The organism is Bradyrhizobium sp. Unk1, from assembly GCF_059512345.1.
Map to the genome: position 1 here is coordinate 170802 of NZ_JCAMOP010000010.1, position 57164 is coordinate 227965.

Consider the following 57164-nt stretch of genomic DNA (forward strand, 5'->3'; position numbering starts at 1 on the left):
GGTTCCCTCTTGTTTATGTCGGCGATCCTAGCTCTGCCGCCTGGCGAGCGGAACTGCGGCAGGCGAATGCCGCACCTCCTAATCGCGCGTTAAGCTCTGGGTAACCGGGCCTTAAACAGCGACCGGTAGCGTGCGACGAGGCGGGCTGACCGGGCGTTTTGCGTATGGCGTGGGGAAAGAAAAAGGGTGGGCGGAAGGAGCCATTGTTCGGCTTGCCTGCTGCGCTCGCCGATCTGCGCCTGACCGCGGCCGACCGCGTCCCCGGCGGCGAGGACAAGCCGAAGAAATCAACGAAACCATCCGCCAAGCGCAAGAGCGAGGATGCCGGCGACGAGCCGTCGCGCGAGCGGAAGGCACCAGCCGGCCGCAGCGGCGCCAAGCGCCGGTCGAAATCGGGCGGAGGCTTCAGCCTCGGCCGCCTCGTCTATTGGGGTGCGGTGCTCGGCCTGTGGGGCGTGATCGCCGTGATCGGCGTCGTGATCTATGTCGGCGCCCATCTGCCGCCGATCCAGTCGCTGGAGATTCCCAAGCGGCCGCCGACGATCCAGATCGTCGGCATCGACGGCAGCATGCTGGCGCAGCGCGGCGAGATGGCCGGCGCCAACGTCTCGCTGCAGGACCTGCCGCCCTATCTGCCGAAGGCCTTCATCGCCATCGAGGACCGCCGTTTCTACTCGCATTTCGGCATCGACCCGATTGGCATCCTGCGCGCCCTCGTCACCAACGTGCTCCATCGCGGCGTCTCGCAGGGCGGCTCGACCTTGACGCAGCAGCTCGCGAAAAACCTGTTCCTGACCCAGGAACGGACCATGGCGCGCAAGCTCCAGGAGGCGGAGCTCGCGATCTGGCTGGAGCGCAAGCATTCCAAGAACGAGATTCTGGAGCTCTATCTCAACCGCGTCTATTTCGGCTCGGGCGCCTATGGCGTCGAGGCCGCGGCGCAGAAATATTTCGGCAAGTCGGCGAAGAACGTCACCGTCGCCGAGGCCGCGATGCTGGCCGGCCTCGTCAAATCGCCGTCGCGGCTGGCGCCGAACCGCAATCCCGAAGGCGCGGAAGCGCGCGCGCAAATCGTGCTCGCGGCGATGGCGGATGCCAAGTTCATCACCGACGCGCAGGCGCAGGCCTCGATCGGCCACCCCTCCTACAACGTGAAGCCGGCCGGCGCCGGCACGGTCAACTACGTCGCCGACTGGATCGGCGAGGTGCTGGACGATCTGGTCGGCCAGATCGATGAGAGCATCAAGGTCGAGACCACGATCGATCCGAAGCTTCAGAGCGTGGCGGAAGCCGCCATCATCGACGAGCTCGCGGCCAAGAGCGTCAAGTTCAATGTCAGCCAGGGCGCGCTCGTGGCGATGACGCCTGACGGCGCGGTGCGCGCCATGGTCGGCGGGCGGAACTATTCCGACAGCCAGTACAACCGCGCGGTCACTGCGAAGCGCCAGCCGGGCTCCTCGTTCAAGCCGTTCGTGTACCTGACCGCGCTCGAGCAGGGGCTGACGCCGGACACGGTGCGCCAGGACGCGCCGATCGAGGTCAAGGGCTGGAAGCCCGAGAACTACACCCATGAATATTTCGGCGCGGTGACGCTGACGCAGGGGCTGGCAATGTCGCTCAACACCGTCGCCATCCGCCTCGGTCTCGAGGTCGGGCCGAAGAACGTGGTGCGGACCGCGCACCGGCTCGGCATCTCCTCGAAGCTCGAGCCCAATGCCTCGATCGCGCTCGGCACCTCCGAAGTCTCGGTCGTCGAGCTGGTCGGCGCCTATGCGCCCTTCGCCAATGGCGGCTTCGCCGTGGCGCCGCACGTCGTCACGCGGATCAGGACGCTCAGTGGCAAGCTGCTCTACATGCGGCAAGCGGAAGAGCGCAACCCGGTCATCGACCCGCGCTATGTCGGCATGATGAACACGATGATGCGGGAGACGCTGATATCAGGCACCGCCAAGAAAGCGGAGATCCCCGGCTGGCCGGCGGCCGGCAAGACCGGTACCAGCCAGGATTACCGCGACGCCTGGTTCATCGGCTACACCGCCAACCTCGTCACCGGCGTCTGGCTCGGCAATGACGACAACTCGCCGACCAAGAAGGCGACCGGCGGCGGCCTGCCGGTCGAAGTCTGGTCCCGCTTCATGCGCACGGCGCACGAGGGTGTGCCGGTGGCCGCCTTGCCGAACTCGCAAGCGACCTGGGGCCTCTCGAATCTCGCGCAGGCGGCATCGCAGGTATCGCCGCCGACGGCAACGACGGCGCCAGGGCCGGCACCGGCGAGCAGCGGCGGCTATCGCCCGCCTCCGACGCGCGCCAATGTGCGGCCGGAAGCCGCAGCAGGCCTCGACGGCTGGCTGATGGACCGGCTGTTCGGCGGAAATCGGTAGCCTCGAGCTGAGGTCCCCAGGGCCTCAAAACAAAAAACGTGAAAACAACCCCATGCACAGTAGCCGGTGATATCCGGCGCGATGCGCGGTGAAGCTCGCGAACTCATTGGCGCGTCAGAGCATTCGGTCGCCAGCGCGCAAGGCGTGGCGGCAGCATAGCATTTGACGATTGAGTGGACCGAATGCAGCTGCAATGCACGCATTCGAACTCATTCGCGCGATGCCACAGTCCGCGGTTCCCAAAGGCAAGTCCTGCCTATGGCGGCAAGATTTACCGACGCCGGGAAGTTTCCGAACGCCAAAACACCAGTCTCTTCAAAGCTCCGACATCGGCCCAGGAATTGCTCTCTTAGGTTGAGTCGCGAAGACTCGGGTTTAGTGGGAAGGAGCGTTCCATGATTTCAGGCCTGTCCAACCCGGCATCGAGCTATCTGCGTCCCTCATCAACGTCCAATTCAAACCCGACATCGGGTGTCCTCTCGGAGGCGCCCGCCGAGACCGACGCAGCGACCAGCGCACCTGGAATTGACGTGTCGCAGCTCAAGCCGCTGCAAGGCGCCAAGCCGATCTCGGTGGCGGATAACCCGGTCCTGCGCGACCTGATGGCAACGAATTGGCTGATGACCCACGGCGCGAGCGCGACTCAACCGGCCGTCTCGGACGATGCGCCTGAGAATACCTATGCCCAGGTGAAGGTTGACGGCAAGGTGGTGGCCACTCTGTACAATGGCGGGTCCTCGACGATGACCAACGCGGCGGCCGCAAAGATCGGCAAGCTCGAGGATCCTCCCGGTCTGAGTGGACCCGATCTGGCGCAATGGCGAGCCGACAATTACGCCAAGCTGCTTGGCGGCTCCGTCGAAAAAGCGTCCACCGCGATCACGCAATCGCAATGGACACCGCGTCAAAGCAATTCTGCGATCTATAGCCGCGATCAACTCGACGCGGCCTTCCAGGCGAGGCTGGCCGAGGGTCAGAAAGCCAGCGCCCAATTGCAATCGTTCTATCTCGCGTCACGGGCGCAGCCGGGAGCAAGCGCGGATTACAGCGCCTGATCCGAGCGACGAATTGATACCGCGGGTCAGCTGTCGTCCGCTGTCATTCTCCGCCACCGGGTCTCGCCTTCGGCGAGCCCGATGACGGGCTCCAACGGGGAATCCGGTACGCCGCGGCGTTTCGGCTCAACAACAACAGTCTCTGGAATACTGGGTCGCCCGGTCAAGCCGGGCGACGACAGTCAGTGTTGGGCTAGCAGCGCGCCCTAATTCTCGACGCCGTAGCGGTGCAGGTCGTTGCCGTGCGTGTCGAGCCACTTCTTGGCGCGCTCCATCGACGGGCAGACCTTTCCGCAGACGCGCCAGAACCGCGCCGAGTGGTTCATCTCGACGAGATGGGCGACCTCGTGCGCGGCGAGGTAGTCGAGCACGTAAGGCGGCGCGAGGATCAGGCGCCAGGAGAACGACAGCGAGCCCGCCGAGGTGCAGGAGCCCCAACGGCTGGACTGATCGCGGATCGAGAGGCGCTTGACCTTGACGCCGAGCTCGACGGCATAGGCCTCCGCCGAGCGCTGGAGATCGTGGCGCGCCTCGCGCTTGAGGAAGTCGCTGACGCGGCGGTCGACATATTCGACCCCGCCGGCGACGCAGAGAATGCGTTCACCGCTGTCGCGCACTTCCGTCCAGACCGTGCCGCGCGTGCCGGCACGATGAACGATACGATGGGGGTTGCCGCGTAGCGGTATCACTGTGCCGGGTTGGAACGGCGCAGCCTTCGGCAAACGCCCGAGACGCGCAGCGATCCACGCACCGTGACGTTGCGCGAAGTCCTTGGCTTCGGCCAGCGTGCCGCGCGGCGGGATGGTGAGGATGGCTTCGCGATCGCTCGGATGGATTCTGAGCGTGTAGCGGCGCGCGCGGCGGTGCCGGCGCAATCGAATCGCAAAAAACTGCGATCCATGGGTGATGACCAAGGTCTTCGGCTCGTGGGGCCGCCGATAGAGAAGTGCGCGAGTGGCCATGTCTGTCAGTCCGGGGGGCAGGAGGGCGCCCGGATTCTGCCATAACCGCCGCCAGGGAAAGCGCTCGGCGCAAAAACAAATCATTTGCCCAATATACAGCGGTCCAGCGTCCGGGAGACCCTACAGACTGGGGTTGGAACCCGGTTTTTTCGCCCCCGCTGGACGCATGCGGCACCCCCAAGGGGTGAGGTAGGAATCACTCCTACAAAGCTACCTAAATACCGCGAATCTGGAGGGAACCAGCCCCTGCTGGAACCCCCGGCGAAGTGTTGATTTTCAGCGGGAAAGCCGAAAAACGCGCTTATTCGGCCGCGAGAGCCTGCAACGAGCTCGGATTCGCAGCCGAGACCATGAAGTCATGGATGCGCGGCACGATTTCCGACTTGAAGCGCGAGCCGTTGAACACGCCGTAATGTCCGACGCCCTTCTGGACGTAATGAACGCGGCGATGATCGGGGATCGAGCTGCACAATGTGTGCGTTGCTTCGGTCTGACCGAGCCCGGAGATGTCGTCGTTCTCGCCTTCGACCGTCATCAGCGCCACGCGCGTGACCTTCGAGGGGTCGACGCGTGTTCCGCGATGGGTCATCTCGCCCTTCGGCAGCGAGTGCTTCACGAATACGGTATCGACCGTCTGCAGATAATACTCGGCGGAGAGATCCATCACCGCGAGATATTCGTCGTAGAAGTCGCGATGCTTGTCGACGAGGTCGCCGTCGCCCTTCACCAGGTTGGCGAACAGGCGCTTGTGGGCGTCCATGTGCCGGTCGAGGTTCATGCTGATGAAGCCGTTGAGCTGCAGGAAGCCCGGATAGACGTCGCGCATCATGCCCGGATGCGGGAACGGCACCTTGGTGATGACGGTGTTGCGGAACCAGTCGATGCCGCGCTCCTGGGCGAGCTTGTTCACGCCCGTCGGATTGCGGCGGGTGTCGATCGGGCCGCCCATCAGCGTCATCGAGGTCGGCACGAAGGGATCGCGCCGCGCTTCCATGATCGAGACGGCGGCAACGACGGGAACGGAGGGCTGGCACACCGCCATGACATGGGTGTTGCCGCCAAGGACGTGCAGCATCTCGATGACGTAGTCGATGTAGTCGTCGAGATCGAAGCGGCCTTCGCTCAGGGGCACCATGCGGGCGTCGGCCCAATCGGTGATGTAGACCTCATGCGCCGGCAGGAAAGCCTCGACCGTGCCGCGCAGCAGCGTCGCGTAGTGGCCGGACATCGGCGCCACGATCAGCACCCGCGGCTGCGGGCTGCGCAAGGGACGAGCGAACTTGCGATCGAAGTAGAGCAGGTTGCAGAACGGCTTTTCCCAGACCGAGCGGACCTCGACGGGGACGCGGATGCCGTTGACCTCGGTGTCGTTGAGACCCCATTCCGGCTTGCCGTAACGGCGCGTGGTGCGTTCGAACAATTCACAGGCCGCGGCGACCGACTTGCCGACCTCGGTGCGCGCCCACGGATTGAGGGGGTTCTGAAACAGGAGCTTGGTCGCGTCGGTGACCGCACGCGCCGGATTGAGAGAGGCCTGCGCCATCTCGTACATCCAGTACATCGGCGTCGTCAGGACCGGACTGCCTTCGGCCGCCAGGGGCGGCGCGCCGCCGAACTCACCAATAGGCATCGTTATATTCCTCTTCGCATCGCAGCATACTGCCGAATGCGTAATATTGCGTCAATGCATGGTTCCGTACATCTACGGGCCCTGAACGGCCAAACCAGCCTGAATCCACGGGAAAGTGAGGTTATTCACCGCTCGAGAGCAGCGAGCCGTGCTTCTTGGCGCTCCGCAAAAGGGCAAGGAATGCCCCAAAAGATGCAACCAGCAGCACCGCATTGATGGCCAACGCACTCAACATCAGATCGGTCCTGAAGGTGTGTTCGATCAGGAGTGTCCGCATTCCCTCGAACACATAGGTCGGCGGCAGCGACCAGGCGACGTATTGCAGCCATGCCGGCAGCACGCTGACGGGATAGTAGACGCAGGCGAGCGGCATGATGGCGAACATCAGGGTCCAGACGATGCTCTCGGCGCCGAGGCCGTTTCGCAGCACCAGCCCCGAGACGAAGATGCCGACCGCCCAGCTGGTGAAGATCAGATTGCAGAAGAACGCGATCAGCGGCAGGCCGAGGGCGTAGACGTTGAAGTGAAACAGGAACAGCGCGAGCAGCGTCATCGGGATGACGCCGATCGCGAGCCGGATCATGCTCATGATCATCAGCGACAGCAGAAACTCGATCGGCTTCAAGGGACTCATCATGAGGTTGCCGATGTTGCGGGCCCACATCTCCTCCAGGAACGAGATCGAAAAGCCGAGCTGGCCGCGGAACAGAATGTCCCAGAGGATGACGGCGCCGATCAGCGTGCCGCCGGCGCGCGCGAAGAAATTGGCGTTCTCGGCGATGTAGAGCTGGAGAAAGCCCCAGGTGATGACCTGGAGCGCGGGCCAATAAAGCAGCTCAAGCAGCCGCGGCCAGGACGACATCAACAGATACCAGTAGCGCAGGATCATCGCGCCGATGCGATGGATGGAAATGCCGCCGTGGAGGGAGAGCTCGGTCATCGCGCCGCCTCCTTCGCACCGTTCACCCGCCCGCGCGCGACGTCCAGGAACACCTCCTCCAGCGTGGTGCGGTTGTAGCGCGCCATGATGGCCTCCGGCGTGTCGTCGTCCTCGATGCGACCGCGCTTCATGATGATGACGCGGTCGCAGAGCCGCTCGACCTCGAGCATGTTGTGCGAGGCCAAAAGGATGGTGGCGTTGTTCTCCTTGCGATAGCGCTCCATATGCGCCCGCACCCAGTCGGCCGTATCCGGGTCGAGCGAGGCGGTGGGCTCGTCCAGCAGCAGCAGCTCGGGCTGGTTGATCAGCGCCTTCGCCAGCGCGACGCGGGTCTTCTGCCCGGCGGAGAGCTTGCCGTTGGCGCGGTCGATGAATTCGGTGAGATCGAGCTCGTCGGCCAGCCTGGCGATGCGATCGGAGACGTCCTTCACCGCATAGAGCTTGCCGAACACGGTGAGGTTCTGCCGCACCGTGAGCCGCATCGGCATGTCGACATAGGGGCTCTCGAAATTCATCCGCCCCAGCACCGCCGCGCTCTCCTCCGGCATCCGATGCCCGAGCACCTGCACGCGGCCCGAGGTCGGCAGCACCAGGCCCATGATCATCGCGATGGTCGTGGTCTTGCCGGCGCCGTTGCCGCCCAAAAGCCCGGTGATGCTGCCGCGCGGCAGCGAAAAGGAGATATCGTCGACGGCGCGGGTCTGCTTGTAGACCTTGACGAGGTGATCGACCGCAATGGCCGCAGAGGAGCCGCGCTCCGCGACAGTCGGCGGACTTGAAGCTTTGTCGTTCCCGGTCATGCTAGCCGTTCTTCTGCTATTGCAGCGGGGAGCGCAAGGCTTGTAATCCGGGTGGTTCCGCGAGCCCTGCGTTTGTGACCGAGAAGGCACCACCACATTGGCCGAGATGACTGAGACCGCCGATACCGACTTCCGCCATGCACAGCGGCACATCCGCCTGGACACGATCCTGCGGCTGCGCTGGCTGGCGGTGCTCGGCCAGCTCGCCGCGATCTTCATCGTGGCGCAGGGGCTGGAGTTCAACGTCGAGATCGTCCCCTGCGTCAGCATCATCGCGCTGTCGGCGGCGCTCAACCTGGCGCTCCAGACCGTGTCCAATCCGCTGCAACGGCTGGAGCCGATGCAGGCGGCCGGACTGCTCGCGCTGAACCTCGTGGAGCTGGCGGGGCTGCTGTTCTTCACCGGCGGACTGCAGAACCCATTCTCGTTCCTGTTCCTCGCGCCGGTGCTGATCTCGGCCACCGCGCTGCCGGCCCGCTTCACCTTCGGCCTCGGCCTGCTGGCGGTGGCCTGTGCCTCGGTGCTGTTCTTCTTCCATCTGCCGCTGCCCTGGGATTCCGACGATCCCCTGGTGCTACCGCCGATTTATCTCATCGGCATCTGGCTCTCGATCGTGCTCGCGATCGGCGTCACCAGCCTCTACTCGTTCCAGGTGACGGAGGAGGCGCGCAAGCTCGCCGACGCGCTGGCTGCGACCGAGCTGGTGCTGACTCGCGAGCAGCATCTGACCCAGCTCGACGGCCTGGCTGCCGCAGCCGCGCACGAGCTCGGCACGCCGCTCGCGACCATCTTCCTGATCTCGCGCGAGCTGGAAAAGACGGTGAAAGACCCAAGTTTCGCCGCCGACCTGAAAACCCTGCGCGAGCAGACCCAGCGCTGCCGCGACATCTTGAGCAAGATCACCCAGCTTTCCTCCGAAGGCGCGCCGTTCGACCGCATGAAAATGTCTGAGCTGATCGAGGAGGTGGTGGCGCCGCACCGCGATTTCGGCGTCGACATCAAGGTGCGGATCGCGGTCGCGGCCTTCGCCGAGCCGATCGGCTCGCGCAACCCGGCGATCCTCTACGGCGTCGGCAACATCGTCGAGAACGCGGTCGATTTCGCCCGCACCACCGTCGAGGTAAATGCATGGTGGAACAAGGAAACGATCGAGCTCGTGATCTCCGACGACGGCCCGGGTATCCCGCCCGACATCCTTAACCGGATCGGCGAGCCCTATTTGTCGCGGCGGCGCAATCTGGATGACGGCGGCGGCGAACGGCGCGGGCTCGGACTTGGCGTGTTCATCGCGCGCACCTTGCTGGAACGCACCGGGGCCAAGGTTTCGTTTACCAACCGGACCTTTCCGGAACACGGTGCTGTGGTTCACATCAGTTGGCCGAGAGAGCGTTTTGAGACTATCGAGACGCTCGAAGAAACAATAGGATAGCCCGCGACCTTGCGTCGCACGGCAGGGCCGATCGACTATTTGCGGCCTTGGCACCGCCTGATTGCGACGCCATATGTGGATGTGCAGAGAGAGGACAACACCTTGAACGCCATCGCCGAACTGAACGAACAGACCGACCGCTCGCTTCTCATCGTGGAGGACGACAAGCCGTTCCTGGAGCGGTTGTCGCGCGCGATGGAGACCCGTGGCTTTGCGGTGACGTCGTGTGACACCGTCTCGGATGGCCTCGCGCAGATCGGCAAGGCCGCGCCCGCATTCGCCGTGGTGGATCTGCGGCTCGGCGACGGCAATGGTCTCGACGTCGTCTCCGCGCTGAAGAAGAAGCGCCCCGAAGCCCGCGCGATCGTGCTGACCGGCTATGGCAACATCGCCACCGCCGTGACCGCCGTGAAGATGGGTGCGATCGATTATCTGTCGAAGCCCGCGGATGCCGACGACGTCGTCGCCGCGCTGCTCTCGACCAGCTCGGAAAAATCCGAGTTGCCGACCAACCCGATGTCCGCCGACCGCGTCCGCTGGGAGCACATCCAGCGCATCTACGAGATGTGCAACCGCAACGTCTCGGAGACGGCGCGCAGACTGAATATGCACCGTCGTACGTTGCAGCGGATTCTGGCCAAGCGCGCGCCGCGGTAACGGTCTCGTAGGGTGGGCAAAGGCGCGTAGCGCCGTGCCCACCATCCCTGCTTCAATCGTGGTTGGTTGAAATGGTGGGCACGCTTCCGCCTTCGCTCTTCGAGCTACGGCGGACAAGTCGCTTTGCCCACCCTACGGCGTCCGCGCCCGCGGCGCCGCTATTCCCAAAAATCCGCGTGGCCCTGCGGGTCGACCAGACGGTTGATCCGCAAGGCTGCCGCCATGGCAAAACGCACCGTCATCTGCTTGCGCGTGGCAGCGGCGATCTTGTGCTCGGGCGCCTCGCAGTGCAGATGCGCGCCGTAGGCGTCCGCGATGATCAGGCCGGTGTCTTGCGGGAAGATCTCGCACGGCAGATCCTGCGTGAAGGCGAAGAACAGCCGATCGCAATGGGCGCGGTATTCGTGCCATTTCTGGTCGGCACGCAAATCCTCGACCGACGATTTGATCTCCACGATCCAGATCTCGCCGCGCTCGTTGAGCGCCACCAGATCGGCGCGCCGGCCCGACGGCAGCGGCAGTTCGCTGATGCAGGTAAAGCCGAGCGAGCGTAAGAGCCGCGCCGTGCCGCGCGCGATCGCCAGCGCCGTCTCGGACTGGCGGCGGTCGGGCGGCGGAACCAGGGCGATGTTGCGGGCGGTGCTGTCCATGGGGGGAGCTTAGCCGATTCCGGTGGGCCCGTCATTCCGGGGCGCGCGGCTTGTCCGCCGTAGCTCGAAGAGCGAAAGCGGAAGCGCGAGCCCAGAATCCATAACCACAGGGAGGAGTTGTGGGGCGAAGCCGGCAACCCCGAGTCTTCGCAAAACCACTCCCTGTGGCTATGGGTCCCGGGCTCGCGACTTCGTCGCGCCCCGGGACGACAGCGGAGCGCGGGAACCTCCCCTTCCCCACGCACTTATCACGCAGCCGCCGCACCTCGGCGGAGCATCGAGGCGGCGCGCGCATGATCGACGATCTCTGGTACAAGAACGGCGTGATCTACTGCCTCTCCGTCGGCACCTATATGGATGCCAATGGCGACGGCGTCGGCGACTTCAAGGGCCTGCTGCGGCGGCTCGACTATTTGCACGGCCTCGGCATCACCACGATCTGGCTGATGCCGTTCCAGACCTCGCCGGGCCGCGACGACGGCTACGACATCGCCGACTATTACAGCGTCGATTCCCGCTACGGCACGCTCGGCGACTTCGTCGAATTCACCCATGGCTGCAAACAGCGCGGCATCCGCATCATCATCGACCTCGTCGTCAACCACACCTCCGACCAGCATCACTGGTTCAAGGAGGCGCGGCGCGACAAGAATTCGCCCTATCGCGACTGGTATGTGTGGTCGGACAAGAAGCCGGCCGGCGCCAACAAGGGTATGGTGTTTCCCGGTGTGCAGAAATCGACCTGGACGCGCGACAAGGAAGCCGGCGCCTGGTTCTTCCACCGCTTCTACGATTTCCAGCCCGACCTCAACACCTCGAACCCGCGCGTGCAGGCCGAGATCCTGAAGATCATGGGCTTCTGGATCCAGCTCGGCGTGTCCGGCTTCCGCATGGACGCCGTGCCGTTCGTGATCGCCACCAAGGGCGCGAAGGTGAAGAAGCCGGTCGAGCAGTACGACATGCTGCGCGTGTTCCGCGAATTCCTGCAATGGCGGCAGGGCGACGCCATCATCCTCGCCGAAGCCAACGTGCTGCCGGAAACCGACATGGAATATTTCGGCCGCGACGGCGACCGCATGCACATGATGTTCAACTTCCACGTCAACCAGCATCTGTTCTATGCGCTGGCATCCGGCGACTCGCGTCCGCTGGCGAAGGCGCTGAAGGCGACCAGGCCACGGCCGGCCAGCGCGCAATGGGGCCTGTTCCTGCGCAATCACGACGAGCTCGATCTGGGACGCCTGACCAAGGCGCAGCGCAACATCGTGTTCAAGCGCTTCGGACCGGACAAGGACATGCAGCTCTACGATCGCGGCATTCGCCGCCGCTTCGCGCCGATGCTCGGCGGCGACCGAAGGCGGCTCGAGCTCGCCTACAGCCTGATGTGCACGCTGCCGGGGACGCCTGTCATCCGCTACGGCGACGAGATCGCGATGGGCGACGATCTCGCGCTGCCGGAGCGCAATTGCGCGCGCACGCCGATGCAATGGTCGACCGAGCCGCATGGCGGCTTCACCAAGAGCAACAAGCCGGCATGCCCGGTCATCGACACCGGCCCCTACGGCTACGAGCACGTCAATGTCGCGAAACAGCGGCGCGATCCCAATTCCATGCTGAACTGGACCGAGCGCATCGTCCGCATGCGCAAGGAGGTGCCCGAGATCGGCTGGGGCGACTTCGCGATCATTCCGACGCGCGATCCCGCCATGTTCATCATGCGCTACGACTGGCGCAACAATTCCGTGCTGTTCGTGCACAATCTGGATGAGAAGCCGCGCGAGATCGCGTTCTCGGCGGGATTGCCCGGCGACGCCGGCGCGCACCTGATCAACCTGCTCGCGGAGGATCACAGCCACGCCGACAAGCGCGGCCAGCATCGCGTCGTGCTGGAGCCCTATGGCTATCGCTGGTACCGCGTCGGCGGGCTGGATTATCTCTTGAAGCGGAGTGATATCGACGGGAATACGGCGGGCAACAAGCATCCGGGGTGATGTCGAGATGCCGTGGCCTGCACCGCTGCTTCAAGGATCGTCATTGCGAGCGTCGCGAAGCAATCCAGACTTTCGCCGCGAAAAGATTCTGGATTGCTTCGCTGCGCTCGCAATGACGGGGAGATAGCGGTGGCCACCTCTTAGCTCTGCTCTTGCGGGACGACAGCTAGGTATGTGGCTGCATCACCACCACGCCCTCGTTCCCGCGCAGGTCCAGCACGCCTTCCAGCCTCTCGCCCTCGCGATCCAGAAACGTCGACAGCAAGATCTCGCTGTCGAAACGGATCGCACTGGTGGTCACGGCGATCGGGTCGGGCCCGAGATTGAGCACGACGATCACCGCGGTGCCCTCCGCCTCGCGGCGATAGATCAGGAGATCGCCTTGCGCCGCGATCGGATGGTAGTCGCCCTCGACCAGCGCCGGAGATGCCTTCCGCAAGGCAATCAGCCGCTTGTACAGACTGAGGATCGAACGCGAATCGGCTTCGAGGTCGGCGACGTTCTCGTGGATATGGTCCTCCGGCAGCGGCAGCCAGGGCCTTACGCCGGAGAAGCCGCTGGCCGGCGACGCATCCCACTGCATCGGCGTCCGGCAGCCGTCGCGCCCGACGCCGATGCCGGGCACGTTCTTCTCGAAGGGATCGCGCACGTCCGCAGGCGCAATTGCCAGCTGATGCATGCCGATCTCGTCGCCGTAATAGAGCGTCGGCGTACCGCGCAGGGTCAGCAGCAGCATGGCGGCGACGCGGGCCTGCTCCGGCCCGACACGGCTTGCGACGCGCGGACGATCGTGATTGCCGAGCACCCAGTTCGGCCAGGCGCCCTTCGGCAGCGCCTTCTCGTAATCCTCGACGATTGTCTCGATCGAGCGCGCGCTCCAGAACGTCGAGAGCAGCGCGAAGTTGAACGGCATCTGCGCGCCGGTGAGATCGTTGCCGTAATAGGCCATCAGCCGGTGCAGCGGCAGATAGATCTCGCCGATCAGCACGCGGTCGCGATATGCATCCGTGACGCGCCGCATCTCGGCGATGACGTCATGCACCTCCGGCTGGTCGGTGGAGTATTGCGTCAGGATCTTCTCGTTCGGCGGCCGGCCCTCGACGTAATGCGGGTTCGGCGGGTTGTCGCGGAATTCGGCATCCTTGATCAGGTGCCAGATCACGTCGACGCGGAAGCCGTCGACGCCCTTCTCCAGCCAGAACCGCATCGCGTCGTAGATCGCCACGCGGACATCCGGATTGCGCCAGTTGAGATCCGGCTGCTCGGCAAGGAAGGCGTGGTAGTAATACTGACCTGCCGTCTCGTCGAACTGCCAGGCGCTGCCGCCGAATTCGGACAGCCAGTTGTTCGGGACCCCGCCATCGGCGGCCGGATCGCGCCAGACGTACCAGTCGCGCTTGGGATTATCGCGCGAGGACCGGCTCTCGACGAACCAGGGATGCTGGCTCGATGTGTGGTTCGGCACGAGGTCGAGGATCAGCTTCAGGCCGTTGTCATGCGCAGCCGCGAGCAGCGCATCGAAATCTTCCATCGTGCCGAACAGCGGATCGATGCCGGTATAGTCGGAGATGTCGTAGCCGAAATCGGCCATCGGCGAGGGAAAGATCGGCGACAGCCAGATCGCGTCGACGCCGAGCGATTTCACGTAAGGCAGCCGCCGCAAAATGCCGGCGAGATCGCCGACGCCGTCACCGTCTGTGTCCTGAAAGGAGCGCGGGTAGATCTGATAGAAGATGCCGTCGCGCCACCAATTGTCGCCGCCCTGAGCCATGCCGGAAAACCCACCCAAAAATCTGCGTCTCGCGCGAGTGAACGCGGAACGAACGCTGCGGTTCAAACCAGCAGGCGAATTGGGACGGCCGTGTGACGGTAGGTGCGGCCGTTCCGGGGCGAGGCACGAATCTTTTGCTTGGCGGCATGGCAAAAATCGGCATTGTGAGGCCCATGACCGAGCAAAATGACACCCAAGAGTCCTCGCAAGCCAAGGCCGGCGCGATCATCGTCCCCGTGACGCTGTTCGAGCAGAACTGCACCATCATCTGGGACGAGCCCGGCAAGAAGGCCGTGGTGATCGACCCCGGCGGGGACGTGCCGAAGATTCTGGACGCGATCAAGCAGACCGGCGTCACCGTGGAGAAGATCTGGCTGACCCACGGCCATATCGACCATGTCGGCGGCGCGGCCGAATTGCGCGATGCGCTGAAGGTGCCGATCGAGGGGCCGCATGTCGCGGATAAATTCCTGCTCGACAACGTGGTCGAGAGCGGCGCCCGCTTCGGCATGACAGGCGGCCGCAATTTCGAGCCGGACCGCTGGCTCGACGAGGGTGACAGTGTGTCGATCGGCGGGCTGCATTTCGACATTCTGCACTGCCCGGGCCACTCGCCCGGCAGCGTGGTGTTCTTCAACAAGGACTTGCGCTTTGCCCATGTCGGCGACGTGCTGTTTGCCGGCTCGGTCGGGCGCACCGACCTGCCTGGCGGCAGTCACGCCACGCTGATCAACTCGATCACGACCAAGCTTTTGCCGCTCGGCGACGACGTCGGCTTCATCTGCGGCCACGGCGCCGGCTCGAGCATCGGCCAGGAACGGATGACCAATCCGTTCATCACCGGTGAGATGTGAGCGTTACTCGGCGGCCTCCGCCAACGCTGCCGTCTCACTGAGGTTGCGCTCGCCCCATTCGCGGATCGCCGCAACGACCGGCACGAAGCTCTTGCCCTTGCGGGTCAGGCGATACTCGACCTTCGGCGGCACCTCGCCAAAATCCTTGCGGTCGATCAGGCCGCTTTGGGTCAGCGCCTTCAATTCGCGGCTGAGCACGCGCGGGGTGATCTCGGCGCTGCCGGCCATGCCGCGCAACAGGCCGCTCCTGATCTCGCCATAGCGGCGCGGACCGTCCCTGAGGTCCCAGACGATGCGGAGCTTGTACTTGCCGCTGATCATCTTCTGAAACGCAGCGACCGGGCAGGCGCGAGCCGGAATTGCCTTTGCCATGTCGTCTCCTCCATGCGCAGCCAGCCATTCTTGTTTTGACGCGTTTTCTTTACGCGAACCGGTATCCACTTCGCTCGAAAACGCTATGCGAAAGCGACGGCGAAAAAGTCCATACTATCAATTTTGTCCATACTTGCAGGGTCGCCTGCAAGGCGCAGATGATGGCGCACATGACGAACAGGGAGCGTCACATGAAGCACTTCATGATCAGGTACGAATTCAGGAACGGCACGACGCAAGCCTGGCACCAGGAGATCGGCCGCTTCATCAAGGCGATCGAAGGCGATCCGGAGTTGAAGGGGCGGATCGGCTATCGGGTCCTGAAGAACCGCGACGACGCCAGCTACTTCCACCTCGCCAGCGTCACCGACGAGGCCGCGCAAAAAGCGCTGCAATCGCGCGACTTCTTCAAGGCCTATCAGGAGATGACGCGGAAGGTCGCCGGCGGCGAGGTGACCGTGGCGCCGATCGAATGGATCGATCAGACGGCGTAGCCGTCATTCCGGGGCGCGCGACTACGTCGCGCCCCGGGACGACAGTGGGGTTACTTCATCAATCCCGCGGCGGTCAGCGCGCGGGTGATGATCTGGCCGAGATCGAAGCCGCGCGCCGCCGCGCGCTTCGGTTCGGCCGACTCTTCGGCGATTGCGGCACGGATCGAGCGGGCGAGATGCGGCGCGGGTGAAAGCGCCGGCTGCAACGTCCCGGGCCCGGCCTTCTTCCCGGCCGCGTCCGGAATCCAGCCGGTGAGGCCGAAGAACTTCGCGATGTGGTACGACGAGGAAATACCGGCCTCGATCAGGAACGCGCCTTCGATGCCGTAACGCTGATCATTGTCGGCGAGGCCGAGCGGCGTGCCGTGGGCCATGTCGGTGATGGCGTAGGACTCGACCAGCGTCTCGCCGTCCTTGTTCCACCAGGCCTGGCGCGGATAGCCGTCGACGATGGTCTCCGCCATCGGCACGGCCGGCAGATCGTGCAAATCGAGCCACTGCTTGACGATCTCGCTGGCGTTGCCGGGATTGACGGTGCGGTCGGCGCTGCCGTGCCACACCGACATCTTCGGCCAGGGCCCGCGATGGTTCGAGGCGCGCCGCACGAAATCGCCGAGCTCGCGCTCCGGCCGCGCCGGCGAATGAAACATGCCGTCCAGCGCCTCGCGCAGGTTCGAGGCGATGCCATAGGGCAACCCGGCGATCACCGCGCCGGCCGCGAAGACTTCCGGATAGGTCGCGAGCATCACCGACGTCATGCCGCCGCCGGCGGAGAGACCGGTGATGAAGACGCGCCTGGGATCGATGCGGTGCGCTTCGGCCATATGCGCGATCATCTCGCGAATCGACCGCGCCTCGCCGCCGTCCCGCGCAGTGTCTTCCGGATTGAACCAGTTGAAGCAGGTGTTGCCGTTGTTGACGCGCTGCTGCTCGGGCATCACCAGCGCGAAGCCGTAATGCTTCGCGAGCGTCGACCATCCCGCACCGAGATCGTAGCTAGCGGCGGTCTGGCCGCAGCCATGCAGCACGACGACGAGCGCGCGCGGCTTCTGGAGCTGCGCCGGCACGAACGCGAACATGCGCAGGCTTCCGGGATTGTCGCCGAAGCCCGTGACTTCTTCCAACGGGCTGGACACGTCCGCGCTCCGGCCGAATTCGGCAAGGCGCAGACCATCCACCTTTGGCAGATGTCTCAAGAGAGCAAGATTTTTGGCAAGCGACACGGCAACTCCTGGCAGGCGACGTTCAACGTTCACCCAAACCAAATAGTTGCTGCGGTGCAAAATAAAAAGCCCGTGTGCTGTCAATCACCCGAAATCACGCAGAAATCCGCAGGAATCCGCATAGATTAACCGCAATGCCTCAACTTCATGCAGAGACGCGGCGCATCCACGCCAGAAATGCGGCGCAGATCGTGATTAACGCCGCAAACACGGCGAGCGAAACGAACAAGCCTGCGCGCGCTGATTGCAGCGCTTCAACCGTGAAGAACACCGCGCCGATTGCGGCCACTCCGGCCGCATTTCCGATCTGCGCCGTCGTGCCGTACATGCCGGACGCCGAGCCTGCCGCGACAGGCTTCACCGTCGAGAGCACCGCACCGGATAGCGGCGCCATCACCAGCCCCTGCCCGTAGCCGAAGATGATCATGACGAGTGCAAGCAAGATCGGCGCTGGCGCATCGATATAACCTGTGACCAGCGCGAGTGCGGCGAGGCCCGCGATCTGCAGCATGCAGCCTTCGATCAAGACCTTGGTCCCGCGACGGCGCGCCCGCGCGCCGCTGTGACGCGATGCGACCACGAAAGCCAGCGCGAGCGGAATGAAGGCCATGCCGGCCGCGAGCGGCGGGATCTTCAGACCGCGCTGCATGAACAGCGTCATGACGAGATAGAACGAGAGATTGGCGACGAAGAAAAAGAACGCCGCGCCGAGCCCGCGCAGGAAGGCTGCGTCGGACAGCAGCGTCAGATCGATCAGCGGCATGCCGCCGGCGCGCGCCACCGCATGCTCGAGCTTCAAGAACGCGACAAGGATGGCGCCGCCGCTCGCCATCACGGCCCATAGCCAAGGCGCCCAGCCGACATCGTGACCGAACAGCAGCGGTCCGATCAGGCACAACAGCCCCGCGAACAGCACCATGCTCCCCTTGATGTCGAGCCGCGTGCCGGCCCGGCGCGGCACCGACGGCATGATGCGCCAGGCGGCGGCCGCAATGACGAGGCCGCAGGGCACGTTGACGAAGAACACCGAGCGCCAGCCGGTCCCGGCGAGGTCGATCGTGACCAGGAGACCACCGAGCAGGAAGCCCGCGGCGCCTGCGAGCCCGAGCACGATGCCGTAGATGGCGAAAGCGCGGCTGCGCTGTTCGTCGGTGAACAGCAGATGCAGTGTCGCCAGCACCTGCGGTACCATCAACGCTGCAGTCGCGCCCTGCGCCAGCCGCGCGATGATCAGCTCCGCGCCAGATTGCGCGAGGCCGCACCACAGCGAGGTCACCGTGAAGCCGAGCACGCCGGCCAGGAAGACATTCTTCGTGCCGTGGATGTCGCCGAGGCGACCACCGGTGACGACAAGTGTCGCGTAGGCGATCAGGTAGATTGCGATGACGGATTCGATCTGCGCCGGCGTTGCATGCAGATCGACCGCGATGGTCGGAATGGCGACGTTCACGATGAAGGCATCGACGCCGAACATGAACTGCGCGGCGACGACGATCGCCAGCACTCCCCAGCGGCGCGACGAATCGACTGGTTTTGTGACGGTTTGATGCATTTTCGCGCGAGCCTTCAGCGATTTATTTGCGCGCAAAACTCGCAGATCGGCGTCATCGGTGCGATTACCTCCGAGGTAGGACTTGCTTTCCCCTTGCCGCTTTGGCCCGATTGCTGCATGTCGGTTCCCACTGGTTTTGCGGGCGCGGAAGTCTTCCGGATGTACGACTACGACATGGTGGTGATCGGCTCGGGCCCGTCGGGGCGCCGGGCCGCGGTGCAATGTGCCAAGCTCGGCAAGGCCGTGCTGGTGGTGGAGAAGGGCCGGCGGGTCGGCGGCGTCTCCGTCCACACCGGCACAATTCCTTCAAAGACCCTGCGCGAGACCGTGCTCAATCTGTCCGGCTGGCGCGAGCGCGGCTTTTACGGCCGCTCCTACAAGGTGAAGCAGGACATCGCGGCGAGCGACCTGATGATCCGCTTGCAGAAGACGCTCGATCACGAGGTCGAGGTGCTCGAGCATCAGTTCAGCCGCAATCTGGTCCGCACCGCCAATGGCGAGGCGCGCCTGGTCTCGCCACACGAAGTGGAGATCACCAGCGCGATCGGCGAAGTGAAGGTGGTGTCGGCCGCTTTCATCCTGATCGCCTGCGGCACGCGCCCGTTCCGCCCGGACTACGTGCCGTTCGACGGCACCACCGTGCTCGACAGCGACGAGATCATCGAGCTGCCAAAGCTGCCGCGCAGCCTGGCCGTGATCGGCGCCGGCGTAATCGGCGTCGAATACGCCACGATCTTCAGCGCGCTCGACGTGCCGGTGACCCTGATCGAACCGCGGCCGACCTTCCTCGATTTCATTGACAAGGAATTGATCGACGAGTTCGTGCACGAGCTGCGCGACCGCAACGTCGCGCTGCGGCTCGGCGCCAAGGTCAACGCTATCGAGAAGACCGCGCAGGGTGGCATCGTCACGAACCTTTCGGACGGGCGGCACGTCACCACGGAAATGCTGCTGTTCGCGGCGGGGCGCGTCGGCGCGACCGACCGGCTCAACCTCGAAGCCGCCGGCATCGTCGTCGATCATCGCGGCCGCATCTCGGTCGATCCTGTCACCTTGCAAACCAGCGTGCCGCACATCTACGCCGCCGGTGACGTGATCGGCTTTCCGAGCCTCGCTTCCACCTCGATGGAGCAGGGACGCGTCGCCGCCTGCCACGCGCTCGGCATGGAGCCGCTCGCGCCGCCGGAGTTCTTCCCCTACGGCATCTATTCGGTGCCGGAGATATCGACCACAGGGCTCACCGAAGAAGAGGTGCGCACGCGCGGCATTCCCTACGAGGTCGGCATCGCGCGCTTCCGCGAGACTTCCCGCGGCCACATCATGGGGCTGAACAGCGGCATGATGAAGATGATCTTCTCGACCAAGACGCGCCGGCTGCTCGGCGTGCACATCCTCGGCGAAGGCGCCACCGAGCTGATCCATATCGGCCAGGCCGTGCTGAACCTCAAAGGCACCATCGACTATTTCATCCAGAACACGTTCAACTATCCGACGCTGGCGGAGGCGTACAAGATCGCCGGGCTGGATGCGTGGAACAGGATGACGCGGTGATGTTCTCTTACCTCTCCCCGCTTGCGGGGAGAGGTCGGATCGCTCTTGCGATCCAGGTGAGGGGGTACAGGTCTCACGACGATCTCATCTGCGGAGAGAGGCCCCTCACCCCGCCCTCTCCCCGTAAGAACGGGGAGAGGGAGACGAGATACCTGATCTCGCCTCAGCACATATCTGCATTCCGCCGCGCGGGACATCGCGCGATTGCGTTCAGTGCCCCCACCACGTAGCCTCATCGCCTCAACAAACAGAAAATTCAGCCGGAGAGAACGCCATGGCGCGCCTGAAGTTCGGAGCCTTCCTTGCCCCGCATCACCCGATCGGGGAGCATCCGATGCTCCAGTTCCGGCGCGATCTCGACCTGGTCGAGCAGCTCGACGCGCTCGGCTATGACGAGTTCTGGTGCGGCGAGCACCATTCCTCCGGCTGGGAGATGATCGCCTCGCCCGAGATGTTTCTGGCCGCGGCCGGCGAGCGCACCAAGCGGATCAAGCTCGGCACCGGCGTGGTGTCGCTGCCCTATCATCATCCCTTCAACGTTGCCCAGCGCATGGTGCAGCTCGACCACATGACCGGCGGCCGCGCCATCTTCGGCTCCGGTCCCGGTGCGCTGGCGTCGGACGCGCACACGCTCGGCATCGACCCGATGACGCAGCGCGACCGCCAGGACGAGGCCATCGGCGTGATCCGCCGACTGTTCAACGGCGAGCGCGTCACCGCCAGGAGCGACTGGTTCACCATGAACGACGCCGCGCTCCAGATCCTGCCCTTGCAGGAGGAGATGCCGTTCGTGGTGGCCTCGCAGATCTCGCCCTCGGGCATGACGCTCGCCGGCAAATACGGCATCGGCATCATCTCGCTGGGCTCGATGACGACGCAGGGCTTGATGTCCCTGCAACAGCAATGGCAGTTCGCCGAGGACGCCGCCAAGAAGCACGGCACCAAGGTGGATCGGGCGAACTGGCGCGTGCTGCTGACCTGGCACCTCGCCGAGACCCGCGAGCAGGCCCGCCGCGAAGCCGGCGCCGGCCTGATGCGCTGGCACAACGAATACAATGTCGGCACGCTGCAGCGGCCGGGCCTGACCGCGTTCGCCTCACCCGACGAGGCCGTGGACAAGACCGCTTTCGTCGAGGGTGCGGCCTCCGTCATCGGCACGCCCGACGACCTCGTCAAGATGATCAAGAACGTGATGCAGGTGTCGGGCGGCGTCGGCGCCGTGATCGGCTTCGTGCACGATTGGGCCAACCCCGAGAATACCCGCCGAAGCTGGGACCTGGTGGCACGTTACGTCGTGCCTGAAATCAACGGCTATATCGACGGACTGCGCAAGTCGCAAAAGTTCGTGATCGAGAACCGCGCGATCTTCGAACGCGCCGGGCAGGCGGTGATGGCGAAGATCATGGAGAACGAGAAGGCCGCAGAGGCCCTGAAGGTCACCGGCGCCGGCCGCGTCGCCATTCCCGCCGTCAACGCCCCGGATTTGCAGAAGGAAGCGGCGAAGCGGTAAGGCCCGTTGGGACTACGCATGTAACGACGTTCACAAGAAAGACATACCGGCCTGTGCTATGCTGACCCCGGTCAGCTGGCGCGGGCCGTAGTCATCTGTGTTCGCGCGCCTGTTCGGTCGGTCAACCGGAGCAACCGTCATGTCGATGCAGAATGTGGCCGCCCCTGCGCTTCAGTTCACCGCGCCCAGGCGCAACGAGCTGACGCACATCCCCGGCGACGAGGGCTGGCCGGTCATCGGCAAGACCTTTCAGGTGCTCGCCGATCCCAAGGGACATATCGAGGCGAACGGCGCCAAATACGGCCCGGTCTACCGCACCCATATTTTCGGCGAGACCAATGTCGTGCTGCTCGGCCCCGAGGCCAACGAGCTCGTGCTGTTCGACCAGCAAAAGCTGTTCTCGTCGACCCATGGCTGGAACAAGGTGCTCGGCCTGTTGTTTCCGCGCGGCCTGATGCTGCTCGATTTCGACGAGCACCGGCTGCATCGCAAGGCGCTGTCGGTCGCGTTCAAGTCGGGGCCGATGAAGTCGTACCTGAGCGATCTCGACCACGGCATCGCCGCGCGCGTCGCGCAGTGGAAGGCGAAACCTGGCGAGATGAAGCTCTATCCGGCAATGAAGCAGCTCACGCTCGACCTCGCGGCGGCGTCCTTCCTCGGCGCCGATATCGGGCCGGAGGTCGACGAGATCAACCGCGCGTTCGTCGACATGGTCGCGGCCGCGGTCGCCCCGATCCGCCGGCCGCTGCCGGGCACGCAGATGGCGGCCGGCGTGAAGGGACGCAAGCGCATCGTCGCCTATTTCCGAGAGCAGATCCCGCTGCGACGCGGCAATCACGGCGGCGACGACCTGTTCTCGCAGCTCTGCCGGGCCACCCACGAGGATGGCGCCCTGCTCTCCGAGCAGGACATCATCGACCATATGAGCTTCTTGATGATGGCGGCGCACGACACGCTGACCTCGTCGCTGACCTCCTTCATCGGCGAGCTCGCCGCCAATCCGGACTGGCAGGATAGATTGCGCGCAGAGGTTCTTGCTTTGGGACTCGCACCGGGTTCGCCGAGCAGCTTCGACGACCTCGAAAAAATGCCACTGTCGGAGATGGCGTTCAAGGAGGCCCTGCGGATCAAGCCGCCGGTGCCGTCGATGCCGCGCCGCGCGATGCGCGATTTCACCTTCAAGGGTTTTACGATTCCGGCCGGCACCGCCGTCGGCGTCAATCCGCTCTACACCCACCACATGAAGGACATCTGGCCGGAGCCGGATCGCTTCGATCCCTTGCGCTTCACCGAGGAAGCCCAGCGCAACCGGCATCGCTTCGCCTGGGTGCCGTTCGGCGGCGGGGCGCATATGTGCCTCGGTCTGCACTTCGCCTACATGCAGGCGAAGTGTTTTGCGCGACACTTCCTGCAGAACATCGAGGTGTCGCTGGAGCCGGGCTACAAGCCAGACTGGCAGATGTGGCCGATCCCGAAGCCGCGGGACGGGTTGAAGGTGCGGGTGAAGGCGGTGTAGGCACCGCTCTCGTAGGGTGGGCAAAGGCGCGTAGTGCCCACCATTCCTCGCGAAGAAAGCATTGGTGGGCACGCTTCGCTTTGCCCACCCTACGGCGCCGTCGCCCACAGCGACTACGCCCCTTGATCGAACGCCTTGCGCATGGCGACGTAGCCCTGTTGCTGCTGGCTCCAGTTGCGGCCGCCGGTGACGGCGCCGTCGACGACGAGATCGTGTCCGTTGACGAAGCTGGATTCGTCGCTCGCCAGAAACACCGCGGCCTGCGCGATGTCATCAGGGAGGCCCGCGCGCGGGATCGGCTGTGCGGTCTTGAAGACTTCGCGCATCACGGCCGGCGTCGCCTCCGCGGCATCGGTCGCGAGCCCCAGCGCCTTGCCGAAAATGCCGGTCGCGATCGCGCCGGGCGAGATCGAGTTGACGCGCACGTTGGACTCGCCGAGCTCCATCGCCACGCATTTGGTGAGATGGATCACCGCCGCCTTGGCCGCGCCATAGACGACCGAGGAGGAAAAGCCGGCGAGACGGCCTGCGATGCTGCCATTGTTGATGATGCTGCCAGACCCCTGCTTCTTCATGACGGGCGCGGCATGCTTCATGCCGAGCATGACGCTGCGCACCAGGGTCGCCATCGCCGCGTCGAACCGCTCGACATCGAGGCCTTCAATGCCCCCGGTCTGCGCCGGGCCGCCGGCATTGTTGAACAGGCAGTCGATCCGGCCGAACTTCTCCACCGCGAGCGCGATCAGCGCCTGCATCTGCGCTTCGACCGTCACGTCGGTCTGGCGAAAGATGCAATTGACCCCGAGCTGCTTCGCCAGCGCCTCGCCTTCCGGTATGCGCCGCCCCGCGATCACAATTTTGGCACCTTCGGCAACGAAGACTTCCGCGGTACGCAAGCCGATCCCGCTCGTCGCGCCCGTAATCACCGCAACCTTGCCATCCAACCTACCCATGGAATGTTCCTGTTTTCGAATGATTTGATGTCAAATGGCGGACGCCGATCGATCTCGGCGCCGCGACGGTCACTATTCCTGCCGGTCCGCGACAAGGCAAGCTTTGCTTGTGCATGCGACATGCGTAACATTCCCGCTCCTCTCTCGATTTACGCGCGCATAGCGCAACCGGGCCGGGCATGGAGAAGCTGATCGACGAATTCCGCAAGGGCTGGCAGGGCGTGGCGCCGCCGTCGCTCGCGCTGAGTCTCGGCTTCGCGGTTGCCTGCCTGCTGGTTGCGACGGTGGCGCGCTGGGGTCTCGCGCATGTGCGGCCCGACGTCTACTTCACCCCGTATTTTCCGGCCGTGTTCTTTGCCGCCGCATTCGGCGGCTTGCGGATCGGCATCATCACCGCGCTGGTCGGCGGCGTGCTCGGCGTCGTCGTCAATTTCAGCGACGCTTTTGCCGATCGCTCCAGGTTCACCTTGCTGACCCTCTATTGGGGCGTCTCCGCACTCACCATCTGGGGCGTCGAGCATTATCGCGCGATGCTGGCGGAGCAGCGCCGGATTTCCAAACGCCTGATCGAGGAGGAAGAGTATCGCAAGCTGCTGGTCGACGAGCTCCAGCACCGGCTGAAGAACAAGCTGTCGACTGCGCATGCCGTGTTGCACCAGGTGCTGCACGACCAGCCGCAGGTCTGGGCCCGGATCGACCCGCGGCTACGGTCGCTGGCCGCAACCGACGATCTGATCTCGCGAATCGACAAGGGCGGCTGCGATATCCGCGATCTCCTGATCGCGGAGCTCGGACCTTACGGCCATGTCCGCTTCACGCTCAACGGCGACCGGCTGTTCCTGCCGCCGAAGCTCGCGGTCACGCTGTCGCTGATGTTTCACGAGCTCGCCACCAACGCGGGCAAGTATGGCGCGTTCTCCTCGCCGCGCGGATTATTGCAGGTGTCATGGACCGTCAATGGCGACCGCCTGACCGTCACCTGGGATGAAACCGAGGGCCCGAGCATCGACAAGGTCTCCGAGCCCGGCTTCGGCACCAAGCTGCTGAAGTCGGCGCTGTCGGCTTTCGACGGCAAGTCCGAGGTCTCGTATCTCAAGACCGGCCTGCATTGCATCATGCAATGCCGCATCCCGCAAAACGGCTAGACGCGGCACGAACGCAAGAGACGCGCGCTCCGCTCGCAGTTTCGCTTGGCGCGTTGACGCTCCGTTAATGACGATGGGTCGGGCGCGTCGCATCGCCGCAAAACACCCCCGTATTTCTCCGTACCCCTTAACCAAACCTAAGAGGGAACTGCGCAAGATCGCGTCCATTGCAAAGGCGCGCTGAAACAACAAGATTCATGACTTCTATGAACGACAACAGATATTCCGGCGCGAGTGAAGCCGAGCTCGGATTTCTCAAGGAAATCATTAGAATGCTGCCTGCCGGTCTGACCGTGCAGGACGCGCAAGGCGACCTTCTCCTGGTTAACGACGTCGCCGCCGCCCAGCTCGGCATGGACGGCAGCCGTCCGTCGCCCGATCTGACGCCGCGCCGGGAAGCCTGCCAGCGGGCATTGAAGTCCGGCGAGGCGGTCATCTCCGAGGAAGCGCTCCACGACGGAGCTGCACGCCAGGTGCTGCTGACCACCCATCGCCCCGTCCGCGTCGCCGGACGCGAGCTGCTGATCTCGGCCTCCTCCGACATCACCGAACAGAAGAACTTCGAGGACCAGCTGTTCCGCTCAGCCTATTTCGACGAGCTAACCGGCCTGCCCTCGCGGCGCGTGATCGAGCATCGCGCCGGCAGCCTGCTCGCGCGCGACGGCAAAGACGAGCGTTTCGCGCTCGCCTTTCTCGACGTCGACAATTTCAAGCACATCAACGACTATTACGGCCACGCCGTCGGCGACGCGCTGCTGGTCGAGCTGTCGAAGCGGCTCGGGCGCGACCTGCGCGATTCCGACATGCTCTCGCGCATCTCCGGCGACGAATTCCTGCTGCTGCTCTCCCCGATCCAGAGCCAGGAGGAAGTCGCCGAATTCATGCAAGCGACGCTGGAGCGGCTGACCGCACCGTTCTTCATCGACAATTCGGAAGTCTTCGCCTCCACCTCCGTCGGCGTCAGCCTCTATCCCGACCACGGCCGCAGCTTCGAGACGCTACGCCAGAACGCCGACATCGCGATGTACCGCATCAAGAACGGCGGCAAGGGCTCGGCGGCGTTCTTCGACGCCAGCATGGAGCGCGAGGCGCAGGCGCGGATGAAGATCGAGCAGTCGCTGCGGCTCGCCATCCTCGAAAAGCGCTTCTGCTGCGCGTTCCAGTCCAAGGTCGACATCCGCACCCAAGCCGTGACGGGCATCGAGGCATTGGTGCGCCTGCGCGACGACGAGGGCGTGATCCAGGCGCCGGGCTCGTTCATCAACCTCGCCGGCGAATTGGGACTGATCGACGAGCTCACCCATCTCGTGCTCGCCGAGATCGTCAAGTCGATCGACCTGATCAACGACAGCTTCGGCGCGGAGGCGACCATCAGCATCAACGTCGCCGCCAAGCAGGCCGGCAACCCCGAATTCATGCGCAGTTTCGCGCGCGCGCTGGACGAGACCGGCTTTCCGCAGCGCTTCATGATCGAGGTGACGGAAGACGCCTTCGTCGCCAAGAATCACTTCCAGACCGAGATCCTGCCGATGTTCCGCAAGCTCGGCGTCGGCATTTCCATCGACGATTTCGGCACCGGCTATTCCTCGCTCTCGGCGCTCGCCGACATCACCGCCGACGAGATCAAGATCGACCGCTCGTTCATCACCGACATCCATAAGCGTCCGCGCAGCCAGGGCATCTTGCGCGCGATCGAATCCCTGAGCGAAGCGCTTGGGATGACCGTGATCGCCGAAGGCCTCGAATCCTACGAGGAGCTGGCCTATCTCCAGGCCGCGACCAAGATCCGCTACGCGCAAGGCTATTATTTCGCCCGGCCGATCTTCCTGGAGGAGCTCAAGCTCGCGACGCCCGCCTCCAGCGAAGCCCGCCCCGGCGTGTCCAGCCGCCCGACGCAGCAGAACCGCCAGGGCTATTCGCGGGCGAGCGGGTACCGGCGGTAGGGGCACAAGCCGCTCCAATCTCGATGTCGTCGCCCGGCTTGACCGGGCGACCCAGTACGCCGAGACGGTTGTGGTTGAACCGATAGGCCGCGGCGTACTGGATGCCCCGGTCAAGCCGGGGCATGACAGCGGTGGGGCGGCTCGCATCCGCAACACCCATTTCCCCCTTTGAAATTGCTGCCCTTTTGCTAATACACGGGCGGACTTCCCTGAGGTACGCCATGCCCTCCTCCTCCGCCGTCAGCGATCCCGCCTATGTCCGCGCGCGGGCGATGGTGACGCTGTTCGAGCGGCTGGAGCATCTGTGCGAGGGCGCGATCGCGATCGATCGCAAGGGACGGGTCGTCTACGTCAACGAGAAGTACCTCGCGGCGCTCGGCCTCAAGCGGACATCCGAGGCAATCGGCCGGCCGATCGAGGAGATCATTCCGAACAGCCTGATGCGGAAGGTGGCCGAGACCGGCGAGCCGATCCTGCTCGACATCATGGAGCTCGGCGGCGAACAGCTCGTGGTGACGCGCATGCCGATCGAGGACGAGGACCGCAACGTCATCGGCGCGATCGGGTTCGTGCTGTACGATCATCTCGAGAGCCTCAAGCCGCTGCTCGCCCGCGTCACCCAGCTCGAGAGCGATTTGCGGCTGGCGCGGCGGCAATTGTCCAACGCGCGCGCCGCGCGCTTCACCTTTGCCGACTTCGTCGGCGCGACGCCGGGAATCGCGCAGGCCAAGGAGCTCGCGGGCCGCGCCGCCCGGCAGAACGTCACCGTGCTTCTCACCGGCGAAACCGGAACGGGCAAGGAGATGCTGGCGCAGGCCATTCACAACGCGTCATCCCGCGCCGAAAAGCCGTTCGTCAGCGTCAACGTCGCCGCGATCCCGGACACATTGATCGAATCGGAATTTTTCGGCACCGCGCCGGGCGCTTATACCGGCGCCGACCGCAAGGGCCGCGAGGGCAAATTCCGGGTCGCCGACGGCGGCACGCTGTTTCTCGACGAGATCGGCGAGATGCCGCTGCAACTGCAGGCCAAGCTCTTGCGCGCGCTGCAGGAGCGCGAGATCGAGCCGCTCGGATCCGACAAGATCTCGAAGGTCGATGTCCGCATCGTCGCCGCCACCAATGTGGACTTGCGCAAGCGCGTCAGCGACGGCGCATTCCGGCCCGACCTCTATTACCGGCTCAACGTGCTCTCGATCGACCTGCCGCCTCTGCGCGACTGCCTTGGTGATCTGCCCGAGATCAGCGCCCGGCTGCTCGAGGACATCAGCGCGTCCGGCGATTATGTCAGTGCGAAGATCACGCCGAGCGCGCTCTCGGCACTCGCGCGTTACGACTGGCCGGGCAACGTCCGCGAACTGCGCAACGTCCTGGAGCGCGCGCTGATCCTCAGCGATTCCGGGCGACTGACCGGCGACGATTTCGCGCGCATCCTTCCCGTCGGCACGGATGCGCGGCCGGCGGCGCCGGTGCGAGCGGCTGGCATCGTGGTGCCCTATGCCGAGGCCGAGGCGGAATTCGAGAAGCACACGCTCGAACAGGCGCTCGCTGCCAGCAACGGCCAGATCTCCGAAGCCGCCAAGATGCTGCGCATCTCGCGCGCGACCTTCTACAAGAAACTCGCCAAGTTCGGCCTCGCTTCGGGACCGGCCGTCGTCTGAGTTTCGAGACTCGATTTGTCCGGAGTCTCGGATTCCTGACATTGCCCCCTGCACCTCTTTCCCGACGCCGGTGCGGGAATTGCCGGGTTTTAAGCCATTTTGCGTAAAGCGACCGCATCTGGCGCGGACCTTGCTCTTCGCTTTGCACAATGACGCATGCTGCACATGCGCATTTGCAAACAGGGAGGACGCCAGATGAGTGGAGCGATCGCCGTCAATCAGCTTCAAGCACGGCAGCCGTCACACGTCACCGTTGCCACCGCGAGCCTGATCGGCACGGCCATCGAGTGGTACGACTTCTTCCTCTACGGCACCGCCGCGGCGCTGATCTTCAACAAGCTGTTCTTCCCGACCTTCGACCCCATGATGGGAACGCTGCTGGCGTTCGCGACCTACGCGCTCGGCTTCATCGCGCGTCCGCTCGGCGGCGTCGTGTTCGGCCATTACGGCGACAAGATCGGCCGCAAGACCATGCTCTATCTGACCCTGCTGATCATGGGCGCCGCGACCGCGGCGATCGGCTTCCTGCCGACCTACGAGACCGCCGGGATCTGGGCCGCGGTCCTGCTGGTGACCTGCCGGCTGATCCAGGGCTTTGGCCTCGGTGGTGAATGGGGCGGCGCGGTACTGATGGCGGTCGAGCATGCGCCGGCGGATAAGAAGGGATTTTACGGCAGCTGGCCGCAACTCGGCGCGCCGCTCGGCCTCGTGCTCGGCACGCTGGTGTTCTCGGTGGTGTCGGCGATGCTGACCGACGCGCAGCTTTTGGCCTGGGGCTGGCGCATCCCGTTCCTGTTCTCGATCGCACTGGTGCTGGTCGGCCTGTGGATCCGCTTCACCATCGCGGAATCGCCGGAGTTCCAGAAGGTCAAGGACAGCAAGCAGGAAGTGAAAATGCCGATCCTCGAGGCTCTCAGGATGTATCCGAAGAACATCCTGCTCGCGATGGGCGCGCGCTTCGCCGAAAACGGCTTCTTCTACATCTACGCGACCTTCGTGCTGGCTTATGCCACGCAATCGCTCGGCATGAACAAGCAGGACATGCTCAACGGCGTGCTGATTGGCGCCGCGATCGAGACCTTCACCATTCCGGCCTTCGGCGCGCTGTCCGACCGCGTCGGGCGGCGGCCGGTCTACATCTTCGGTGGTGTTCTCGGCGCTGATGTCGTTCCCGCTGTTCATGCTGCTGGCGACCAAGAACCCGCAATATGCCTGGATCGCGATCGTGCTGGGCCTCGCCATCGGCCACGCCGCGATGTACGGGCCGCAGGCGAGCTTCCTGTCGGAGCTGTTCGGCACCAAGGTGCGCTACAGCGGCGTCTCGCTCGGCTACAACCTCGCCTCGATCTTCGCCGGCGCGCTGTCGCCGCTGATCGCAACGGGCCTGATGACGGCCTATGCGCCGGCGACCTGGCCGATCTCGCTCTACATGATCGCGCTCGCGATCATCACCATCGTGTCGGTTTACTTCGCGACCGAAACACGCAAGGTCGCTCAGCCCTGAACGGTTGATCGCAGCTTCCACGGTGCCGGAGCGGCTATCGCAAGCCGCTCCTGATAATACCAACATGGGAGGAAACGCCGTGAGCCAGCATCCTGCCTTGGCCTATCTGCCCAATTCCGAGAAAGGCAAGGTCGTCACGGCGGCCGAAGCGGTCATGCTGATCCGCGACGGCGACACGGTGGCGACCGGCGGGTTCGTCGGCATCGGCTTTGCCGAGGAGATCGCGATCGCGCTGGAGGAGCTCTATCTGTCCAACGAAGGCGATGCACCCTACACGCAAGGCAAGCCGCGCAATCTGACGCTGGTCTATGCCGCGGGCCAGGGCGACGGCAAGCATCGCGGCCTCAACCACTTTGCGCATGAGGGCCTGGTCCGGCGCGTGATCGGCGGGCATTGGGGACTTGCGCCGAAATTGCAGCAGCTTGCGATCGCCAACCAGATCGAGGCCTATAACCTGCCGCAGGGCGTGATCACGCATCTGTTCCGCGACATCGCGGCGAACAGGCCCGGCCACATCACCCGCGTCGGCATGGGCACCTTCGTCGATCCCAGGCATGGCGGCGGCAAGCTGAATGCGCGCACCACCGAGGACATGGTGGAGCTGATCACGCTTCGCGGCGAAGAGTGCCTGCTCTACAGGACGTTTCCGATCCATGTCGGGATCATTCGGGCCACGACCGGCGATCCCGACGGCAACCTCACCATGGAGAAGGAGGCGCTGACGCTGGAAGCGCTCGCCATCGCCATGGCCGCGCATAATTCCGGCGGCATCGTCATCGCCCAGGTCGAGCGCGTCGCCGAGGGCGGCAGCCTCAATCCGCGCCAGGTCAAGATTCCCGGAATCCTCGTCGATTGCGTCGTCGTGGCCAAGCCCGAGCATCACTGGCAGACGTTTGGTACGCAATACAATCCGGCCTTCAGCAGCGAGATCCGGGTCCGTGCCGCCTCGCTGCCGGTGATGCCGGTCAGCGAACGCAAGATCATCGCCCGCCGCGCCGCCTTCGAGCTCAAAGCCAACAGCGTCGTCAACCTCGGCATCGGCATGCCCGAGGGGATCGCTTCCGTCGCCAATGAAGAGCGGATCATCGACCTGATCACGCTGACGGCGGAGCCCGGCGTGATCGGCGGCATCCCGGCGAGCGGCATCGATTTCGGCGCGGCGATCAACACCCAGGCGGTGATCGACCAGCCCTATCAATTCGACTTCTACGACGGCGGCGGTCTCGACGCCGCCTTCCTCGGGCTCGCCCAGGTCGATCGCGCCGGCAATCTCAATGTCAGCAAGTTCGGGCCGAAGCTTGCGGGCGCCGGCGGCTTCATCAACATCAGCCAGAACGCCAAGGAGGTCGTGTTCGTCGGCACGTTTGCTGCCGGCAAACAGCGGATTGTAGTCAACGATGGCGAGCTCGCCATTGTTGAGGAAGCAAGATCCCGCAAATTCGTCGACAAGGTCGAGCACGTCACCTTCAGCGGCCCGTTCGCGGCGGCGCGCGGACAACGCGTGCTCTATGTCACCGAACGCTGCGTCTTCGCGCTCAGGCCCGACGGGCTCGAACTCACGGAAGTCGCGCCCGGCATCGACATCGAGCGTGACATCCTGCGCCTGATGGATTTCAAGCCGCTGATCCCGCGCGATCCTGCGCTGATGGACGCCCGCATCTTCGGCGAGGGCCCGATGGATTTGCGCGAGCGCCTGCTGACGATCCCGCTCGACCAGCGTTTCACGCTGGACGAGCAGCAGAACCTGTTCTTCATCAACCTCGAGCGCTATCCGCTGCGCAGCAAGGCCGAGATCGACACGATCGCGGCCATCGTCGAGACCCGCCTGGCGCCGCTTGGCCGCCGGGTCTACGCCATCGTCAATTATGACAATTTTTCCATCCTGCCGGAGTTGATGGACGATTATTCCGCCATGGTCCGCAGTCTCGTCGATCGCTTCTATTCCGGCGTGTCGCGCTACACCACGTCGGGCTTCCTGCGCATCAAGCTCGGCGAAGCCCTGGAGAGGCGGGGCGTAGCGCCGCATATTTTCGAGAGCGCGGACGAAGCGCAATTGGACTGGCGCCAGATCGAGGGAGGCGGCGCAACGCGTAGCGCGCGGCTAGCCCAAAAATGATGCATGCTCGATAGGCCGATACACTCGGCCGGAAGGTTCAATTGCAATGTTCGCAAGCTTGTGCAAATCGCTGTTACCGAGAAACTTTGAATCAGGAGGGATCATCGTGCGTCGATCATTCATCATAACAACAACCATTCTCGCCCTCGCCGCGGTAACCTCCGCGCACGCGGACGACCTCAAGGTCGCGCTGATCTACGGCAAGACCGGCCCGCTCGAAGCCTATGCCAAGCAGACCGAAACCGGCCTGCAGATGGGTTTTGAATACGCCACCAAGGGCACCATGACGCTCGACGGCCGCAAGATCGTCGTCATCACCAAGGACGACCAGGGCAAGCCCGACCTGTCGAAGGCCGCACTCGCGGAAGCCTATCAGGACGACAAGGCCGACATCGCGATCGGCACGACCTCGTCGGCCGCGGCGCTCGCCATCCTCCCCGTCGCCGAGGAGAACAAGAAGATCCTGATCGTCGAGCCCGCCGTCGCGGACCAGATTACCGGCGAGAAGTGGAATCGCTACATCTTCCGCACCGCGCGCAATTCGTCGCAGGACGCGATCTCGAACGCGGTCGCGATCGGCAAGCAGGGCGTCACCGTGGCGACGCTGGCGCAGGACTACGCCTTCGGCCGCGACGGCGTCGCCGCCTTCAAGGAGGCGCTCGCCAAGACCGGCGCGACGCTCGCCGCGGAAGAATACGCCCCGACCAACACCACCGACTTCACCGCGGTCGGTCAGCGCCTGTTCGACGCGCTGAAGGACAAGCCCGGCCGCAAGGTGATCTGGGTGATCTGGGCCGGCGCCGGCAATCCGCTGGCGAAACTCCAGGACATGGACCCGAAGCGCTACGGCATCGAGCTCTCCACCGGCGGCAACATCCTGCCGGCGCTCGCCGCGTATAAGGGCCTGCCCGGCATGGAAGGCGCGACCTATTATTACTACGAGATCCCGAAGAACCCGGTGAACGACTGGCTGGTCGCCGAGCACCAGAAGCGCTTCAACGCACCGCCGGACTTCTTCACTGCGGGCGGTTTCGCCGCCGCGATGTCCGTCGTCGCCGCCGTCACCAAGGCGAAATCGACCGACACCGAGAAGCTGATCACGGCGATGGAAGGCCTGGAGTTCGACACGCCGAAGGGCAAGATGGTGTTCCGCAAGGAAGACCATCAGGCGCTCCAGAGCATGTATCACTTCAAGGTCAAGGTCGATCCGAACGTCGCCTGGGCCGTGCTCGAGCCGGTGCGCGAGCTGAAGATCGAGGACATGGACGTTCCGGTCCGCAACAAGCGTTGAGATCAAATCTCCTCTCCCCGCACGCGCGGGGAGAGGCTTCTTCCACATTCCCCAGAGTTTCCCCGATGGCCCTGACGTTAGAGACCCGCGACCTCACCATCCGCTTCGGCGGTCATGTCGCGGTCAACAACGTCACCTGCACGTTCCGCCCCGGCGAGCTCACCGCCATCGTCGGGCCGAACGGCGCCGGCAAGACCACCTATTTCAACCTGATCTCGGGCCAGCTGCGCGCCTCACACGGCAGCATCCTGTTCGACGGCACCGACATCACGCAGCATTCCGCGCCGCTGCGCACCCGCGCTGGCCTCGGCCGCGCCTTCCAGCTCACCAACCTCTTTCCGAACCTCACCGTGGAAGAGAACGTCCGCCTCGCGGTGCAGGCCGCCAGCGGCACCCATTACGACATGCTGCGGCCCTGGATGGTCCGCCGCGACCTGATCGCCCGCGCCGATGCCATCCTCGACCAGGTCGCACTCGGCAATCGCCGCGGTGTCGCGGCGACTGCGCTGTCGCATGGCGACCAGCGCAAGCTCGAGGTGGCGCTGATGATCGCGCTCGAACCCAAAGTGTTCATGTTCGACGAGCCGACCGCGGGCATGAGCATCGACGAGGTGCCGGTGGTGCTGAACCTCATCGCGCAGCTCAAGCAGGACAAGAGCAAGATCATCCTCCTCGTCGAGCACAAGATGGACGTGGTGCGCTCGCTCGCCGACCGCATCATCGTGCTGCACAACGGACAACTTGTCGCCGACGGGCCGCCGGCCGAGGTGATCGCCTCGCCGATCGTGCAGGAAGCCTATCTCGGCGTTGCACCAAAGAATTCTGCCGAGAGCGCCGCATGACCGATCTGCTCAAACTCTCCGGCGTGCACACGCATATCGGCCGCTACCACATTCTCCAGGGCATCGACCTCGCGGTCCCCCAGGGCCAGACCACCATGCTGCTCGGCCGCAACGGCGCCGGCAAGACCACGACGCTGCGCACCATCATGGGCCTGTGGCAGGCCTCCAGCGGCGAGATCACGCTCGCAGGCGAGCGCATCGAGAGCCGCGCCACGCCCGACATCGCGCGGCTCGGCGTCGGCTACGTGCCGGAGAGCATGGCGGTGTTTTCCGACCTCACGGTGAAGGAAAACCTGGTGCTGGCGGCGCGCGACGGGCCGCTCGACGATACCCAGCTCGACTGGATCTTCGGCTTCTTCCCCGCGCTGCGCCGGTTCTGGCTGTCGCGGGCGGGAAGCCTCTCGGGCGGACAGAAGCAGATGTTGTCGATCGCGCGCGCCATCGTCGAGCCGCGCAAGCTGCTGCTGATCGACGAGCCGACCAAGGGGCTGGCGCCCGCGATCGTCATGGCACTGATCGAGTGCCTGAAGGAGATCAAGCGCAAGGGCGCGACGATCCTGCTGGTCGAACAGAATTTCTTTGCCGCCCGCGAGCTCGGCGACAACGTGCTGGTCATGGACAATGGCACCATCGTCCATCGCGGCGAGATGGCGGCGCTCGCCGCCGACGTGCCGCTGCAGGAGCGGCTGCTCGGCCTGAGCCTGGAGGCGCATCAGTGACTGAACTCGCCGCAAATGATCCGCTGCCGAAGCCGAGGCGCGATCTCGCGCCGATCCTGCTGCCGATCGCACTGGCGCTTGCGATGATTCCTCTGGTGGGGTCACCCAGCACCTGGCTGACATTGACCGCCGCTAGCCTCGCCATGGGCATGATGATCTTCATCATGGCCTCGGGGCTGACGCTGGTGTTCGGCCTGATGGACGTGCTCAATTTCGGCCACGGCGCCTTCATTGCTGTCGGCGCCTATGTGGCAACCCTCGTGCTGGCGCCGTTCGCGGCCTCGATGCAGGCGGATTCGCTGTGGATCAACCTCGCGGTGCTGGCGCCGGCGGCGCTGCTGTCGATGGCAGTGTCCGGCGCGCTCGGCTTGGTCGTCGAGCGCGTGCTGATCCTGCCCGTCTATGGCCAGCATCTGAAGCAGATCCTGATGACGACGGGCGGCCTGATTGTTGCGGAACAGACGCTCTATGCGCTGTGGGGACCGCAGATCATCCCGATGCCGTTGCCGACATCGCTGCGCGGCTCCTTCATCCTCGGCGACGTCGCCATCGCCAAATACCGTGTGCTGGCGATGCTGATCGGCCTCGCCGTCTTCATCGCGATCCAGCTCGTGCTCAACCGCAGCAAGCGCGGCCTTCTGATCCGCGCCGGCGTCGAGAACCGCGAGATGGTCGAGGCGCTCGGTTATCGCATCCGCCGCCTGTTCCTCGGCGTGTTCATGACGGGATCGGCGCTCGCCGGCCTCGGCGGCGTGATGTGGGCGCTCTATCGCGAGCAGGTCCACGCCTCCATGAGCGACGACCTCACCGTCTTGATTTTCATCGTCGTCATCATCGGCGGCCTCGGCTCGATCGGAGGCTGCTTCATCGGCGCCATCCTGGTCGCGATGGTGGCCAATTACGGCGGCTTCCTGCTGCCAAAACTCGCCCTCGTCTCCAACATCCTGCTGATGGTCGCCATTCTGATGTGGCGGCCGCGCGGCCTCTATGCGGTGACCAGCCGATGATGCTTCTTTCCGGCGACCCGCCGCGCAGCCGCGTTCTCACGCTCGTTCTCGTCGTCATCATCCTGGCGCTGGCGGCGACGCCGTTCCTGTTTCCGGGGGCCAAGGCGCTGAACGTCGCGGCCAAGATCTGCGTCTTCGCCGCGCTCGTCGCCTCCTACGACCTGCTGCTCGGCTATACCGGCTCGGTGTCGTTCGCCCACACCATGTTCTACGGCATCGGCAGCTACGCCATCGCGATCGCGCTGTACGGCATGGGTCCGAACTGGGCCGCGGTCGCAACCGGTATCGTCGTCGGCCTGCCGCTCGCGGCGCTGCTCGCGCTCGCGATCGGCCTGTTCTCGCTGCGGGTCGCCGCGATCTTCTTTGCCATGATCACGCTCGCCGTCGCCTCCGCCTTCCAGGTGCTGGCCTCGCAGCTCTCCTGGCTGACCGGCGGCGAGGATGGTCGCAGCTTCCAGCTGCCGGAGTTGCTGCGGCCCGGCACGGTGCTGATCTCCAAGAACCTGTTCGGATTCGAGATCAACGGCCGCATCCTCACCTTCTACCTGGTGTTTGCCGTCTCGGCCCTGATGATCCTCGCATTGTTGCGTGTCGTGAACTCGCCGTTCGGACGCGTGCTCCAGGCGATCCGCGAGAACCGCTTTCGCGCCGAGGCGCTCGGCTTTCGCACCGTCTTCCACCTGACCTACGCCAACTGCCTCGCCGCGCTGGTCGCCGCCAGCGCCGGCATTTTGAACGCGCTGTGGCTGCGCTATGCCGGCCCTGATACCTCGCTCAGCTTCTCGATCATGCTGGACATTCTGTTGATGGTGGTGATCGGCGGCATGGGCACGATCTACGGCGCGATCATCGGCGCAACCATCTTCATCCTCGCCCAGAACTACCTTCAGTCGCTGATGGGCGTCGCCTCCAAGGCGGCGAGCGAAGCCGGCCTGCCGCTGCTGCCGGGGCTGTTGCATCCCGACCGCTGGCTGCTGTGGCTTGGGCTGCTGTTCATCGCCAGCGTCTACTTCTTCCCGACCGGCGTCGTCGGACGTCTGCGCAACGCCGGCCGCGACAAGAGCGCGAACGTCTCGCATTAAGCTGCCGTTAATGATGCAGCGCAGCGGTTGTGATGGGCACGGCACAACCGCGACGTGATTCCCGTCCCACTGCATACGGGCGCACTGCACAACCGGATTAATGCTTAGGTAACTGGCTTTCCTAAGGTTTGCGCCATTTGTGCGGTGTATTCCTGTCCTTCCAGGGAGGGGGGAATGCGCCAGGTCTTTTCCACGGTGACAGCCGGAATGTCATCAGCCGTGACCAACGGCTGGGCGGCCTTGACGCGGCGTGGTCCTGTCCTCTGGCTGACCTTGTGCGGCGTGTTGCTGGTCGCTGGGATCTTCGCCGTGACCGCCATGGCGGTCGGCGAATTCCGCGAGCGCACCCTGGCCAACCGCGAGCGCGAGCTGGAAAATACGGTGCAGCTGATCGCACGGCACTTCGATCAGCAATTCCAGGATTCCGACGTCGTCGCCGCCGACCTGATCGGGCAGATGAACCTGCCGGAGATCACCTCGTCGTCGATGTTCCGCGAGCGCATGTCCGGCCTCGCGACGAACCAGATGCTGCGGAGCAAGATCAGCTCCGTCTCCTATCTCGGCGACATCGCGATCTACGATGCCGACGGCGAGCTGATCAACTGGTCGCGGGCCCAGCCGCTGCCCAAGATCAACGTCTCTTCGCGCGCATACTTCCAGACGTTCCAATCCGATCCGATGGCCGAACCGGTCATCCTGGAATCGGTCCGCAGCTTCATCATCGGCAAATGGACCACGATCGTCGCGCGGCGGCTGAGCGGCGCGGACGGCACCTTCCTCGGCGCAATGGTCCGGCGGATCGATCCGGACAGCTACCAGCAGTATTTCGCATCTGTCGCACTTGCCGAGGGTACGGCGATCTCGCTGTTCGATCGCGAAGGTAAGATGCTGGCCCGCTATCCGCATGTCGAAGAGCTGATCGGCAGGAATTTCAAGGACGCGCCGCTGATGCGCAAGATGCTGGCCGAGGGCGGCCGGCACACGCTGCGCGTCAAGGGACCGATCGACGGCGAGGACCGCCTCGGCTCGGGAGCCTCGCTGTCGCATTTCCCGTTGGTCATCGTCGCGACCAACACCACGAGCGCCGCGCTGGCCGACTGGCGTCAGCAGACCGGCTTCATGGTCACCACGGCAACGCTTTCGGCGATCGTGATCGCGTTGATCCTCTTCCTGATCATCCGCCAGATCAACCGGCAGAACCGGGAAGCCCAGGAGCGGATCGAAGCGGAACGGCTGCGGCTCGACACCGCCCTGAACAACATGTCGCAAGGGCTGATCCTGTACGACGCCGCTGGTTTCATCGTCACCTGCAACCGCCGCTACGCCGAGATGTTCGGCTTGTCCCACGACGTCATCAAGCCCGGCTGTCACATCCGCGAGGCGATGCAGCACCGCAAGGAGCGTGGCGCGTTCGGCGCCGACGTCGAGGCGTTCTGCACCGACGTGATGCGGATCGTCGCCGAAGGCAAGGTTTCCAGCAGGATCCACGAACTGCCCAACGGCCGCGCCTTCCAGGTCATCAACACTCCGCTGGCGCAGGGCGGATGGGTCGCCACGATCGAGGAAATCACCGAGCGGCGCAATCTGGAGCAGGAACGCGACCGCAACTACATGTTCCTGCGCGAGATCATCGATCACATCCCCTCGCAGATCACGGTGAAGGATGCCCGGACGCGGCAATATCTGCTGGTCAACCGGACCGCCGAGGAGCAGTTCGGCCAATCGGGTGACGTCATCGTCGGCAAGACTCCCTTCGACATGTATCCGGATGCCGCCGCCAGGATCGTCACCGACGACGACAGCAAGGCGCTGCAGGCGCCCGGGGGATTGTTCAAGGACGAGCACGTCTGGCAGAGCCAGACCAAGGGACCGCGCTACATCACGTCGACCCGGATCGGCATTCGCGACAAGTCCGGCGAGCCGCGCTACCTCATCAGCGTCGTCGAGGATGTCACCGAGCGGCGGCGCGCCCACGAGAAGATCGCGCATATGGCGCATTACGATGCGCTGACCGACCTGCCGAACCGCACGCTGTTCCGCGAACAGATCGAGCGCGAGCTGGCGAAGGTCGCCGGCGGCGAGCAGTTCGCGCTGCTCTATATCGACGTCGACGAATTCAAGGGCATCAACGATTCGCTCGGCCATCACGTCGGCGACGAGCTGCTGAAGGCGATCGCGACCCGGCTGCGCGGCTGCCTCAAGAAGAGCGATTTGATCGCACGGCTCGGCGGCGACGAATTCGCCGTGATCCAGACCGGAATCCAGTCCTCTGCAGACGTGCTGTCGTTCGTGACGCGGATCTACGAGGCGATCCGCCAGCCCTATCACTGCCTCGGCCATCAGCTCTCCACCGACGCCAGCATCGGCATCGCGCTGGCGCCGCAGGACGGGACCGATCTCGACCAGCTCATCAAGCACGCCGATCTTGCGATGTACGGCGCCAAGGCTGAAGGGCGCCGCACCCATCGCTTCTTCGAGCCGGAGATGGATGCGAGCGCCAAGGCGCGCCTGACCATGGAGCAGGATCTGCGCCAGGCGCTGGTGAACGGCGGCTTCGAGATCCACTACCAGCCGCTGGTCGATCTGCGCACCAACGACGTGTCGGGCTGCGAGGCGCTGCTGCGCTGGCGGCATCCCGAACGCGGCTGGGTGTCGCCGGCGGAGTTCATTCCGATCGCCGAGGATACCGGCCTGATCAACGAGCTCGGCGACTGGGTGCTGCGCATGGCCTGCAACGAGGCCGCGACCTGGCCGGCGCATGTGCGGATTGCGGTCAACGTCTCGCCGGTGCAGCTCAAATGCGATACGCTGGCGCTGCGGATTGCCGGCGCACTCGCCGCCTCCGGACTCGCTCCATCCCGGCTCGAGCTCGAAATCACCGAGGCCGTGCTGATCCGCGACGACGAGGCCGCGCTCTCGATCCTGCACCAGCTCCGTGCCATCGGCGTGCGCATCGCGCTCGACGATTTCGGCACCGGCTATTCCTCGCTGAGCTATCTGAAGCGCTTCCCGTTCGACAAGATCAAGATCGACCGCTGCTTCGTCGCCGACATCGCGGAGACCAGCGGCGCGCCTGTGATCGTGCAGGCGGTGGTGAACATCGCCGCGGCGAGCCACATGACCACCGTCGCCGAGGGCGTCGAGACCGAGGCGCAGCGCGAGATGCTGCGCGCGCTCGGTTGCACGGAGATGCAGGGTTATCTGTTCAGCAAGCCGAAGCCGGCCGCCGAGGTGCGAAAGCTGTTCGGTCCGAACGATGCCGCGCCGGTGGCGGCGGTGGCCTGAGATGGCGAAGCCGAGGAAAGCCTCAGCGAAAGCCGTCGACGTCGCGGATTCCTATGCCGTGCGGCTGATGCAGCATCTGGTGGTGCCGACCTTCGTGATCGACCCCAAGCGCCGCGTCGTGATCTGGAACAGAGCCTGCGAGCGGCTGACCGGCGTCCCCGCCGCGGAGGTGATCGGCACGACGAAACACTGGCAGGCCTTCTACGAGACAAGGCGCCCCTGCCTCGCCGACCTGGTCGCGCTCGACCGTCCCGAGCAGCTGCCGGAGTTTTATTCGGAATATGCCGCACGCGGCCACAACGGGCTCGGCTTTTCCGCGGAAAACTGGTGCGTGATGCCAAAACTCGGCAGCCAGCTCTATCTCGCGATCGACGCCGGCCCGATCCATGACGAGGCCGGCCACCTGATCGCCGTGGTGGAGACGCTGCGCGACCTCACCGACCAGAAGCGCGCCGAGACGGCGCTGAAGGAGCTCGCCGCCAAGGACGGGCTGACCGGCCTGTCGAACCGCCGCGCCTTCGACCAGATGCTGATGAGCGAATGGGCCCGCGCCCAGCGGACGCAGAAGCCGATGGCGCTGCTGTTCGTCGACGTCGATCATTTCAAGCTGTTCAACGACCGGCACGGCCACCAGAGCGGCGACGAATGCCTGCGCGCGGTCGCTGATGTCGTCAGCCGCCATGCCGTGCGCCCGCTCGACCTCGCCAGCCGCTATGGCGGGGAAGAGTTCGCGCTGATCCTGCCCGACATGGATAGCGATGCCGCCAGCACCATCGCCGAGGAGATCCGCCGTGCCGTCATGGCCTTGCGGATCGCTCATGGAGCTGCTGGCGCCGGCGACCACGTCACCCTCAGCGTCGGCGTCGCCAGTCATATTCCCACTGAGGCCGACGGCAGCCCCGACCGGCTGCTGGGTGCGGCCGACGAGGCGCTCTATGCGGCAAAACGGCTCGGCCGCAACCGCGTCATCTGCGCCGAACGCCTGCTTGCGGAGTTCGCGCGCGCCGATCGCGGCTCGCCCGGGATTCAAGTCGCCGTCAATCGCCGGTCCAGCCGGGGCTGACCTTCATCCCACCGAAGGTTCTATTGCGTTCGGCCTCACCAGCAGGTGATGTTGCGCCAAAACAACACGGACATTTTCTTCTCGAAAAGCCGCAATTTCTCGGGCGCTCATTTGAATATAGATAAGTCGTTGCCTGGAGCCGTATTCGCTTTGAAATTTCCCCGCCCATCCCGCAGTGCCCTCCCCTCCGCCAAAAACGCCATCGCCTGGTCGCGAGTGACGGCCGAACCCGGCTCGGCCGAGACCAACCGCCGATGACCGAAGCAGCCGGTTCGTTTCGCGGACGTGTCCACCGCGGAACGCAGCAAATTGGTGGCACCTGCATCGAGCTCGAGGCCGCGGGTGAGAGAATCCTGCTCGACCTTGGACTTCCGCTCGATGCCGACGGCGCGTCCGATGATCTTCTCCCGCCGGTGGCCGGGCTTCGCGTCGAAGATCCGGCGCTGCGTGCGATCGTCCTGTCGCACGGACACGGCGATCATTGGGGTTTGCTCCCCCTGTGCAGACCCAATGTCCCCCTCGCCATGGGCGCTGCGACCGCGCGCATCATGTGTGCGGCAGCTCCTTTCGTGCCCAACGCCTTCGTGCCCAATGTTTCATTCGAGCTGAATGATCGCAGGACCTTCCAGATCGGCCCGTTCAACATCACGCCCTATCTCGTCGATCACTCGGCCTATGATGCCTATGCGCTGCTGATCCAGGCTGCCGGCCGGCGTCTGTTCTACAGCGGCGATATCCGTGCGCATGGTCGCAAGCGCGGTCTGGTCGAGCGATTGGTGAGCAATCCGCCCCGCGGTATCGACACGATGCTGATGGAGGGGTCGAGCCTCGGCCGTCTCGACGAGCACACGCAATTCCCGACGGAGGACGGCATCGAGGCGAGGCTGACCCAGAGTTTTAAACAGCCAGGCTTCGTCATCCTCTCGGCATCCGCGCAGAACATCGATCGCATCGTCAGTATCTATCGCGCCTGCAAGCGCAGCGGCCGGACGCTGCTGCTGGACCTCTATGCGATGGAGATATTGCGGGCCACCGGCAACGAGCGCTTGCCGAACGCCGGCTGGCCCAATTTGTCGGTCTATGTGCCGGAATATCAGCGGCGACAGATCGCAAGGAACAAGCGCTTCGACCTGCTGGATCCCTACAAATCCGCACGGATCTATCGCGAGCGCATCACCGAGATCGCCGATCGCACCGTGATGCTGTTTCGTCCGGCAATGGCCCACGACGTGGAGGCCGCCAATCTCTGGCCCGGCACCAGAGCGATCTGGTCGCAATGGGACGGATATCTGAAGGACGGTCCTGGCGCCAGACTGAAGGCGAATCTCGCGACACGCGGCGTTCCCATCGAGATCATCCACACCTCGGGCCACGCCAGCATCCTGGATCTCAAGCGGCTCGCGAACGCAATACAGCCGGACAGGCTGGTGCCCATTCACACATTCGAAGGCGACAGTTTCTCCAGATATTTTGACAACGTCACGCGACGCAGCGATGGCGAATGGTGGGAGGTATGAGATGAGCTTCAAGCGCGGCATTCGGGATAACGACTTTCGCGAGGCACTCAGGGCACTCGCCCAGCAGGATGGCTGGTGGAGGGACGTTCTTGCCGATCCCTCCCTCATCATCGGCGTTCGGGACGAGTACCTGAACGTCTATTGGCAGGGACAATCCATCTTCAAAGTGTCGTTCAAGGGCGGGAAGGTGACCGCCACGACGCACGAAAAGTATCTCCTGAATCCAGATTTGAAGGATCAGGTCTCGCTAGTCGAGGGGAAGTTCGCCTTCGGCAACGCCGAGCCAAGAATGCTGACGCGCGACTACGAGGGCGCAAAGACCCTAGAGAAACTCAAAAGGGCCGCATCGCTCTATTCCGGCCAGGAGAAGGAAGGCGTCCACGAGATCGCGACGGCCAATAACTCCGTCGTCGACGTCGAGATTGCGATCAACGCTTCCGGCATCCCCGACGTCGAGAGGAACCTTCCGCGCATGGACCTTGCCAACTTCGAAACGACGGCGAACGGCGTGGACCTAGTGTTCTGGGAGGCCAAGACGTTCAGCAATCCCGAACTGGAGAACGGCAAGATTGTCGGCCAGATCAAGGACTATCGGACGGTGATCGACCTTCACCAGACCGAGATCGATAAGAGCTATCGATGCGTTGCGGAGAATCTGACTGCGATGGCGGAATGGAGCAACGGGCGTCGCAGTGTGGCTGCGGCAATCAGCGCCGTTGCGGACGGGACCAAACTCAAAGTGAACAGCGCTAATGTCGGGCTGCTCGTCTATGATTTCACCGCGGATCAACGCGACCGCGAGGACAAGAGTGGCAAGACGTTGAAAGAAAGAGTAACTGAATCGCTCGCGGAGGTCGGCGTGGGTCCGGAGCGGATCAAGTTCAAAGGCACGCCAAAAGGTCTCACCATCTGAGCTGGCACACGGGAGAAACCTTGCCCCTTCCCGAGCACGAAATGCTCACCTTCGCGATCGGCGACATCCACGGCTGCTTCAAAAAGCTGACGTCGCTTCTCGCCGCGTGCGACCAGATTCGCGGCTTGCGGAGCGCCCAGTTCGTCCTTGTCGGAGACTACATCGACAGGGGGCCCCAAAGCCGCGAGGTGATGGATTTTCTCGTCGGCAGCGAGGGGAAGCAGGACCGCTCCTTCGTCTGTCTGCGGGGCAACCATGAAGAGATGCTGCTTCGCGCGGCCGACAGGGAGCGCACCGACCGGGACCTGATGAATTGGTGGGGAAACGGCGGTGAGCAGACGCTCGACAGTTACGGGATCGACGATCCGGCCGATCTGCCGCGCGAGCATCTCGACTGGATCCGCGCGCTTCCGCTGATAAAAATGGAGCATGGACGAATTTTCGTCCACGCAGGGCTACGGCCGGACGTACCGCTGGCGTCGCAGTCCGAGCGAGACTTGCTGTGGATCCGGGAACCCTTCCTGTCGTCGGATCACAACCACGGACTTTTCGTTGTCCATGGTCATACGCCGGTCCGGTCCGGGACACCTGATCTGCGGGCCAACCGGTTGAATCTGGATACCGGCGCCTGCTTTGGCGGCCCGCTCACGGCGGCCGTGTTCACAACCTCAGAGACGGGCCCGCTGATGTTTGTAAACGATTCCGGCGAGATCTCGGGACCGGCAGCCCTCCGGGATTGAAAAGCGAAGCATAAGACCAGGAATTGGGCGATGCCGGGCGTCCGGGCCTGGGCAAAGCGGAGGTTGCCCACCCCCCGCCAATCGGCTAAATGAACCTCGACTAGCACCCGTAGCTCAGCTGGATAGAGCGTTGCCCTCCGAAGGCAAAGGTCACACGTTCGAATCGTGTCGGGTGCGCCAGTCTCCTTACTCTTTACCGAGACCGTGTGCCGGACCGAGACTGTCGGCCGGCTTTTGACGCTGTGACGGTACCATCCATCAAATGTTGCGGCTCGCAATCTGGCCTTCGCAACGTCGCGCGCGCGTCCGGCTAAGCATGTCGAATGGAAAAGCGGTCACAAATCTCTGATCAACGGCGTAATTGATTGCACCCTTAAATTGTACTATTTTGTATGGGTTGCGGAAAATGAGCCTGATCGCGGCATGTTTCTGGTCGCGATCATCGAGGCAGGTCCGATTGTAGGCGCGATGTCGCAGACCGATATCCGGTTATTGTCGGACTGAATCACCCCAAGCGCTCGTCCCGCAAGCAATAAGCCAACACGGAACCTGCTTGACGACGTCGGTCCAGTGGCGGCGCCAGGAACAGGGCTTCGCAATCAACCGGGTCGGGAGGGGTGCTTCAGATGAAAACCATCGCCCAGTTCGTCGAGGATCGCATTACGACGCTTTCCGACCTGAAGGACGCACTCCAGACCGCGATGCAATTGGAGTTCTCCACCATCCCGCCTTATCTTTGCGCGCAATGGTCGATCAACAGCGACGCGGGCGGCGTCGGCGGTATGATTGAGGACATTGTGGTGCAAGAGATGTATCACTTTGCCTTGGCAGGCAACATGCTGACCGCGATCGGCGGCGTACCATCCATTGCCAATGCGGCCTTCATTCCGAGCTATCCGACCAATGTCCTGCCCGGAGGAATTCTGCAAAAATTGGCCGTTGATCTGAAGCCGCTTACGCCAGATCAAGTTCAGGTCTTCATGCAGATCGAGTATCCGGAATTTCCGCCGGTCGCGCTCGTCGCAAGAACGGGACCCGCGACGATCGGTGATTTCTACGATGCGATCGTCGAGGGTTTCACCACAGTCAATCCCGCGATCAATGCCAGCGCTTTCGCGGTCAATTCGGGGGAAGCAACGCCGATCAAGAGCATCGCCGATGCGCAGGCGGCGATCCAGCTGATCAAGGGCGAAGGTGAAGGTACGGAAGGCTCTCCTAACCAACCCCCAACCGGCAATGCAACATTCGCCCACTATTATGTCTTCAAGGAAATCTACACCGAGAAAACGCTGGTGCAGGATGCGGCTGGCCATTGGAGCTTTACGGGAGCACCGATCCCGTTTCCGACCTGGTTCGATTTTCAGCAATCGACCGTCACACCGAGTCCGTCGCTTGCGTTCAATCAGGCCCTGTCGCAGCTCTTGATCGGCCTTCAAACGTGCTGGACAAGCGGTGCAAGACCCAGCATCGGCGCCATGTTCACACTTCAGTCGCTTGGCACGGACCTCATCCAGCAGGGCATTCGTCCTGAGTTCCTATGGGCGCCTCCGTCGGCATGAACTCCGGATCTGCCGCCCGCCTCCCTCACGTCAGCATCGAGATGATCGACTGGATCTGATCGGAAGCGGACGTCACCAGGGCGTCATACGAGGTATGACCGTGCGCGGCAGCCTTCAAAATGCATTCGGCGACAGCGGCTTTCAGACCGAACACCGACTGATCGGCCGGTACGCTCGCCATCACGGTCTCGAGGGCCTGGCGCATGGTCTGAATGAGCTCGGAGCTGTATTGCATTGGCTGTCCTCCGCGCTCCGATATAGGAACGCGTGCCTAGGCTCGCCACTCACAAGCCTGAGATTGCTCTTTGATGAACCGTGGACAGATCGCCTCAATTCAAGCGCCAGATGGCCGCATTGAGCACGCCCGCAAAGGTGACCCAGGCTGCATAAGGCACGAACAGCGCGGCTGCCAGCCTGTCCCGTGACATCTCGAGACTGATGTAGGTCACGATCGCGACGAACAGGCAAATGAGGATGACGAGTGCGGCGCCGATCTGGTGCATCGTGAACATCACCGGGGACCAGATGAAATTGAGCGCCAGCTGCGCGGCCCAGACCTGCATCGCTCGACCCGACGGCTCACGGCGAAAAGTCCGCCAACCCGCAACCGCGATCATGATGTAAAGGATAGTCCACGCCACCGGGAACGCCCAGTTCGGCGGCACGAAACCCGGCTTGGCAAGGGCCGCATACCATTCTCCCGGAAGATTGGTCGCGCCGATCAACCAGCCGATGCCGACCACGGCGACGACGAAGACCAGTAGCTGAAGCATCCATCACCTCGCGCTTCTCCCTGCGCAATTGTATCATCTTATCCATGAGCGAATCCGACACCGTGACTGGCGAATCCCCGCCCGTCCGCAAGATCATCCATATCGACATGGATGCCTTCTATGCGTCCGTGGAGCAGCGCGACAATCCGGAGCTGCGCGGAAAGCCGGTAGCCGTCGGGGGCTCCGCGGAACGCGGCGTCGTTGCGGCCGCCAGCTACGAGGCCCGCAAGTTCGGCGTTCGCTCTGCGATGCCCTCGGTGACGGCGAAACGGCAATGTCCCGACCTGATCTTCGTCAGGCCGCGCTTCGAGGTCTACAAGGCGATCTCCCGGCAGATCCGCGACATTTTCGCCGAGCACACGCCCATCATCGAACCATTGTCGCTCGACGAGGCCTATCTCGACGTGACGGAGAATTTGCAAGGCATCCCGCTGGCGCGGGACGTCGCCTTGCTGATCCGTGAGAAGATCAAGGCCGAGACCGGCCTCAACGCTTCGGCGGGTATTTCCTACAACAAGTTTCTGGCAAAGCTCGCCTCCGATCATCGCAAGCCCAACGGTCAGTTCGTGATCTCGCCGGACATGGGGCCCGCCTTCGTCGAGACGCTGCCCGTCGGCAAATTCCATGGGATCGGTCCGGCGACCAGTGCGAAGATGAATGCGCTCGGCCTGTTCACCGGCCTCGACATCCGCAACCAGACGCTGGAATTCATGAACGCGAATTTCGGCAAGTCGGGCGCCTATTACTACTGGATCTCACGCGGCGTCGACGATCGACCGGTCCGGGCCAACCGCATTCGCAAGTCGATCGGCGCGGAGACGACGTTCTCGACCGACCTCGACGAATACGGCGCGCTGGCCGCCGAGCTCAAGCCGCTCGTCGACAAGGTCTGGCGCCATTGCGAGACGACCGGCAACCGCGGCCGCACCGTCACCCTGAAGATCAAATTCGCCGACTTCGAGATCATCACGCGCAGCAGGTCCGTTACAGCGCCGGTTGCGGGCCGGGACGATCTGGAGCGGCTGGCCTGCGGCCTGCTCGAAGCCGAGATGCCGCTGCCCAAGCGCGTCAGGCTCCTGGGGGTATCGCTGTCTGCCCTCCAGGACGGCGACGATGCGGAGCCGCAGCTGACTTTCGGTATTTGAACCAGACTGGAAAGCCCCGCCGCGAACGCGAGATCCTTGTCCGCGGCGCGGCTCCAAACCAGTCATGGAAGGTGGCGGGATTTTCAGACCCGCCACCGATGAAGGCCGATCCGCTCGGGCCGATCAATGCCTCACATGCTCGAACACGACGATCACGCCCGTCGGCTCCGGCTCGTGGGCCATCAGGCGCGTGAGGTCGGCATCGCTCCAGTCGGCGAGGCTGACGACTTCGCCGGTCTGGCGCTCGGCGCTGACCGACGGGGTCGGCTCGAGCACCTTCAGGCCCGTCTCGTCGACGAAGAAGGTGTGCTCGCCGAACATGCTGTTGAGCTGCGGCATGGCGGGATGCTCGTCGGGCAGCACCTGGGCGCCGAGTTGGTTGACGGTCTGCTTCACCTGTTCGGATGTGAGCTTCATGGGCTGCTCCGTTTCTGTCGTGCCGGGTTTCATTGAGATGAGCCAAAACGGGCGTTCCCTGCGCCTGTGTCGCCTGGCTCAAATTCCCGAACGGATGCTGCGCACGAATGTTCCGGAAAAATGTATTTCGTGATCGCGAGTTTCATCTGCCGCGCTCACGGCACGGGATCGCCACACGATGCACACGATCCGCCTGTCGATGGCGCTATTCGGCGGCTTCGACGATCCGGATGTCGCGGTCGGCGCCGTCGCCGAGCAGGTCATGAGCGGCCTTGTAGGCGGGACTTTCATACGCCGCCTTGGCGCGCTCGACGCTGTCGAACTCGATGAGAACGACGCGTTCCATCAGGCCGTGCTCGTAGGCCGCAACCGGCATCCCGCGCGCGAGCACGCGTCCACCGGCGGCCTCGATGGCCGGACGCGACAGCTTGGCGTAGGCCGCCATGGCGTCTGGGCTCTTGATCGCGCGATAAGTGGCAACCCAATAGGCTTTTGCCATTTCTGTTCTCCTGGTTTCCCGCGACTTAGTGCTCGCCTCGGTTCTCGCCAACCGAGAGCGCGCAGATGCGTGACAAGTATGTGTAGGGCAGACCGGTCTCCTCGGCCCAGGCGTTGAACTGTGCTTGCACCTTTGCGAGATCGCCCTTGGACTTCACCTCTTCGGCGATGTCGAGGCCGGCATCGCGCAGGCAGGCGACGACATCCTTGGAGGTGACAAAACCATCCCAGCCGACGAAGCGCAGCAGCATCTGCCCGGTGTTGCCGCCGAGCCGACTGCCGCGCTTGGTGAGGAGATCGAGCAGGCCGACCTCGTTGGATGGCGGCCATTTCGCCAGAAACTTGCCGAAGCTGCCGTGCTCTTTTGCGATCTCCTGGACGAAGCTGGCGTTGTCGCGCACCGACATGATCTTGGCGCCGTTGCGCACGATGCGCGCGTCGCGCAAGAGGGCCTCCCAATAGTCCTCCGGCTGGAAGGTGAGCTTGGCCGGCTGAAAATGCAGAAACGCCGCTTCAAATCCGTCCCATTTCGAATCGATCACGCTCCAGGCAAAGCCCGCGCAAAACACCCGCCTGGTCATCTCGGCGAGGATGCGATCGTCGCCGAGCTTGGCCAGCCCCTTCAGGTCGGGCTTTTCGGGCATCAGCCTGTCCAGCGCCTTGGGGCCGCCCTTGCGCTTCTCGGCGCGGGCACGAATGGTCTTGAAGGAGGTCATGCGGATACGGGCGTTTGAGGATGCGCCACGACATCAGAATTCGATGACACGGTCCAGCCCTGCGGTGCCCGGCCACCTGCGCACGCCAATGCGCCGCAGCATGCTGCCGGCCATTGGCCTGACGAGAAGAGGCAGCCATTCTGGTCTGCTTCTTGCTTTATAATGTTTTGGAATTCCCAGACATTTTCAAACCCGCCCACGGATTTTCAATGCGCTGCCTGGTCGTGGCCGATTTGCACTACTCGCTGCCGCAGCTCGACTGGCTGGTCAGCGCGGCGCCGCAGTTCGACCTCGTGATCTTCGCCGGCGATGCGCTCGACATCGGCTCGATGGTGGATTTTCGCGCGCAGATCGTGGTGGTGAAGAAGTACCTCGCGCTGCTCGCCGCACAGACCCGCGTGATCCTCTGCTCCGGCAATCACGACCTCGACGAGCGCAATATGGAGGGCGAAAAGATCTCGCGCTGGATCTCGGAGGTGCGGGAGCTCGGAATCAGTTGCGACGGCGACAGCCTCGCCATCGGCGACACGCTGTTCACGGTGTGCCCGTGGTGGGATGGCCCGCTGGTCAAGCAACGCATCGTCGCGCAGCTGCGCGCCGCCGCCGAAAACCGCCCGCAACGCTGGATCTGGGCCCATCATGCGCCGCCGGCGAATTCACCGACCAGCTGGGGCGGCAAGCGCTTCTTCGGCGACGTCGATCTGGTGCAGTGGATCATGCAGTATCAGCCGTCGATGGTGATCTCGGGCCATGTGCACCAGTCACCCTTCATCACCGACGGCTCGTGGTTCGACCGGCTCGGGCAGACCTGGGTGTTCAACGCCGGCCTGCAACCGGGCCGGCCGCCGACGCATATCGTGCTCGATCTCGCTGCGGACAAGGCGTTCTGGCTGGCAGCGGGCCAAGCGCAGTGGATCGACCTCGGCGCACCGCTGAAGCGGCCCGCAAACACCGTCGAGGAGCCACCGGACTGGCTCACATCCTTGGATCGGATTGCCGATCCGAGCCTGGCGAGACCTCGTGCGGCGGCAGGTTGATCATGCTCTGGAGCACCTCGCCGACCATGGCGAGATGCGTGCCGTGGCCGGCATATTGCCGCTTGAGATCGGCGAGATAGGTGTTGGCGACGTTGAGCCGCTGCGCCAGCGTGCGCGCGAGCAGCAGCGCGACCTCGGGCCGCTGGATGAGGAATGACGCCGCGTCCTCGAACTCATAGATGACGGAATCCGAGCTGGCCCGCACGGTCGCGGTATGCGGCAGCCCAAGCAGCACGGACATCTCGCCGAACACGGCGCCCGGCTCGGCGATGGTCGCGACCACCGTGTCGCTCTTGAGCACTTCGAGCTTGCCCTCGACGAGCACGTAGAGGTGGCCGCTGCTGGTGCCGCCCTCGGTGACGACCGACGTGCCAGCCTTGACCTGCCGCTCCGTTCCGCCGGTGCAATGATCCAGAACTGCGCGCATCGCCGAAGCTCCCATCGCTGGGGAAATCCAGCCGATACTAGAGCACGATCCGTGCCAGGCGGCAACGCGCGGACGGCTATCGCGACAAGCGCTTTGCGAGGTGAACCGACTGCCAGTCTCCGAGGTCGGTATCCCGGAAGCCCGCCTTCTTCGCCAGACCACGCATCTCGGCATTTGTCCGAGCAGTCTCGGCCGCGATCATCTCGTGGCCAAGATCGGTCGCACGCGTCTCCATCGCCGTCATCATCTGCAAGCCGAGGCCCAGGCGCTGGAACCCATCGGCGACCGAGATGGCAAACTCGCCATGCCGTGCAGTCGCATCATAGGCGTAGTTCGCTTCGCCGATGATGGTGTGCAGCCCTTCCTGCCTGACTTCGGCGAGCAGGGTGAAATGACCGGGACGGCCCGTCTTCGCCACGCATTCGGCCGCGACCAGAGCGAAGTCGGTACGCGCGCCCATGAAGCGCTTGTTGCGCGACGTCGTGGACAGTCCGGTGAAATAGACCGACAGGTTCTCGACATCGGATACGCCGGCGGCCTGATGCAGACCAAGCCCTTCGCTTCGGCCAGTTTTACCGGCTCGACGACGGCTCCCGGAAACAGCTGTGACATGCGTGATGCTCTCGGCAGGTTGCGTGGACCGCACACCTAACCGAGACCGCGCATCCGCGGCTTGGACACCGCTGCCAATCATGCGGCTGAAAACGAACAGCCCGTTGGCCTGTGCCGTGCATCACACACGGGAGAGTGACGGCACCTCCTCCGGCATGATCGCCTGGAGGCCGCCGAAGCGGCGCTCGCGGCCGTGGAACGACGCCAGCGCCGCGGAGAGATCGCTCGCGTCGAATTCGGGCCACATCCGCTCGGTGAAGTGCAACTCGGCATAGGCACCTTCCCAGAGCAGGAAGTCCGACAGCCGCTTCTCGCCGGAGGTGCGGATGATGAGATCGACGTCGCGTAGGCCGGCCTCGCCGGTGACGAGCTGCGAGAAGGCTTCACGGGTGAGGCTCGTCAGTGCCGCCGCCTTCGCTGCGGCATTGAGGATGGCGTCGCGCGCGGAATAGTCGACCGCGATGCGCAGGTGAAGCGCGCTGCCGTGCGCGGTGGAGTCTTCCGCGCGCGCGATCGCATTGGCGATGCCGTCGGGCAGACGGTCGCGGCGGCCGATCACGGTGAGGCGCACGCCGTTCCTGGCGAGGCTCTGCACCTCGTTGGCGAGATAGAAGCGCAGCAACGTCATCAGCGCGGCGACTTCGGTTTTCGGCCTGCGCCAATTGTCGGTGGAGAAGGCGTAGAGCGTCAGCGTCCCGATGCCCTGCTTGGGCGCGGCCTCGACGATGCGACGGATCGCCTCGACGCCGGCTTCGTGGCCGCGCACGCGCGACAAGCCGCGGCGTGTCGCCCACCGGCCGTTGCCGTCCATGATGATGCCGACGTGAAGCTTCTCGCTGCGCGAGGTCATGTCGCTTTGCATTGCAAAGTCTCCGGTCAAAAAAGGGGGATCAGGTCGAGATGATACCGAGACGGCCAAGCGGCGGCGCCTCGCGGCCAGCGGCCTTGGCGGCGTCGCGTACCAGCCGCTCGAGCACGGCGAGATAGTCGAGGAAGCGGCGGCGGCCGGCCTTGGTCAGGCGGCAGGTGGTGTGCGGGCGGTTGCCCTCATAGCCCTTGGTCACCTCGACGAGGCCGGCCTCCTGGAGCACGGCGAGATGCCGGCTGAGATTGCCGTCGGTGAGACCGCAGAGCTGCTTGAGATCGGCGAACGCCAGGCCCTTCGGATGCGCCATCAGCGAAGTCAGAAGCCCGAGCCTCGCCTTCTCGTGGATGACGCGGTCGAGCCCTTCATAGGAAAAGGGTGCGCTGTCAGTCTTCGACATCATGGTCTCCGGACGCGAAATACAGAATGCCCGCCATCACCGACTGCCCGATCACGAAGGGCAGCCCCATGGTCCATGGCGACAGCGTGTGGGTTTGGCTCGCCAGGACCAGCACCGCGAAGCCCGACACGAAATACCAGGCGCCGGCGAGCGCGACGGTGCGCGGCAGCGAACGAACCGAGGCGAAGATGCCGAGCGAGACCAGGATCTGCCACAGGCCGGGCAGCAGCCACAGCGTCTCGCTCGCGAATTTCCACATCACCACCGCGAGCAATACGCCGGCGACACCCGCGGGCAGGAACTGTTCGACCGCCTGGTGGATCATGGCATCGGCCAGGCCCGAGTGATGGCGGCGCGAGCGCGCGCGCATCTCGATGCCGATCATCAGGCCGGAGAGCACCGCAGCCATGAACCAGCCGAAGAAGAAGCCGAGCGGCTCGCTGGTGGGATCGCCGAGCAGCCAGAATTGGAGGATTGCGGTGAGAAGCGCGACGGCGCCCGTCGCAGCGATCGTCGCCGGACCATAGCCGCGGAACGCCGTGCCCGCCGCGATCTGGTTGCGGATCGCCACGATGTCGGCCAGTGCCTTGTCAAGATCGCGCATTGGCAACGCCAAAACCCCGCTCCGCCCAATTGTCCGGGACGGCCCGCCCCGTCACTTTGTATCGCAAAGTATATCGCACCGCAAAGTAAAGGCAAGCCCGGAAGTCGCCGCGAGGAGGTCCTGCCCGGACAAACAACTGTCGATTGCACTGCGTATTCTCCCGCGGATAGGATGGATCGAAGAGCGTCATCGGGGGATGGTATGTGGCTTAAGTCGTTTGTCGTTGCATCGCTTTTGCAGGCGAGTGTCGTCGGAGCAGCTCATGCGGCGGGGCCGTTCGGCACGATCCACGTCGGCAACTGGAACGGCGGCGCCTATTCCAATGATTCGACCGGCGCATTCTCACACTGCGCTGCAAGCACACCTTACGCCAACGGCGTCACTTTGCTCGTTGGCCAGGATGCAAACAATTCGTGGTTGCTCGGCTTCGCCAATCCGGCATTTCGCTTCAAGAAGGGCGAGAACCTGGCGATCGACGTCACCTTCGACGGCCAGGCCGAGGCGAGACTCTTCGGAACGGCGCTTTCGGAGGTCATGGTCTCGGCAATTCTGCCCACCAGCGTCGCTCGCGCTCTCCAGAAGGCGAGCCTGATGGTGGCGGTGGCGAGAGGCACGCCCTTTCAGTTCAGCCTGACATCAACTGCGCCTTTGGTGGCCGCGGTTACCAATTGTGTGACCAGAGTCAAAGCCGACGGCCTGGACAAGGCCGGCGATTTTACAAAGATTGCCGCCAAGCCGCAGGCCGCGCCGGACAAGCAGGCATCACCGCCGGCCGGCGGCAAAGCGGCAAGAACCAACAGCGGCACCGGCTTTGTCGTGAGCGCCAGCGGACACATCGTCACCAACAACCACGTGATCAATGGCTGCGTCGGCGATATCAAGGGCAACCTCCCCGGCGAGGCAACGATGGTGCTGCGCGTCGTGTCGAACGATGCCAACAACGATCTCGCCTTGTTGCAGGCGCCATCGACCACGACGTTCAGGGACTTTGCACGTATCCGCGACCGCTCGATCCGCTCCGGCGATTCCGTCGTCGCGATCGGCTTTCCTTATCATGGGATGCTGACCTCCGACTTTACCGTGACAACCGGTATCGTGAGCTCGCTCAGCGGCATGCGCAACGACAGTCGTTTCCTGCAAATCAGCGCGCCCGTGCAGCCCGGCAACAGCGGGGGTCCGCTGTTCGACACCACCGGGCAGATCGTGGGCGTGGTCACCGGAAAGGTCGACGCGCTCCGTATCGCCGTGGCCACCGGCAACATTCCCGAAAACATCAACTTCGCCATCAAGACCGGTGCGCTGCGCGACTTCCTCGACAATTCCGTGGTGCCCTACCAGACCGCCGAGCCCAAGGGTGAGATCAAGGGTGAGCTCAAGACCACCGACATCGCCGGCAACGCGCGGCCGTACACGATGCTGATCTCGTGCAACGGCACGGAGCAGGCCGACGCGAAGCGGTAGACTGCGACCGACGGCACACCGCCGCGCCAACCACCGCGGTCATTCCCCGCGACCCGGCTACGCCAAGGCTTCGCCGGGGTTGAGGTCCAGGGGCGCCGAAGCTCTAGCGTAGGCGGCAAGCGGGGAATCCAGTACGCCGCGGCCTCTCGATTCAGGCACTCCCGTCTCGGGGTACTGGATCGCCCGGTCAAGCCGGGCGATGACACCGTCAATGACAACTCACCCGTGGCAGCACGCCCCCTTCGCCTGCGGCTCGTACTGGTCGCGCAGGCGGACCCAGTCCATCGGATAGGGCAGGCCGTCCTCGTGACGACCGAGCGGGGTGAGGTCGAGATATTGATAGGCCGCGTTCATCATGTCGAGACCGCGCGCGAAGCATGAATAGGTATGGAAGATCTCGCCGGCCTCGTTGCGGTAGAACACGCTGATACCGGGCAGCTCCGGACCGTAGAACGGCGTGGTGCCGAAATTGTATTTCGGCACGCCCTTGTCGATCTACTCGCGCGTGAACGAGACCTCGTAGTCGTGGTTGAAGTCGTTGCTCCCTGACGAGACCCAGTCGAAGGTCCAGCCCATCCGCTTCTTGAAGGCCTCGAGCTTGGCGCTAGGTGCGAGCGAGATCGCAACCGTGGAGGTGTCGCGCGCGGCGAGGTGCGGCACCATGCGATCGAGACCGTCGGCCCAGAACGAGCAGCTCTTGCACGCGGCCTCCCAGTCGGGTGCGAACATCACATGCTGCACCACGAGCTGCGGGCGGCCCCCGAAGAGATCGCCGAGCGTCACCTTGCCGTTCGATCCGTCGAACACATAGTTCTTGTCGACCTTCACCCAGGGCAGCGCGCGGCGCTGCTCGGCGAGGCGTTCGCGGGCCTGGCTGAGCTCCTTCTCATGCGCCAGGTGGGCCTTGCGGGCGGCGATCCATTGCTCGCGCGAGACGATCTGATGTTGCTGCACGGTATCCTCCATGGTGTCAGGCGACGAAGGCGTCGAGCTTGTCGAGGGACGCGCTCCAGCCGCGCTGGTGATTGTCGCGTGCGGTCTCGTCGAAGAACTGGGCGTGATGGAAGATCATCAGCGTGCCGGCGCTATCCGGCTTCAGCGTGATCGTCACCAGCGATTCGCGCTCCGGCGTCGAATGCCAGGCCCAGGTGAATACCAGCCGCTCGTTCGGCACGACCTCGCGATAGATGCCGCCGGCCTCGAAATATTCGCCGTCGTCACCGGTGAAGCTGATGCGGTAGCGGCCGCCGGTACGGACATCGAGCTCGGCGTCCAGCGTCGCCGGCTTCATGTTCGGCGGCCCGAACCACTGGACTAGCTGCGCGGCTTGCGTCCAGGCGGCGTAGACTTTTTCCGGCCTTGCGCGGAGCCGGCGCGTGAGCGTGAGGCTGGGACGCTCGCTTGGATATTCGGCTGTGCGGGGATCGGCGTTGACGGCTGCGTTGGCCATGTCTTGTCCTCCACGAAGGCGGCGAGGCGATCGAACTTCTCGGACCAGAATTGCGCGTAGCGATTGAGCCAGTTCATCGCC

General features: G+C 64.1%; 50 protein-coding genes, 1 tRNA gene and 2 pseudogenes (1 of these 53 only partly in view). 30 read left to right on the forward strand and 23 right to left on the reverse strand.

Features of this window, described 5'->3' with window-relative positions:
• Window positions 1-164: 164 nt before the first annotated feature.
• Window positions 165-2381 (forward strand): transglycosylase domain-containing protein, encoded by a 2217-nt coding sequence (locus AC5ZFO_RS15205; protein ID WP_282522551.1) that lies wholly within the window; start codon window positions 165-167, stop codon window positions 2379-2381.
• Between the two features lie 395 nt (window positions 2382-2776).
• Window positions 2777-3436, forward strand: a complete 660-nt coding sequence (locus AC5ZFO_RS15210; RefSeq protein WP_496122209.1) for a hypothetical protein — start codon at window positions 2777-2779, stop codon at window positions 3434-3436.
• Window positions 3437-3642: 206 nt separating this feature from the next.
• On the opposite strand, the gene AC5ZFO_RS15215 is transcribed toward AC5ZFO_RS15210, so the two are convergent.
• The 4 genes from AC5ZFO_RS15215 to AC5ZFO_RS15230 form a co-directional block, all read right to left on the reverse strand.
• Entirely contained in the window at window positions 3643-4482 is an 840-nt protein-coding gene (locus tag AC5ZFO_RS15215) for a M48 family metallopeptidase (RefSeq protein ID WP_282522553.1), read from the reverse strand.
• 217 nt (window positions 4483-4699) lie between these two features.
• Window positions 4700-6028 carry a polyhydroxyalkanoate depolymerase gene (locus AC5ZFO_RS15220; RefSeq protein WP_282522554.1) on the reverse strand — a complete coding sequence of 443 codons (1329 nt, stop codon included), beginning with the start codon at window positions 6026-6028 and terminating at the stop codon, window positions 4700-4702.
• Window positions 6029-6149: 121 nt separating this feature from the next.
• Entirely contained in the window at window positions 6150-6968 is an 819-nt protein-coding gene (locus tag AC5ZFO_RS15225) for an ABC transporter permease (RefSeq protein ID WP_282522555.1), read from the reverse strand.
• Window positions 6965-7768: an ABC transporter ATP-binding protein gene (locus AC5ZFO_RS15230; RefSeq protein WP_282522556.1), complete on the reverse strand. Its 804-nt coding sequence runs from the start codon at window positions 7766-7768 to the stop codon at window positions 6965-6967. The genes AC5ZFO_RS15225 and AC5ZFO_RS15230 overlap by 4 nt, the downstream gene beginning before the upstream one ends.
• 106 nt (window positions 7769-7874) lie before the next feature.
• Between AC5ZFO_RS15230 and AC5ZFO_RS15235 the strand changes: the two genes are divergently transcribed.
• Both AC5ZFO_RS15235 and AC5ZFO_RS15240 read left to right on the forward strand, forming a co-directional pair.
• Window positions 7875-9197, forward strand: coding sequence for an ActS/PrrB/RegB family redox-sensitive histidine kinase (locus AC5ZFO_RS15235; protein ID WP_282522643.1), 1323 nt, complete (start codon window positions 7875-7877; stop codon window positions 9195-9197).
• Between the two features lie 102 nt (window positions 9198-9299).
• Window positions 9300-9854, forward strand: a complete 555-nt coding sequence (locus tag AC5ZFO_RS15240; RefSeq protein ID WP_014491094.1) for an ActR/PrrA/RegA family redox response regulator transcription factor — start codon at window positions 9300-9302, stop codon at window positions 9852-9854.
• A 158-nt stretch (window positions 9855-10012) separates the two neighbouring features.
• Here the strand turns inward: AC5ZFO_RS15240 and AC5ZFO_RS15245 are convergent, their stop codons facing one another.
• Complete coding sequence (locus AC5ZFO_RS15245; protein WP_282522557.1) at window positions 10013-10504, reverse strand: MmcB family DNA repair protein; 492 nt, start codon at window positions 10502-10504, stop codon at window positions 10013-10015.
• A gap of 293 nt (window positions 10505-10797) precedes the next feature.
• Between AC5ZFO_RS15245 and AC5ZFO_RS15250 the strand changes: the two genes are divergently transcribed.
• Complete coding sequence (locus AC5ZFO_RS15250) at window positions 10798-12495, forward strand: alpha-amylase family protein (protein WP_496122210.1); 1698 nt, start codon at window positions 10798-10800, stop codon at window positions 12493-12495.
• Window positions 12496-12661: 166 nt separating this feature from the next.
• Here the strand turns inward: AC5ZFO_RS15250 and AC5ZFO_RS15255 are convergent, their stop codons facing one another.
• Window positions 12662-14266, reverse strand: a complete 1605-nt coding sequence (locus AC5ZFO_RS15255) for an alpha-amylase family glycosyl hydrolase (protein WP_282522559.1) — start codon at window positions 14264-14266, stop codon at window positions 12662-12664.
• 173 nt (window positions 14267-14439) lie between these two features.
• Between AC5ZFO_RS15255 and AC5ZFO_RS15260 the strand changes: the two genes are divergently transcribed.
• Window positions 14440-15120 carry an MBL fold metallo-hydrolase gene (locus AC5ZFO_RS15260; protein ID WP_282522560.1) on the forward strand — a complete coding sequence of 227 codons (681 nt, stop codon included), beginning with the start codon at window positions 14440-14442 and terminating at the stop codon, window positions 15118-15120.
• A gap of 3 nt (window positions 15121-15123) precedes the next feature.
• Here the strand turns inward: AC5ZFO_RS15260 and AC5ZFO_RS15265 are convergent, their stop codons facing one another.
• On the reverse strand, window positions 15124-15492 hold the full coding sequence (locus AC5ZFO_RS15265) for a winged helix-turn-helix transcriptional regulator (RefSeq protein ID WP_282522561.1): 369 nt from the start codon (window positions 15490-15492) through the stop codon (window positions 15124-15126).
• Window positions 15493-15683: 191 nt separating this feature from the next.
• Here AC5ZFO_RS15265 and AC5ZFO_RS15270 point away from each other — a divergent pair, with 191 nt between their 5' ends.
• A complete protein-coding gene (locus AC5ZFO_RS15270; RefSeq protein ID WP_282522562.1) occupies window positions 15684-15986 on the forward strand; it encodes a hypothetical protein in 303 nt (100 codons plus the stop codon).
• Window positions 15987-16036: 50 nt separating this feature from the next.
• On the opposite strand, the gene AC5ZFO_RS15275 is transcribed toward AC5ZFO_RS15270, so the two are convergent.
• Together AC5ZFO_RS15275 and AC5ZFO_RS15280 are read right to left on the reverse strand one after the other, a co-directional pair.
• Window positions 16037-17209, reverse strand: a complete 1173-nt coding sequence (locus AC5ZFO_RS15275) for an extracellular catalytic domain type 1 short-chain-length polyhydroxyalkanoate depolymerase (protein WP_282522563.1) — start codon at window positions 17207-17209, stop codon at window positions 16037-16039.
• A gap of 145 nt (window positions 17210-17354) precedes the next feature.
• Window positions 17355-18761, reverse strand: coding sequence for an MFS transporter (locus tag AC5ZFO_RS15280; protein WP_282522564.1), 1407 nt, complete (start codon window positions 18759-18761; stop codon window positions 17355-17357).
• 159 nt (window positions 18762-18920) lie between these two features.
• On the opposite strand from AC5ZFO_RS15280, the gene sthA reads away from it, so the two are divergent.
• From sthA to AC5ZFO_RS15295, 3 genes are all read left to right on the forward strand, one after another.
• Window positions 18921-20312, forward strand: coding sequence for a Si-specific NAD(P)(+) transhydrogenase (gene sthA / locus AC5ZFO_RS15285; protein ID WP_282522644.1), 1392 nt, complete (start codon window positions 18921-18923; stop codon window positions 20310-20312).
• A 274-nt stretch (window positions 20313-20586) separates the two neighbouring features.
• Complete coding sequence (locus tag AC5ZFO_RS15290) at window positions 20587-21822, forward strand: LLM class flavin-dependent oxidoreductase (RefSeq protein WP_247313092.1); 1236 nt, start codon at window positions 20587-20589, stop codon at window positions 21820-21822.
• A gap of 139 nt (window positions 21823-21961) precedes the next feature.
• Entirely contained in the window at window positions 21962-23338 is a 1377-nt protein-coding gene (locus AC5ZFO_RS15295) for a cytochrome P450 (protein WP_282522565.1), read from the forward strand.
• Window positions 23339-23451: 113 nt separating this feature from the next.
• Here the strand turns inward: AC5ZFO_RS15295 and AC5ZFO_RS15300 are convergent, their stop codons facing one another.
• Window positions 23452-24291, reverse strand: coding sequence for an SDR family NAD(P)-dependent oxidoreductase (locus AC5ZFO_RS15300; RefSeq protein WP_496122211.1), 840 nt, complete (start codon window positions 24289-24291; stop codon window positions 23452-23454).
• Between the two features lie 179 nt (window positions 24292-24470).
• Between AC5ZFO_RS15300 and AC5ZFO_RS15305 the strand changes: the two genes are divergently transcribed.
• From AC5ZFO_RS15305 to AC5ZFO_RS15385, 17 genes are all read left to right on the forward strand, one after another.
• On the forward strand, window positions 24471-25436 hold the full coding sequence (locus AC5ZFO_RS15305; protein WP_282522566.1) for a sensor histidine kinase: 966 nt from the start codon (window positions 24471-24473) through the stop codon (window positions 25434-25436).
• Between the two features lie 206 nt (window positions 25437-25642).
• Window positions 25643-27379 carry a putative bifunctional diguanylate cyclase/phosphodiesterase gene (locus AC5ZFO_RS15310; protein WP_282522567.1) on the forward strand — a complete coding sequence of 579 codons (1737 nt, stop codon included), beginning with the start codon at window positions 25643-25645 and terminating at the stop codon, window positions 27377-27379.
• 221 nt (window positions 27380-27600) lie between these two features.
• Complete coding sequence (locus tag AC5ZFO_RS15315; protein WP_282522568.1) at window positions 27601-29040, forward strand: sigma-54 interaction domain-containing protein; 1440 nt, start codon at window positions 27601-27603, stop codon at window positions 29038-29040.
• A 195-nt stretch (window positions 29041-29235) separates the two neighbouring features.
• Complete coding sequence (locus AC5ZFO_RS15320; RefSeq protein ID WP_282522569.1) at window positions 29236-30552, forward strand: MFS transporter; 1317 nt, start codon at window positions 29236-29238, stop codon at window positions 30550-30552.
• 71 nt (window positions 30553-30623) lie between these two features.
• On the forward strand, window positions 30624-32660 hold the full coding sequence (locus AC5ZFO_RS15325) for an acyl CoA:acetate/3-ketoacid CoA transferase (RefSeq protein WP_282522570.1): 2037 nt from the start codon (window positions 30624-30626) through the stop codon (window positions 32658-32660).
• Between the two features lie 106 nt (window positions 32661-32766).
• Window positions 32767-33951, forward strand: coding sequence for a substrate-binding domain-containing protein (locus AC5ZFO_RS15330; protein WP_282522571.1), 1185 nt, complete (start codon window positions 32767-32769; stop codon window positions 33949-33951).
• A gap of 65 nt (window positions 33952-34016) precedes the next feature.
• Complete coding sequence (locus AC5ZFO_RS15335; RefSeq protein WP_282522572.1) at window positions 34017-34793, forward strand: ABC transporter ATP-binding protein; 777 nt, start codon at window positions 34017-34019, stop codon at window positions 34791-34793.
• On the forward strand, window positions 34790-35512 hold the full coding sequence (locus AC5ZFO_RS15340; protein ID WP_014491076.1) for an ABC transporter ATP-binding protein: 723 nt from the start codon (window positions 34790-34792) through the stop codon (window positions 35510-35512). The genes AC5ZFO_RS15335 and AC5ZFO_RS15340 overlap by 4 nt, the downstream gene beginning before the upstream one ends.
• Window positions 35509-36519, forward strand: a complete 1011-nt coding sequence (locus AC5ZFO_RS15345; protein WP_282522573.1) for a branched-chain amino acid ABC transporter permease — start codon at window positions 35509-35511, stop codon at window positions 36517-36519. The genes AC5ZFO_RS15340 and AC5ZFO_RS15345 overlap by 4 nt, the downstream gene beginning before the upstream one ends.
• Complete coding sequence (locus AC5ZFO_RS15350) at window positions 36516-37601, forward strand: branched-chain amino acid ABC transporter permease (protein WP_282522574.1); 1086 nt, start codon at window positions 36516-36518, stop codon at window positions 37599-37601. Before AC5ZFO_RS15345 ends, AC5ZFO_RS15350 begins: the two co-directional genes overlap by 4 nt.
• A gap of 174 nt (window positions 37602-37775) precedes the next feature.
• Window positions 37776-40886: a bifunctional diguanylate cyclase/phosphodiesterase gene (locus tag AC5ZFO_RS15355; RefSeq protein ID WP_282522575.1), complete on the forward strand. Its 3111-nt coding sequence runs from the start codon at window positions 37776-37778 to the stop codon at window positions 40884-40886.
• A 1-nt stretch (window position 40887) separates the two neighbouring features.
• Window positions 40888-41949: a sensor domain-containing diguanylate cyclase gene (locus tag AC5ZFO_RS15360; protein ID WP_282522576.1), complete on the forward strand. Its 1062-nt coding sequence runs from the start codon at window positions 40888-40890 to the stop codon at window positions 41947-41949.
• 353 nt (window positions 41950-42302) lie between these two features.
• Window positions 42303-43466 (forward strand): MBL fold metallo-hydrolase, encoded by a 1164-nt coding sequence (locus AC5ZFO_RS15365; RefSeq protein ID WP_496122216.1) that lies wholly within the window; start codon window positions 42303-42305, stop codon window positions 43464-43466.
• 1 nt (window position 43467) lies between these two features.
• Window positions 43468-44379, forward strand: a complete 912-nt coding sequence (locus AC5ZFO_RS15370) for a hypothetical protein (RefSeq protein WP_282522577.1) — start codon at window positions 43468-43470, stop codon at window positions 44377-44379.
• 20 nt (window positions 44380-44399) lie between these two features.
• Window positions 44400-45119, forward strand: a complete 720-nt coding sequence (locus AC5ZFO_RS15375) for a metallophosphoesterase family protein (protein ID WP_496122212.1) — start codon at window positions 44400-44402, stop codon at window positions 45117-45119.
• A gap of 103 nt (window positions 45120-45222) precedes the next feature.
• Window positions 45223-45299: transfer RNA gene (locus AC5ZFO_RS15380), tRNA-Arg, on the forward strand.
• A gap of 446 nt (window positions 45300-45745) precedes the next feature.
• Complete coding sequence (locus AC5ZFO_RS15385; protein ID WP_282522603.1) at window positions 45746-46678, forward strand: ferritin-like domain-containing protein; 933 nt, start codon at window positions 45746-45748, stop codon at window positions 46676-46678.
• Window positions 46679-46703: 25 nt separating this feature from the next.
• Here AC5ZFO_RS15385 and AC5ZFO_RS15390 read toward each other — a convergent pair whose 3' ends face one another.
• Window positions 46704-46913 carry a hypothetical protein gene (locus tag AC5ZFO_RS15390; RefSeq protein WP_014491045.1) on the reverse strand — a complete coding sequence of 70 codons (210 nt, stop codon included), beginning with the start codon at window positions 46911-46913 and terminating at the stop codon, window positions 46704-46706.
• Between the two features lie 94 nt (window positions 46914-47007).
• Window positions 47008-47451, reverse strand: coding sequence for a TspO/MBR family protein (locus AC5ZFO_RS15395; RefSeq protein ID WP_282522604.1), 444 nt, complete (start codon window positions 47449-47451; stop codon window positions 47008-47010).
• Between the two features lie 44 nt (window positions 47452-47495).
• Here AC5ZFO_RS15395 and dinB point away from each other — a divergent pair, with 44 nt between their 5' ends.
• On the forward strand, window positions 47496-48596 hold the full coding sequence (gene dinB, locus AC5ZFO_RS15400) for a DNA polymerase IV (RefSeq protein WP_282522605.1): 1101 nt from the start codon (window positions 47496-47498) through the stop codon (window positions 48594-48596).
• A 123-nt stretch (window positions 48597-48719) separates the two neighbouring features.
• Here the strand turns inward: dinB and AC5ZFO_RS15405 are convergent, their stop codons facing one another.
• The 3 genes from AC5ZFO_RS15405 to AC5ZFO_RS15415 all read right to left on the reverse strand — a co-directional run bounded on the left by AC5ZFO_RS15405 (window position 48720) and on the right by AC5ZFO_RS15415 (window position 50227).
• Window positions 48720-49013 carry a hypothetical protein gene (locus AC5ZFO_RS15405; RefSeq protein ID WP_166066167.1) on the reverse strand — a complete coding sequence of 98 codons (294 nt, stop codon included), beginning with the start codon at window positions 49011-49013 and terminating at the stop codon, window positions 48720-48722.
• A 205-nt stretch (window positions 49014-49218) separates the two neighbouring features.
• Window positions 49219-49512, reverse strand: coding sequence for a DUF1330 domain-containing protein (locus tag AC5ZFO_RS15410; RefSeq protein WP_014491041.1), 294 nt, complete (start codon window positions 49510-49512; stop codon window positions 49219-49221).
• Window positions 49513-49537: 25 nt separating this feature from the next.
• The gene (locus AC5ZFO_RS15415) at window positions 49538-50227 is read right to left on the reverse strand and encodes a DNA-3-methyladenine glycosylase I (protein WP_282522607.1); all 690 of its coding nucleotides are present in this window, start codon (window positions 50225-50227) and stop codon (window positions 49538-49540) included.
• Between the two features lie 209 nt (window positions 50228-50436).
• Between AC5ZFO_RS15415 and AC5ZFO_RS15420 the strand changes: the two genes are divergently transcribed.
• Window positions 50437-51264, forward strand: coding sequence for a metallophosphoesterase family protein (locus AC5ZFO_RS15420; protein WP_282522608.1), 828 nt, complete (start codon window positions 50437-50439; stop codon window positions 51262-51264).
• On the opposite strand, the gene AC5ZFO_RS15425 is transcribed toward AC5ZFO_RS15420, so the two are convergent.
• From AC5ZFO_RS15425 to AC5ZFO_RS15445, 5 genes are all read right to left on the reverse strand, one after another.
• Complete coding sequence (locus AC5ZFO_RS15425; RefSeq protein ID WP_282522609.1) at window positions 51203-51691, reverse strand: Crp/Fnr family transcriptional regulator; 489 nt, start codon at window positions 51689-51691, stop codon at window positions 51203-51205. The two genes, AC5ZFO_RS15420 and AC5ZFO_RS15425, sit on opposite strands and share 62 nt — an antisense overlap.
• A gap of 76 nt (window positions 51692-51767) precedes the next feature.
• Entirely contained in the window at window positions 51768-52337 is a 570-nt protein-coding gene (locus AC5ZFO_RS15430; RefSeq protein ID WP_282522610.1) for a GNAT family N-acetyltransferase, read from the reverse strand.
• 87 nt (window positions 52338-52424) lie between these two features.
• Window positions 52425-53165, reverse strand: coding sequence for a di-trans,poly-cis-decaprenylcistransferase (locus AC5ZFO_RS15435; protein ID WP_282522611.1), 741 nt, complete (start codon window positions 53163-53165; stop codon window positions 52425-52427).
• 28 nt (window positions 53166-53193) lie between these two features.
• Window positions 53194-53568, reverse strand: coding sequence for a winged helix-turn-helix domain-containing protein (locus AC5ZFO_RS15440; protein ID WP_018644262.1), 375 nt, complete (start codon window positions 53566-53568; stop codon window positions 53194-53196).
• The gene (locus AC5ZFO_RS15445) at window positions 53555-54172 is read right to left on the reverse strand and encodes a hypothetical protein (RefSeq protein WP_282522612.1); all 618 of its coding nucleotides are present in this window, start codon (window positions 54170-54172) and stop codon (window positions 53555-53557) included. The genes AC5ZFO_RS15440 and AC5ZFO_RS15445 overlap by 14 nt, the downstream gene beginning before the upstream one ends.
• 201 nt (window positions 54173-54373) lie before the next feature.
• Here AC5ZFO_RS15445 and AC5ZFO_RS15450 point away from each other — a divergent pair, with 201 nt between their 5' ends.
• Window positions 54374-55633: a S1C family serine protease gene (locus AC5ZFO_RS15450; protein ID WP_282522613.1), complete on the forward strand. Its 1260-nt coding sequence runs from the start codon at window positions 54374-54376 to the stop codon at window positions 55631-55633.
• Window positions 55634-55852: 219 nt separating this feature from the next.
• Here the strand turns inward: AC5ZFO_RS15450 and AC5ZFO_RS15455 are convergent.
• The 3 genes and pseudogenes from AC5ZFO_RS15455 to AC5ZFO_RS15465 form a co-directional block, all read right to left on the reverse strand.
• Window positions 55853-56587: pseudogene (locus AC5ZFO_RS15455) on the reverse strand (DUF899 domain-containing protein).
• A 16-nt stretch (window positions 56588-56603) separates the two neighbouring features.
• A pseudogene (locus AC5ZFO_RS15460) lies at window positions 56604-56936 on the reverse strand (SRPBCC family protein); the annotation flags it as partial.
• Window positions 56937-56947: 11 nt separating this feature from the next.
• Window positions 56948-57164: the 3' portion of an ArsR/SmtB family transcription factor gene (locus AC5ZFO_RS15465; protein WP_282522615.1), read on the reverse strand. 248 nt of this gene lie beyond the right edge of the window; the window shows 217 of its 465 coding nt (coding positions 249-465); the start codon falls outside the window, past its right edge; its stop codon occupies window positions 56948-56950.

Coding starts and splice junctions, on each gene's coding strand:
- AC5ZFO_RS15205 (WP_282522551.1), top strand. CDS start 165: ATGGCGTGGGGAAAGAAAAAGGGTGGGCGGAAGGAGCCATTGTTCGGC.
- AC5ZFO_RS15210 (WP_496122209.1), top strand. CDS start 2,777: ATGATTTCAGGCCTGTCCAACCCGGCATCGAGCTATCTGCGTCCCTCA.
- AC5ZFO_RS15215 (WP_282522553.1), bottom strand. CDS start 4,482: ATGATTTGTTTTTGCGCCGAGCGCTTTCCCTGGCGGCGGTTATGGCAG.
- AC5ZFO_RS15220 (WP_282522554.1), bottom strand. CDS start 6,028: ATGCCTATTGGTGAGTTCGGCGGCGCGCCGCCCCTGGCGGCCGAAGGC.
- AC5ZFO_RS15225 (WP_282522555.1), bottom strand. CDS start 6,968: ATGACCGAGCTCTCCCTCCACGGCGGCATTTCCATCCATCGCATCGGC.
- AC5ZFO_RS15230 (WP_282522556.1), bottom strand. CDS start 7,768: ATGACCGGGAACGACAAAGCTTCAAGTCCGCCGACTGTCGCGGAGCGC.
- AC5ZFO_RS15235 (WP_282522643.1), top strand. CDS start 7,875: ATGACTGAGACCGCCGATACCGACTTCCGCCATGCACAGCGGCACATC.
- AC5ZFO_RS15245 (WP_282522557.1), bottom strand. CDS start 10,504: ATGGACAGCACCGCCCGCAACATCGCCCTGGTTCCGCCGCCCGACCGC.
- AC5ZFO_RS15250 (WP_496122210.1), top strand. CDS start 10,798: ATGATCGACGATCTCTGGTACAAGAACGGCGTGATCTACTGCCTCTCC.
- AC5ZFO_RS15255 (WP_282522559.1), bottom strand. CDS start 14,266: ATGGCTCAGGGCGGCGACAATTGGTGGCGCGACGGCATCTTCTATCAG.
- AC5ZFO_RS15260 (WP_282522560.1), top strand. CDS start 14,440: ATGACCGAGCAAAATGACACCCAAGAGTCCTCGCAAGCCAAGGCCGGC.
- AC5ZFO_RS15265 (WP_282522561.1), bottom strand. CDS start 15,492: ATGGCAAAGGCAATTCCGGCTCGCGCCTGCCCGGTCGCTGCGTTTCAG.
- AC5ZFO_RS15270 (WP_282522562.1), top strand. CDS start 15,684: ATGAAGCACTTCATGATCAGGTACGAATTCAGGAACGGCACGACGCAA.
- AC5ZFO_RS15280 (WP_282522564.1), bottom strand. CDS start 18,761: ATGCATCAAACCGTCACAAAACCAGTCGATTCGTCGCGCCGCTGGGGA.
- sthA (WP_282522644.1), top strand. CDS start 18,921: ATGTACGACTACGACATGGTGGTGATCGGCTCGGGCCCGTCGGGGCGC.
- AC5ZFO_RS15290 (WP_247313092.1), top strand. CDS start 20,587: ATGGCGCGCCTGAAGTTCGGAGCCTTCCTTGCCCCGCATCACCCGATC.
- AC5ZFO_RS15295 (WP_282522565.1), top strand. CDS start 21,962: ATGTCGATGCAGAATGTGGCCGCCCCTGCGCTTCAGTTCACCGCGCCC.
- AC5ZFO_RS15300 (WP_496122211.1), bottom strand. CDS start 24,291: ATGGGTAGGTTGGATGGCAAGGTTGCGGTGATTACGGGCGCGACGAGC.
- AC5ZFO_RS15305 (WP_282522566.1), top strand. CDS start 24,471: ATGGAGAAGCTGATCGACGAATTCCGCAAGGGCTGGCAGGGCGTGGCG.
- AC5ZFO_RS15310 (WP_282522567.1), top strand. CDS start 25,643: ATGAACGACAACAGATATTCCGGCGCGAGTGAAGCCGAGCTCGGATTT.
- AC5ZFO_RS15315 (WP_282522568.1), top strand. CDS start 27,601: ATGCCCTCCTCCTCCGCCGTCAGCGATCCCGCCTATGTCCGCGCGCGG.
- AC5ZFO_RS15320 (WP_282522569.1), top strand. CDS start 29,236: ATGAGTGGAGCGATCGCCGTCAATCAGCTTCAAGCACGGCAGCCGTCA.
- AC5ZFO_RS15335 (WP_282522572.1), top strand. CDS start 34,017: ATGGCCCTGACGTTAGAGACCCGCGACCTCACCATCCGCTTCGGCGGT.
- AC5ZFO_RS15340 (WP_014491076.1), top strand. CDS start 34,790: ATGACCGATCTGCTCAAACTCTCCGGCGTGCACACGCATATCGGCCGC.
- AC5ZFO_RS15350 (WP_282522574.1), top strand. CDS start 36,516: ATGATGCTTCTTTCCGGCGACCCGCCGCGCAGCCGCGTTCTCACGCTC.
- AC5ZFO_RS15355 (WP_282522575.1), top strand. CDS start 37,776: ATGCGCCAGGTCTTTTCCACGGTGACAGCCGGAATGTCATCAGCCGTG.
- AC5ZFO_RS15360 (WP_282522576.1), top strand. CDS start 40,888: ATGGCGAAGCCGAGGAAAGCCTCAGCGAAAGCCGTCGACGTCGCGGAT.
- AC5ZFO_RS15370 (WP_282522577.1), top strand. CDS start 43,468: ATGAGCTTCAAGCGCGGCATTCGGGATAACGACTTTCGCGAGGCACTC.
- AC5ZFO_RS15385 (WP_282522603.1), top strand. CDS start 45,746: ATGAAAACCATCGCCCAGTTCGTCGAGGATCGCATTACGACGCTTTCC.
- AC5ZFO_RS15390 (WP_014491045.1), bottom strand. CDS start 46,913: ATGCAATACAGCTCCGAGCTCATTCAGACCATGCGCCAGGCCCTCGAG.
- AC5ZFO_RS15395 (WP_282522604.1), bottom strand. CDS start 47,451: ATGCTTCAGCTACTGGTCTTCGTCGTCGCCGTGGTCGGCATCGGCTGG.
- dinB (WP_282522605.1), top strand. CDS start 47,496: ATGAGCGAATCCGACACCGTGACTGGCGAATCCCCGCCCGTCCGCAAG.
- AC5ZFO_RS15405 (WP_166066167.1), bottom strand. CDS start 49,013: ATGAAGCTCACATCCGAACAGGTGAAGCAGACCGTCAACCAACTCGGC.
- AC5ZFO_RS15410 (WP_014491041.1), bottom strand. CDS start 49,512: ATGGCAAAAGCCTATTGGGTTGCCACTTATCGCGCGATCAAGAGCCCA.
- AC5ZFO_RS15415 (WP_282522607.1), bottom strand. CDS start 50,227: ATGACCTCCTTCAAGACCATTCGTGCCCGCGCCGAGAAGCGCAAGGGC.
- AC5ZFO_RS15420 (WP_282522608.1), top strand. CDS start 50,437: ATGCGCTGCCTGGTCGTGGCCGATTTGCACTACTCGCTGCCGCAGCTC.
- AC5ZFO_RS15425 (WP_282522609.1), bottom strand. CDS start 51,691: ATGCGCGCAGTTCTGGATCATTGCACCGGCGGAACGGAGCGGCAGGTC.
- AC5ZFO_RS15435 (WP_282522611.1), bottom strand. CDS start 53,165: ATGCAAAGCGACATGACCTCGCGCAGCGAGAAGCTTCACGTCGGCATC.
- AC5ZFO_RS15440 (WP_018644262.1), bottom strand. CDS start 53,568: ATGTCGAAGACTGACAGCGCACCCTTTTCCTATGAAGGGCTCGACCGC.
- AC5ZFO_RS15445 (WP_282522612.1), bottom strand. CDS start 54,172: ATGCGCGATCTTGACAAGGCACTGGCCGACATCGTGGCGATCCGCAAC.
- AC5ZFO_RS15450 (WP_282522613.1), top strand. CDS start 54,374: ATGTGGCTTAAGTCGTTTGTCGTTGCATCGCTTTTGCAGGCGAGTGTC.